A 54,816-nucleotide genomic window follows, 5' to 3' on the forward strand; every position below is an offset into this window, starting at 1 on the left:
TGCCGTGCGGCTGCTCGGGGGTGCCCTCCGAGCGGGGGAAGAACTCGTACCAGGAACCGAACAACGCCCGCTCCCGCTCCACCAGCAACGGCAGCCGTTTCGAAGCGGTGACGAGCCGGCGCAGCGGGTGCCGGGCCAGCACCGCCCCGACCCCCGGATCCAACGCCGCCGCCAGCCGCTCCCCGGGCGGCAGCGCATCGTCGCGCAGGGTCCGCGCCGCCGCCGTCACCACGGCACGCCCCGCATCCTTCGGGACACCGCGCGCGGCGCGTGCGAACAGGTCGCCGCCCTCCTCCAGGACCAGCCCCGTGTCGATGCCCGCGGGAACCTTCACCCGCGCGATGCGGCGCCACGTCGTCACCGGGTCGCTCCACGCCTCGACCCGGTACGTCCACAGGCCCATCGCGTCCGGTGTCACCTCCGCGCCCCAGCGGTCCGATCCCGGCTTCAGCTCCCGCATCGGTGTCCAGGGCCCGTGCCGGCCGTCCGGGCCGGTGAGCACGACGTTCGCCGCGACCGCGTCGTGCCCCTCGCGGAACACGGTGGCGGTGACCTGGAACGTCTCTCCCACGACCGCCTTGGCCGGACGCCTGCCGCAGTCCACGGCAGGCCGGACATCGCGTACCGGGATACGGCCGATGGCCGAAGTCGTGCGCATCGGTTCACCTCCGCCGAGCTCGAAATCGTGTGGAAGCCGGGCCCGTCGGCCCGGCGTTGGATCACACTGTGCCGGAAAGGCGCCTTATGTCCCGGCAGGGAAACGCCGTTCGCACACGGGAGCGGACGCTGAGTGAGAAGCCGGGCCGGACGCCGGGTTGGCCATCCGGCCGGACATCCGGCCGGACGCGGGGCCGGACATCGGGCCGGACACCGGGCTTGACACCGGGCTTGACACCGGCGGTCTCCGCGCGGTGACGGCGACGGTGACGGGGACGACCGCGGACCGCTCGCTCTGCTCGCGCACGTACGAGCCGAGCGTCGAACGCAGATACCGCTCCGCGGCGTCCGCCGCCTCCCGTGCGCAGCGCTTCCCCATCAGCACGCACAAGGTGTAGCCCGCGTCCTCGAACGTGGCCCGCACGGCGCGGTCGGCCGGGGACGCCAGCATCGCGCGCTCCCATGCCCGGTACTGCCGCAAATGCCGGGCGACTTCGGCTTTGGCCGGTAGCAGCATGGCACCGTTCACCTTTCGGGGGTCTCGGTCGGCGCGTGTCCCGACGGTCGGGTCGGCGTCCGCACGCTCAGCGGCACGACTCCGTTACGGCGATCGAAGCTTTCACTCATAGTGCACGCGCGGGGACTGTACGTCCTGTTGGATCTTCGGCCCGCGCAGGCGCCTCTCGTGTTGCACGAATGGCGTAGCACCCGCACTGTGGAAATGACTCAGAAGCGATGGGCGCTCACGTTCTGCGCACGGGGCGCGTCCCGCAGGGACGCGGAGGACGCGAGCTTTCGCGGTGAGGAGCCGACGACGATGAAGACCGCAGTCCCCTGCTACTACCACCTCGACGTGGAGGTCAGCCCCGAACAGGTCGGACAGGTCAGGCGCGTCCTGGCCGCCTGCCTGAGGTTCTGGGACCTGGAGGATCTCGTCGAGCCCGTCTGCGACGGCACCGAGATGCTGCTGAACGCCATCGACGAGCACGCCACCGACAAGAACACCTCCATCGAGATGTGGTGGAACGGCCAGCACCTGATCACGGCGATCGGGGAGAACGACCACGCCCTGCGCCCCGACCAGGAGCTGCGCGGCTGCCTGGCCCGCATCGCCGCCATGAGCGACGGATGGGGCTGTTGTGCCACCGGCACCGGCAGCAAGATCATCTGGTTCTCGCAGCGCGCCCGGGCCGGCCAGCGCGTCCCGCTGGTGCCCCTGGCGCCCGCGCCCACCCTCCGCGACGGTCTCGACATCCCCCGCGAGTCCGTCCTGTTCGTCCTGGCGAGCCGCGCCGGCACTCCCGAGCCGGTGCTCGAGGGGGCGCGGTGACCGCACGCCGCACCGAGCGAGGGGTACCCGTACGAAGCGGGTACCCCTCCCCGCTGGGCACTGTCCACGACGGACGGGGCACCGGCTTCGCCCTGTTCGGCGAGGTCGCCGGACGCGTCGAGTGATCCTCGTCGACGACGCAGGACGGTCCACGGCTGTGCCGCTCACCGAGGTCGACGGCTTCGTCTGGCACGGCTGCCTGCCCGGCGTCGGCCCCGGGCAGCGCCCCGGCTTCCGCGTCCGCGGTCCGTGTCATCCCTCCGCAGGCCACCGCTGCAACCCCGCGAAGCTGCTCTCCGACTCCTACGCCCGCGCGGTCGACGGACAGATCAACACACCGGCACGGCATGTTCCCTCGCGAAGGCGCAGTTCAGCGGGTGGTGCGCGCAGCCGGCCGAGGCCGCGCCGGGACGCGAGGTGCGCGCGTAACCAGGGCGGGTCAGCGGGTGCGCCGCGAGGAGGGCGTGAAACCGGGGTGCGGGGTCAGCGGGTGCGCCGCGAGGTGACCGTGAACCGGGCGCCGTCGGGGTCGCGCAGCACCGCCTCCCCGGCGCTCCTGCTCAGCACGCTGCCGCCGAGCAACTCGGCCGTCCGCGCGCAGGCCTCCACGTCGGACACCGCGAAGTGGACCTGCCAGTGCGGCCGGACCGTCGGGTCGGGCGCCTCGTCCACGGCGCCCGAATCGATGCGCGCCACGATGTCGCCGCCGCTGCGCAGGACGACCTCGTCGGCCTCGTAGTGCACCTCGCAGCAGCCGGGGCTGCCGGACGCCCAGTCGAGGACCTGGCCGTAGAAGATGGCGGCGTCGAAGGCGTCGCGGGTGTGCAGCCTGATGAAGGCCGGCGCGGACCGGCGCCAGGTCTCCCAGTCGCTGAACAGCCTGCCCTCCCAGATGCCGAACGTCGCGCCGTCCCGGTCGGCCAGCAGCGCCGCGCGGCCCGGCGGGAAGGACAGCGGCCCGACGGCCGCGGTGCCGCCGCGCTCCTGCACCCGCGACACGGCCTCGTCCGCGCTGGGCACGGCGAAGTACGGCGTCCAGGCCACCGCCATGTGCCACATCGTGGCGATCGCGGCGATCCCGGCGACCGGCGCGCCGTCGGACAGCGCGATGCGGAAGTGCTCGCCGAGCTTGCCCCTGCGCCACTGCCAGCCCAGCACGGCCCCGTAGAACTCTTCCGTGGTGCGCAGGTCGCGGCTGGTCAGGCTCACCCAGCAGGGGGCGCCGACGACGGAATCGGTGGAGACCACGTGGGTCGTGCCGAGGGTGGGCGTGCTGTCGTGGTTCATGGCGGTCGCGTCCTGGTGTCGAGGGCCGGCGGCCACCGGTGCGCACCGGTGCCGGGCCGGTGCTGCTGCCGGCGTCTGCCGGGTACCCCGCAGGGGCCGGCGAAACGGGCGGTGACCGGGTGGCGGGTACGGGCCGAGTGGCGACGATGGAGGAGATCGGAGCAGTGCCCCACGGCAGGGGCGGCGCGACACACCGGACGCGGGGTGATCATGCCCACGGACGGGGGCTCGGAGCGGATGTCAGCGCCCCAGGAATGGGATCCAGCGGCTGAATACGGGGCCCTCGTCCCGCACGCCGCCGTCGACCGGACGATCCGCGTGGTCGTCGCGCCCGGACGGCCGTCACCGGACGGGGGACGGGCGGTGCTGATGAGCGTGTCCCGGCACACCGGCGCCACGCTCCGCGACGTCGCGGAAGTGATGCCCGCCCGGGGCCGCAGGCTCAACCCCCTCTCCCGCGCATGTCCCTGGGGAACATGTCCCCGGGGACGGACGGGCTCAGCGCATCTCGGCGAGGAGTTCCTCGCGCAGCCGGGCGAAGCAGCCGCTGAGGAGCCGGGACACGTGCATCTGCGAGATGCCGAGCTGCCGCGCGATGCTGCTCTGCGTCATGCCGGCGAAGAAGCGCAGGTAGAGGATGGTCCGCTCGCGCTCCGGAAGCGCCTGCAGGCAGGGCGTGGCCGCCACCCGGTTCTCGATGGTGTCGAAGGCGGCGTCCGGCCCGCCGAGCGCGTCACCGAGGGCGTACCCGTCGGTGCCCGGCATCTCGGCCTCCAGGGACAGCGCCGTGAAGCAGTCGAGCGCCTCCATGCCGGTGCGCACCTCGTCCTCGCTCAGGCGGGCCCGCTCGGCGATCTCACCGACCGTGGGCGGCCGTCCGGGGGGCGTCTGCGAGAGTTCCTTCGCGGCCTGCCGGACCCGGTTGCGCAGGTCCTGTACGCGCCGGGGCACGTGCAGGGTCCACATGTGGTCGCGGAAGTGCCGCTTGATCTCGCCGGTGACGGTCGGCACGGCGTACGCCTCGAAGGGGTTTCCGCGTGCCGGGTCGTAGTGGTCGACGGCCTTGACCAGGCCGAGCGCCGCCACCTGGTACAGGTCCTCGAGGGTCTCGCCGCGACCGCGGAAGCGGACGGCGATGCGCTCGGCCATGGGGAGCCAGAGCCGGACCAGTTCGTCGCGGAGTGCCTTGCGCTCCGGACCCCCGGGCATCCGTGCGAGCCGCTCGAACGCCTCCGCCGTGTCCGGGGCGTCGTCGTGCGGGTGCTGTTTCCTTCTGCTCGCGACGGGCATGTGCGCACCTCCCAGAGCACGTGCTCGATGGGCGGACATCGGGGGAGGCGCGGCTCGGACCGGCGGAGGACGTCCGGGACGGAGTACATCCGGGGTCCGGTGGGCGGCTCCCGCGAACGTGCCTCCTGTCCGAAGCACTGAAAAGGGCATTCCCCCCGGCGGTCGGTCCGAAACAATTCCCGTAATGCCGTCGACGCCTACGGCGATCGCTTTTATGGCTCGTTCCACAAAAACCCACGTAATGAAATCGAAGGAATCCATGGAGTGAAATGCGCAGGTCCGGGGCGTGGTCCGGGCGGGGTGGCACGCCGTCACCCCGTTCGCCCGCGCGTTCGATACCGGGCGTCTCGCGGTGCGGGGCACGGCCCACGGCGTGGTCCGGGGTGCGGCCCCGGGTTCGGGACGTGATGTGCGGCACGCCCCGGTCGGACTGTCGGAGGGTCCCGGAGGGATTGTTCCTGCGCACGGCTTGATCAGCGATCAGACGGGTGAATTACCTGGCCACAGCCCATTCAGCCCATTTGACAGTGCGCCGAGCGCACAGATAGGAAACAGCGGTCCGGAGGTCGAGAGGGGCACTGTGTACGAGCCGAACGTGGTCGGGGACTGGCAGGAGTACGACGAGCACACCGGTCTGCGGGTCCGCGTCCACCGTCTTGAGCCGGCCGAGCCGCCGCGCGGACGGGACGACGCCGCCGAGGGAATGACGTACTTCAGTGTCCGCGTGACCGTCGAGAACCGCGGGGAGCATCCGGTCGGAATTCATCTCGAGGACGGTCAGATCGATGTGCGCCTCGGACCGGACGGCGAGAGCGCTTTCCTCGACTGGCGCAATTCGCAGTTCGTCGAGGGTTTCGACGTCTATCCGCTGCGGCGCGCCACCGCCGTGCTGTTCGCGGCGGGACCCGGGGCGGCCCTGAGCCAGGTGGACGTCCAGGTGCAGCTGCGTGTCGACGAGGAGTGGTGCGAGCGCCGGCTGTGGGTCGGCGGCATCGGCCTCCAGGAAGAGGACACCGGCACTCCTCACGGGGCGGTCCGGGACCGTCTCGCCCACCAGGTGAGCAGTTTCCTGCGGGACCAGGCGGAGGAGGGCACCTCCTGACGCCGCCCGCGTACCGGCCCGTCGCCGACGGCCGCCGCGCTCGGCCGTCGGTCGCGTGCGGCGGCCTCAGTCGTGCGGGATGCCGTCGATGATCTCGCGGGCGCCCTGCCGCAGCAGGGCCACGGCGACCGAGGTGCCGAGGGTGGCCGGGTCCAGCCGGCCGGCCCACTCGTGGGCGTTCAGGCGCGTCTTGCCGTCGGGGGTGAACACGCACGCCCGCAGGGACAGTTCCCCGCCGCGGTCCACGCGCGCGTAGCCGGCGATCGGGCTGTTGCAGTGCCCCTGGAGCACGTGCAGGAACATTCGCTCGGCCGTGGCCTCCCGGTGCGTCTCCGGATGGCCGAGGGCACTGACCGTGTCGATCAGGCCGGTGTCGCCCTCGCGGCACTGCAGGGCGAGGATGCCCGCGCCGATCGGCGGCATCATCGTCTCCGGGGACAGCACCTCGCTGATCACGTCGGTGCGGCCGATGCGCTCCAGGCCCGACACCGCGAGCAGCAGCGCGTCCGCCTCGCCGTCGGCGAGCTTCGCCAGCCTGCGGTTGGCGTTCCCGCGGAACGGCACGCACCGCAGGTGCGGGTGGGTGGCGGCGAGCTGGGCGACGCGGCGCACCGAGGAGGTGCCGACGCGGGTGCCGGGCGGCAGTTCGTCCAGGGTGAGCCCGGTGGGGTGGACGAGCGCGTCGCGGATGTCGTCCCGCTTCAGGAACGCGGCGAACACGGTGCCCGCGGGCAGCGGCCGGTCGGCCGGTACGTCCTTCACGCAGTGCACGGCGAGATCGGCCTCGCCGGCCAGCAGTGCGGCGTCGACCTCCTTGGTGAAGGCGCCCTTGCCCTCCACCAGGGAGAGGTCGCCCAGCCACTTGTCCCCGGTCGTCCTCACGGGCACGACCTCGGTGCGCACTCCGGGTCGCAGGGCGGTCAACTCGGCCTGGACGCGCGCCACTTGGGCCAGCGCCATCGGCGAGTCGCGGGAGACGATGCGGATCGTTTCGGCAGCGGGCATGCGAACCACCATAGACGCCGGCACGGCCGGGACACGCCGCAGGGGCGACCCCCGCGCCCCGGCGTGGCCTGGCGCACCGGCCGGGGCGGGGAGGAAACGCGTCAGGCGTTCGGGTCGAAGGGGATACCGGACGGCTTCGCGGAGGACAGGTGGGAGGCGAAGGAAGCGTCCTTCAGGCCGAAGTTGGCGCTGCCGAAGTCCCAGCCGCTCAGTTTCTCGCGGATACCGGCCGGGTAGCCGTTCCAGCCGATCAGCGACGGGTACTGCCAGGTGCCCTTGTGGTTCTCCGGAGGCTCGTCGTTGCCGCTCGCGAGCCGGAAGCAGTGCGTGCCGATGCCGTCCTTGTGGTAGACGACCTTCGCGTGCGTGCCCTCGAAGCGGACTTCGGAGCGGGCGTGCACGGTGAACGAACCGTGGTTCGACGTCGACACGTACTGCACGGTGCCGTTCTGCACCCACACCACGACGTGCTCCCAGTCGTGCCGGTGCCCGCCGATGCTGGTGCCCGCGACCGCCTGGTCCTTCTCGAAGTACAGGCCGTACAGGTAGGCGCACCAGCCGTTGTTGCACTTGTAGCGCGAGTAGCTGTTGGTGTTGTCCAGGTCGGAGGCGTCCCGGCACTCGCCGTTGAGCGCGCCGGTGGGGTTCAGACCCGGGTTGACGGTCCCGTCCGCGCTGATGGCGGGCGTGGCGTAGCAGCCGTCCTTGTCGTAGTCGAAGGCGGGCTGGTATGTCCGCTCGCTCGTCTCGGCGTTGCCGGGCAGGGCCGGCGGCGGGGCCGCGAAGGCGGTGGCGGGGAAGGCGATGACGAATGCGGCGGCACCGGCCAGACCGGTGAGCCATCTCCTGCGGTGGGTTCGGGACGTGCTCGACGGCACTGCGTCCTCCTTCTGGGTCCGGGCGCGGCCGAACGGCCGTGGGGGGAAACGGACTTCAGCATCCCGGTTGGTCAGGTCTATGCCAAGAGGGTGTCGGCGTCCCCGCCGTGAAGAAGGGCCCAGCAGCCGGTCACCGAGCGGGCGTTCGGTGGCGACTCACACCAAGTCGTCCGGGATGTCCGCCGCTGCCTCCTCCGGTGCCAGGTCGGGGCGCAGCCGCAGCCAGGACGGCTGGCGCAGCATGCCCTCGCGGGTACGGGTGCTGTAGCGGACCTCGCCCACCAGCCGCGGCACCACCCAGCGGGCGCCGGGGACGCGCGGCACCGGGTCGAAGGGGCAGACGTCGGTACCGGCGGCCCGCAGCAGGCCGGCGAGCTGTTCCCGCTCGTCCTCGCTCCAGCCGGTGCCCACCCCGCCGACGTAGCGCAGCCGCCCCGCGGCCCGCTGGCCGACCAGGACCGCGCCCGGCAGGCCCGTCAGCCGGCCCTTGCCGGGCAGCCAGCCGCCCACCAGCACGTCCTCGCTGCGCATGTTGCGGATCTTGATCCAGGCGCGGGAGCGCACGCCCGGTTCGTACACCGAGTCCAGCCGCTTGCACACCAGTCCCTCCAGGCCGTGCTCCCGGGTGGCCCGCAGCGCCTGCTCGCCGTGCCCGACGAGCGCGGCCGGGGTCGACCAGTGCGGGCCGTGCAGCGCGAGGTCGTCCAGTCGGGCCCGGCGCCGCCGGTACGGCAGCCGGAGCAGGGACCGCCCCGCCAGATGCACCACGTCGAACAGCACCAGGTGCACGGGGGACCGGCCGGCGAGCCGGGCCGCCCTGGCGGGGGCGTGGGCCAGGCCCATGCGGGACTGGAGCAACTGGAAGTCCGCCCGGCCCTCCTCGTCCAGGGCCAGGACCTCGCCGTCCAGCACGGCGGGCGTGGTGCCGAGGGCGCCGCCCAGCGCCGCCAGTTCGGGGTAGGCGCCCGTGATCTCCAGGCCGGAGCGGGCCCGCAGCAGCAGGCCGCCGTCACCCGGCAGATACGCGACGACACGCTGGCCGTCCTGCTTGGTCTCGTAGGCCCAGCGCGTGTCCTGCGCGGCGGGCGGCAGCACACCGGGCGTGGCGAGCATGGGCGCGATCAGCGGCAGAGTCACGGGTGAGGTGTCGACGCGGGCGCCGGCCACCACGCCCGCCGAGCGGCAGGTTCCCCTGAAAGAGCCCGTCACGGGACGGCACGCAGGGGGTACCGTCCCGCTCTTCGGCTTCCGCCCGTTCAGCCCACCGACGGGGCGTCCGCCGTGCGCTCCGGAGTGACCGGAGCCGTGGCCGGCGAAGGGGCCGCGGGTGCCGTCGGGAGAAAAGCGGCGAGCGCGCACGCCAGCAGGGCCGCGCCCGCACCCAGGGCCATGACCACCTTGAAACCGTCCTCCGAGGGCAGGGCGAAGCCGCCGAAGTCCGTCGTGAGACGGGCCAGGAGCACACCGGCGACGGCGCTGGCGACCGACGTACCGATGGAACGCATCAACGTGTTGAGGCTGTTGGCCGCGGCCGTCTCCCGCAGCGGCACGGCACCCATGATCAGCGCGGGCATCGCGCCGTACGTGAAGCCGATGCCGGCGCCGATGACGCAGGAGACCAGCACGAGGTGCCACACCTCGGACATCAGCACGACGTTCAGGCCGTAGCCCGCGGACACGATCAGCGAGCCGATCATGAGCGTCACCCTCGGGCCCCGGGTGCGGGACACCCGCGCGGAGACCGGCGCGAACGCCATCATCACCAGGCCGGACGGGGCCATGACCAGACCGGCGGCGAGCAGCGACCGGCCGAGCCCGTACCCGGTCGCGGCGGGCATCTGGAGCAACTGCGGCAGCACCAGCGACATCGCGAACATCGAGAAGCCGACGGCGATCGAGGCGAGGTTCGTGAACAGCACCTGACGGCGCGCGGTGGTGCGCAGGTCCACCAGCGGCTCACCGGTCCGCAGCTCCCACCAGCCCCACACCAGCAGCACCACCACGGCCGCCGCGAGCAGACCGAGCGTCGTCCCGCTGCCCCACCCCCAGTCGGCACCCTTGGATATCGCCAGCAGCAGGCAGATCAGGCCCGCCGCCATGCCGAGCCCGCCGATCGCGTCGAAGCGGCCCCCGGTGCGCACCTTCGACTCGGGCACCAGCAGCAGGACCAGCACGAGCGCCAGCGAGCCGAGCGCGGCGGACGTCCAGAACAGCGCGTGCCAGTCGAGGTTGTCGGCGATGAGCGCGGCGGCCGGCAGTCCGAGGGCGCCGCCGACCCCGAGGGACGCGCTCATCAGGGCGGTGGCGCCGGCCAGTCGCTCGGGCGGCAGCTCGTCCCGCATGATGCTGATGCCGAGCGGGATGACGGCGGCGGACAGCCCCTGCAGCGCCCGCCCGACGATCATGGGCACCAGCGTGTCGGAGAGCGCGCAGACCACCGACCCGGCCACCAGCAGCACCGCGCAGGCCAGCAGTACCCGGCGCTTGCCGGCCATGTCGCCGAGCCTCCCGGCGACCGGAGTGGCCACGGCCGCCGCCAGGAGTGTGGCGGTCACGGCCCACGCGGCGTCGGACGCCGGTGCGTCGAGGTACTTCGGCAGCTCCGGGACGATCGGGATGATCAGTGTCTGCATCAGCGAGACGACGATCCCGGCGAACGCCAGGACCGCCACCACGGCACCGGGCCGCGGCGGTGAGTCGGACATGAAGGTGCCTTCCGCAGGAGGGGCGGGCCGTGGTGTGCGGCGGGCACGACGCTGTGCCGGTCGCACACAATTAAATCAACTGCTTGACTTATGTGGGCTCACTGTAACGGCACGGCGAAGGCCGCTCCGCGCGGGACGTTGCGTAGGCTTCCGGTGCCGGTGAGAGACCCGCCGCCCGGGCGGCGGCCCCGCGGCGGTTCGAGGGACTGGCCGCCGGGGAGAGCGAGAAGTCCCGGTGCGGTGGTGACCATGTCCGGCAGAACGGCACGGGCGGAACAGGTGAACGCGACCCGTGACCTCATCCTGACGACGGCCGAGCGCCTGTTCGCCGAGCGCGGCGTGTACGCCGTCTCCAACCGGCAGATCAGCGAGGCCGCCGGACAGGGCAACAACGCCGCCGTCGGCTACCACTTCGGCACCAAGACCGACCTCGTCCGCGCGATCTTCAGGCGGCACGCCCCCCGCGTCGAGGAGATCCGCGTCCGGCTGCTCGCCGGCATCGGCGACTCGACGGACGTACGCGACTGGGCCGACTGCCTGGTCCGCCCCGTGCCCGAGCACCTGGCCGCGCTGGGCAGCCCCACCTGGTACGCCCGGTTCTGTGCCCAGGCCATGACGGACCCCGCGCTGCGGCAGATCCTGCACGAGGAGTCCCTCACCTCCGCGGCCCTGCGCGAGGCCGTCGACGGCCTCAACCGGTGCCTGCCCGACCTGCCCGCCGAGGTGCGCGCCGAACGCGCCGGCATGGTGCGGCTGCTGGTCGTGCACACGGCCGCCGAACGGGAGCGGGCCCTCGCCGAGGGCGCCCCCACCCCACGCCTGACCTGGCAGGACGCCACCGCGGGCCTCGTCGACGCGATCGTCGGGCTGTGGCCGGCGCCCGTGACGGCCCGCCCCTGACCCGGCCCCGGCCGAGACCCGTGATTACCGCCCAGTAAGCTCGGGTGGCAGGCCGTCCAAGGAGGCACCGTGCCACCGTCCGAACGCTCGCCCCTGCTGCTCGCCGGTCTGCTGGCCGCCGCGGGCGCCGCCCACTTCGCCGCTCCGCGGCCGTTCGACGCGATCGTCCCGCGCACCCTGCCCGGCTCCCCGAGAACCTGGACATACCTCAGCGGAGCCGCCGAACTCGCCCTCGCCGCCGGGGTGGCCCTGCCCCGCACCCGGCGCAGGGCCGCGCTGGCCGCGGCGGCGTTCTTCGTGGCAGTGTTCCCGGCGAACGTGAAGATGGCCGCCGACCGGCGCCACCGCCCCGCGCCGCAGAAGGCCGTGGCGCTGGGACGACTGCCGCTGCAACTGCCGCTCGTGCTGTGGGCCCGGGCGGTCGCCGACACCACGGAGGACGCACGATGACCGGGACCGTACGGATCGGCGACACCGTCGAGGACTTCGCCCTGCCGGACGAGACGGGCCGGACGCGGACCCTGTCCGGTCTCCTCGCGGACGGACCGGTGGTGCTGTTCTTCTACCCCGCCGCCATGACCCCCGGCTGCACGGCCGAGGCCTGCCACTTCCGCGACCTGGCCGCCGAGTTCGCGGCAGCGGGCGCGAGCCCCGTCGGCGTCAGCGGCGACCCCGTCGACCGGCAGCGGGAGTTCGCCGGACAGCACAACCTGGGCATGCCGCTGCTGTCCGACACCGACGGCGCGGTCCGTGACCGGTTCGGCGTGAAGCGGGGCTTCTCCCTGGCACCCACCAAGCGCGTCACCTTCGTCGTCGCACAGGACCGCACCGTCCTGGAGGTCGTCCGCAGCGAACTGCGCATGAACACCCACGCGGACCGCGCCCTCGCCGCGCTGCGCGCCCACCGGGAACAGCCCCCCGTGTCCTGACCCGTACACGGCGGAGGGGCCCGGGCCGCGAGCGGCCCGGGCCCCTCCCACGACCGGGGCGGCGCCCCGGTCACCGCATCCGGGCCCGCCTCGTCCGCAGATTGTGCGAGCCGGGGTGCGACTCCGGGTGGCGCGCGAGGATGTCCTCGTCCAGGGGGTGCGCATAGCGGCGGAAGCCGGGGACGGAATCGGCCCGGTGCAGCGCGCCCCGGTACAGCACCATGCCGTGGACGGTGATGCCGTCGTCCCGCCAGCACACGAGCGGAAGCCGGCAGGCCTCCCCGTCCCCGGTGAGGAACAGCGCCACGTGCCCGTCGGCCGCCAGCAGGCTCACTCCCCGCCCCCCGGCGGCCGAGTGCCGAACAGCCGACCGTACCCGGTGATCTGCCCGGCCGCTTCCTCCGCCCCGGCCAGGTGCAGGGCGTGCCAGAACAGCACCTGGTTGGCGGTCAGGACCGAGAAGCCGAGCTCCTGCTCCAGGGCGTTGATCACGCCCACCGCGCGGATGCCGTTGCCGGCCACCAGGACGGCGTCGGGCCGATGGCCGGCGACCGTGGTGCGGATCCACTCGGACAGCGCCTCGGGCGTGATCAGCTTCTGGTTGCTGGGCAGCCCGCACGGGCCGTGGTGGACGACCTCGAAGCCCTGCTCGGCGAAGTAGTCGCCGCCGAGCCCGGAGAGCCGGTCGTCGAACCACGGCGGGTTGACGAGGGCGATCCGCCGGGCACCGAGCGCGGTGAAACCGGCCACGGCCGCCTTGGTGGTGCCGGTCATCGGGATGCCCCGGGTGTACTGCGCGAGCCGGGCGAACAGGTCCTTCTCACCGCTCGCCCCGAGGACGTACGCGGAACTCGTGAAACCGAGCGCGATCGCGTCGAGCGGGGAAGCCGCCAGCAGCTCCACCGCGTTGTCGATGTGCGGCGGCTCCACGAACGCCCGCACCGGGTCGTGCGGGATCTTCGGGTCCATCTCGCCGCCGGCCCGCATCGCACCGAAGTACACGCGCGAGCCGTGCACGAACACGTCGTCGGGCGCGATCGCCTGGCACTCCGACTCCGGGCCGACGTCCGCGTGCGGTACGACCACGCCGATGCGCGCCCGGGCCTCCCAGCCGTCCTTCTCTGCACGGATGGTGCTCATATCGGTCTCTCCTCCTTTGTCGTCGGACCGGTCAGACGGACGCTTCGGTGGCCAGGGAACCGCCCCGGACGGTGCCGCTGCCCTCGGAGTTCAGGAAGCCGGGGTGCTTGCGGCGCATGTTCTCCATGACGAACTCGTAGGGAACGTCGTCGAAGCCGCCGTGGTCGGTCAGGAACTCCATGTTCTGGCGGCCCTGGTCGTCGAAGGGGTGGTGCAGGCTGTCGGCCGTGCCGTCGAACTCCAGCGGCTGCATGCCGTACAGCCGGCACAGGATCTTGTTGAAGACCGGGGTGGCCTTGACCCACTTGCCGTCCAGGTACACGGAGTTGAGGCCGTGGAAGAAGACGTCACCGCCGATGTGGGCGCGCAGCCGGTCGGAGGCGAGGTGGTTGCGGACGTCGCCGTAGTGGACGCGCGCCGGGATGCCCACGGCGCGGCAGGCCGCCGCGTAGAGCGCCGATTTGTGCAGGCAGAAGCCCTCGCGGGCGGACGCGGTGTGGCTGGCCCGCAGCCCCTGCGGGGACAGGTCGGCCCCGTACACCTCGTAGAAGACGTCGTCGCGGACGGCGTAGTAGAGCTCGACGGCCAGTTGGCGCTTGTCCGCGCCGCGGTCGGGGACCGCCTCGTCGATGAAGGACTGGACGGCGTCGCTCTCGTAGTCGAGGAAGGCGGTCGGCGCCGTGAGCCGTTGCAGATCGTCCGGAGTTGCTTCGTTCATGATGACCCTTCCGTCAGGTCCCGGCTCAGAGGCCCAGGAGGGAGGCGATGCGATTGCGCTGGATCTCGCTGGTGCCGGAGTAAATCGTTCCGGCAACCGCGTTGCGGACGTCCCGCTCGATGCCGGTGGCGGTGAGGTAGCCCTGGCCGCCGAAGATCTGGACGGCGTCGAGCGCGGTCTGCTTGTTGGCCTCGCTGACCACGGTCTTGGTCGCGGCGATGTCGATCGCGGCGTCCTGCCCGGCCTCCACCTTGGCGCCGGTGTCGGTGAGCCACTTGCGGGCGGTCTCCACCGCGATCTTCATGTCCGCGACCTTGTGCGAGACGCCCTGGAACGCGCCGATCGGGCTGCCGAACTGGCGGCGGGACCGGGCGTACGCGAGCACGCGCTGCAGACGGTGCTCCATCTCGCCGAGCGTGAGGGAGAAGGAGAAGAGGATCTCCCGCTTCATCACGTGGTCGAGGATCAGGAAGCCGGCGCCCTCCTGGCCGATGCGCCGGGAGGCGGGCACGCGCAGCCCCTCGAAGGTCACCTCGCTCAGCGGGGAGGTGCGCAGCCCCATCTTGCCGAGCGGCGCGCCGACCCGCAGACCGGGAGTGTTCCGCTCGACGAGGAAGACGCTCAGGCCGAACGGGCCGGGCTTGCCGGTCCGCACGTAGAGCAGGAAGAGGTCCGCGATCGGGGCGTTGGTGATGAACATCTTGCCGCCGTCGATGACGTAGTCGTCGCCGTCGCGGGTCGCCGTGGTGGCGACGTTCAGGGCGTCGGAGCCGTTGTCCGGCTCGGTGATGGCGTGCGCGGTGATCAGATCACCCGTGACGATCCCGGGCAGGAAGCGGGACTTCAGATCCTCGGAACCGAACGCCTGCAGCGGGACACCGACACTGACGATCTGCGTGGAGGCCGAGAAACTGAGGCCGGCGTCGCGGCAGGAGTGCCCGAGGCCCTCCAGGGCGCGCATCGTGTCGGTCAGGGTGCCACCACGGCCCCCGTACTGCGTCTCGAACGGTACGGCGAGCAGTCCCGAGCGCTGGATCGCCTTCCACTTCTCCCAGGGGAACTCCCCGAGAGCGTCCCACGTCTCGACGTCGTCGTTGAGTTCGTCCATCCAGGGCGCGGCGAGGTCGTACGGGTCCGGGTCGGTGCTCTCGGACTGCGGTGCGGATGTCATGCGTGTGCTGCCTTCCGGTACGTCGCTGATCGGATGCGGGGCCCGCCACCGTCGGCGTGCGGCGGGCCCCGGAACGCGGAACTCAGTACTGGGAGAAACCGTCGGGAGACAGCGTGTGCTTCTCGTCACCGCGCAGCGCCGGGCTGAAGACGGACACCAGCCTCAGGTCCTCGTAGTCCGACGCTCTGAGGTAGTGCGCGTCGTGTTCGTTGAGGGCATATATCGTGCCCTCCGTGATCTTGTAGGTCTCGCCGCTCGCGGTGACGACCTCGCCGGAACCCCCCGTGCAGTAGCAGGCCTCGAGGTGACGGCGGTACTCCAGGGCGCTCGTGGTGCCCTTGCGGACCAGGGTCTCGCACACCGTGAAGCCCATCCCGTCGGCCTCGGTCAGCAGCCGGTGGCTGGTGCCGTTGCCCCACTCGACGGGGGCGACGTCGCTGGTGCTGCGTACGATCACTGTTGTCTCCTTGTGTGGTGACCGGGAAGTCCTCCACAGGACTCCCGGGAGTGTGGTGCGGTCCGCCGCGGGGACGCGGCGTGACTCAGACCGCGGTCTTCGTCGTGCTCTCGACGAACGCCGCGATGGCGCCGATGCTGCGGAAGTTGTCCGGGATCAGCGGGATGTCGTCGATCGGGATCGTGTACGCACGGGAGAGGTGCGAGACGATCCGGACCACACCCAGGCTGTCGACGACGCCGTTGTCGATGAGGTCGAAGTCGGCGGTCAGATCCGCCGTGTCCTCACCCGCGAGGAACTGGGTGATGATGTAGCCGCGTATCTCGTCTACCAGGGAGGTCATGCGGATGTTCCCTTCTGTCGAGCTGCCTTGATGAGGTTGCGGTCGGGCTTTCCGGTGGACGTGCGCGGCAGTGGATCGTCGCCCACGTGCACGGAGGACGGGATGGCGTGCCGGGGCAGGCGCTGGGCGCTGTGCGAGCGCAGTCGCAGCGAGGTGAGCGCGGTGCCGGGCCGCCGGGTCACCTGGGCGTGCAGCTTGTAGCCGGCCTCGGAGTCGGGGATCGCCACGACGGCGGCCTCGGCGACCTCGGGGTGAGCCGCGAGGACGTTCTCGACCTCCTGCACATTGGTCCGGATGCCGCGGACCTTGACCTGGAAGTCGGTGCGTCCCTGCAGCCAGTGCACGCCGTCGGCGTCCCGGGTGACGAGGTCGCCGGTGCGGTAGAAGACCTCGCCGCCGCCGTCGGGGGCGGGCACGAAGACCCCGTCGTTGCGAGAGCGCTGGAGGTATCCGGTGGTCTGGAACGGTGTGGTCACGAGCAGCTCGCCGGTGCCGGGACCGTCGAGGATCTGTCCCTCCGTGTCGAGCAGCAGGGCCCGCACTCCGGGCAGCGGTCGGCCGATGGGCGTCTGCTCGCCGGCCGTGGCGGGGTCGGCGTCGTGGATGAAGCTGTCGTTGGTCTCGGTGCACCCGAAGACGTTGTGGAAGGTCGCGCCGGGGAACGCCTTGCCGAGCTGGTGCAGCAGCGCCTGAGGCATGGCGTCACCGGTGAAGATCACGGTGCGGACCGCCGGATGGACGGCGCCGTCCTGCGTGAGCAGCCGGTGCAGCATGGGCACGCCCTGGACGAAGGTGACCTCGTGTCCGCTGACCAGGTCCTGCAGGTAACGGGCGTCCGCGCTGGATTCCTGCTCGGCGAGCACCACGCGGGCTCCCAGCCGCAGTCCGGTCCACACGTCGAGCAGCGAGAGGTCGAAGTTCAGCGGGGCGTAACTCAGCAGGGTGTCCTGCGGGGTGAGCCCGAACCGGTCGGTCGCCCAGTCGGCGAACCGGATGATGGCGTCGCCCAGAATGGGCACGATCTTCGGCGTACCGGTGGAGCCCGAGGTGGTGAGCAGCAGAGGCGCGGTGGCGGGGTCCACGGTGTCGAAGCCGAGGGCTGCCTGCTCGTCGGGCTCGACCGGAGCCGCGTCGAGCACTCCCTTGTCGTCGACGGTCAGCACCTGGGAGCACCGGGCCTGCGCGGCAAGCGTCGCACGGGCCGAGGCGCCCAGCTCGGGCGAGGGAGCCAGGACCGCGTAGCCGGCCCGGAAGGCGCCGATGATCAGGGCGATCGTCGCGGGCGTCTTGTGGGCGGGCACGCACAGCGGCTGCTGCCGGTCGACGCCGAGTTCTCCCAGAGCCCCCGTCAAGTCCTCGGCGAGGTCGAGCAGTTCCCGGTACGTCACCTGCTGTTCGCCCCGGATCAGGGCAACCTGTTCGGGCCGGTGCCGAGCGTGCTCGGCCAGGGCGTCGAGAAGGTTTGGTAATCGCACGTTCCCCCCTGTTCGTTTTTATGTCCATGCAAGTAGTCAGCCCGAAGGGATGACGGCGTGAATCGGTCAAAGAACTCGCGGAACCCGACAGGCCTTGTAATCAGCCAGTCTCCGCATCACCCCCACGTGATCGAGCCGCGACCAACCGTACCGATGGTGTATGTAGAGTCAAGCATGTGTTTGGACCGCTCTTCGTGATCAAAATCACCTGATCGCTATGGCGCAAAGGCCACCCGGACGCGCGCCGCCGGACGCGGTCCGGCGGCGCGCCGGACGGTGAAAGGCAAGCTCAGGGCAAAAATGCGCCGATCAAACCGCGTCTCCGTTCCGCGGCGCGACTCGGCTGTACAAAAACGCCGAAAGCCGCCCCGGGGGGCGGCTTTCAGTCGGCGGTCCAGGTGGTGCGGAGCCGGTGGGAGGTGCCGGCGAAGCTCAGGAAGCGCTGCGCAGGGCCTGGACGGTCCCGGCCAGATGCGCGGTCGCCCCGGCCGTGTTCAGTGCGGAGCTGAGGACCTCGGAGTAAGTACCCCGCGCATCCGTGTAGCGCTGCCTGCCCTCGTCGGTGATGACGGCGTAGACACCGCGCTTGTCGTCGGGGCACGTGTCGCGGAAAGCGAAGCCGGCGGAGAAGAGCCGGCCGACCAGCCGCGTCACCGAGCTCTGTCCGAGCCCGACCTTGTCGGCGAGGTCCTGCATGCGCAGTTCACTGTCCTTGGCCTGGACGAGACACTCCAGGGCGCGGAATTCGGACAGTCCGATTCCATGCTTGCGCTGGAGAGCCTGGGTGAGCTGGCGCTCCACATGCGCGTGCAGAGTGAGGACCTTCCCCCACAGGGCCTGGTCGGACGAGGCGGCCGTTGCCTGAGGCATCGTTGTCATGGGCGGATCCCTCCCAGTCGGTGCGTTTGACAACAAGATACATGTTCATGCAAGCTCGCTCTCTGCCCGGTTGTTTCTTCACTCACAATTCACGGGCACAAAATACATGCACGTTCAAGCAAGTATGGGGGATCCCATGTCAGACACCACGCCATCCGCTCCCCGCAGCTCCCCTTCCGCAGGACGCCGGGTCTGGCTGCTGCCGTCGTCGCCGTTCGAGGTCGTGGTGGGGGAGAGGAGCGGGGAGAGCGAGGCGAAGAGCTCTGCCCTCAAGCCAGTTTCCGGCCTACCGATCAGCGGCTACGCCGTCCCGTCGCGCCCGGCCGCGGCCTGAGTCGGGGGCCCGGATGTCCTACTCCGAGATCTCCGAGAACGAGCTGACCGAGTACGTCCGTGAGGCGGTACGGGTCAGCAGTGAGCACGTCGCCAAGGGCGGCATCCCCTTCTCCGGCCTGGTGGTCAACGGCGGCCGCATCCTCGGCATCGGCTTCAACCGGGTGCGCGAGGACAACGACCCCACCGCGCACGCCGAGGTGGTCGCGCTGCGTGAAGCCGCCGCCAAGTACGGGGCGCACGCCACCGCCGGGGCCACCCTGATCGCCTCCGGCGAGCCCTGCGCGCTGTGCTACATGGCCTCGCTGTACTTCGGCGTCAGCCACATCGTCCACGCGGTCGACCGCAAGGGTGCCGCGCAGTACGGCTTCGACTACTCGGGTTCGTACGAGATCTTCGCCCAGGACCCGGCGGACTGGCGCATCAAGGTCACCTCGATGCCGATACCGGAGGCGACGAAGCCGTTCGAAGAATTCCTCACCCTGAACGGGAGGCGGATGTGACCGGAACGGAAAACACCAAGGTCGGCATCAAGGTCTGGTCGGACTATGTCTGTCCGTTCTGCATGCTCGCCGAGGGACCACTGCACGAAGCCACCCACGACCTCGACGTCGAGATCGAGTGGATGCCGTTCGAGCTGAGGCCCCACCCGACCCCGACGCTGCGGCCGGAGGACGCGTACCTGCCGGCGATCTGGGCCCGCTCCGTCTACCCGATGGCCCGCCGGATGGGCGTGGACATCACCCTGCCCACGGTCTCACCGCAGCCCTACACCCAGCTGGCGTTCGAGGGTTGTCAGTACGCGGCCGAGCACGGCAAGGCCGCGGAATACACGCCGCGCATGCTGCGGGCCTTCTTCCAGGAGGACCGGGACATCGGCCGACTGGACGTCCTCGCCGACATCGCCGCCGAACTGGGTCTGGACGCGGACGACTTCACCGAGGCGCTGAAGGCCGGAAAGTACCGCGAGGCCCACCAGGAGGCGCTGCGGACCGCCGCGGCGTACCGCATCACCGTCGTCCCGACGATCATCGTCGACGACCGCCACCGCCTGGAAGGCGTGCCCGTCGCCGCCCAGATCCGCAAGGCCGTGCTCGACGCCCAGGCCGAACAGGCGGTCGCCCGCGGGGACGCCTGCGGAGTCGACGGGTGCTGACATGACACGAAGGACCTCCGCACGACAGTCCTCTTCACGACAGTTCCTTACGCGAAGGTCCACTCCCGCAATCCGCACCTGCTGGTCGTGACGCAGATGCGTCCCCCCACCGCGAACCGGTGCGCCGTGCCCGGCAGGGCGCACGGCCCGCGGTGGCACCCATGACCGGTCGGTGACGACCGCCGGCGGGCCGGCCGGCCGTGCCTCCACCCGAGGTCCGGCTCCCTCTGTGGTCCGGCCCAGCCGCAGTCCGATTCGACCTGAGGTCCGGCTCCGCCCGGGGCACCGGCGGACCACCGCTTCGCCGTGCCCAGCACCGCTCACCCGGCACGGCGGACCCCATGACGGGCCGGCCCTCACCATCCCCGGCTCAACACGAACGAAAGGACCACCCATGCACTGGCTCTACCTGGCCATCGCCGTCGTCTTCGAGATCGCCGTCGCCATCGCGGCCGGCAAGGCCGAAGGTTTCAAGAACCGCAAGTGGACGGCCATCACCCTGGTCACCGGTGCCCTCGGGACCTACTTCCTCTCGCGGGCGCTGCTGACCTTCAACGTCGGTGTCGGCTACGCCATCTGGACGTCCGTCGCCGGTGTCGGCATCACGCTTCTCGGCGTGCTGCTCTTCGGCCAGCGTCTCGACTGGCGCAAGGCCCTGGGCATCCTCGTCATCATCGTCGGAGTCGTCGGCCTCCAGCTCAGCGGTGCCGCCTGAGGACCTCCTCGCCCGAGGACCCCCGTCCCCACCTGACCCACCCTCACGAAAGGACTTCCGTCATGTCCAACACCGGCAGTTCCGCAGCCAACTCCTGGCTCATGCTCCTCCTCGCCGGAGGGTTCGAAATCGGCTACGCCCTCTCCGTAGGCGGAAGCGACGGCTTCACCAACCTGTCGTGGTCGCTGGTCGCTGTCGTGTTCTTCCTCCTGACGCTGTGGGCGCTGAGCGTTGCGCTGCGCACCATCGAAGTCAGCATCGGCTATGCCGTCTGGGCGGGCATCGGAGCAGCCGGCGCGGCGGCGCTGGGCCCCGTGTTCTTCGACGAGGAGCTCACCGTGGCGCAGGCCATGTGGCTGGCCCTCATCATCGTCGGCGTGGTCTGGCTCAAGCTCGCCGACCGGCCGAGCAACACCGAGGAGCCCGTCGTCACGACGCAGGGCGCCGAGGAGATCGCTGCCAGGCCGTAGCAGCATCGGCGGGCGTGGCACCCCCTCGAGAGGGGGAGCGTATCGGGCCGTTTCTGCCGGTCGGCAGGTTCGGCCCGTACTCCGCTGCCCTGTCTTGCCATTGCCCCGTGAGCGGTTCGCAGGGACCACGGCGTCCGGGCGGCTCAGAACTCCTCGTGCTGCTCCGGGTCTCCGCCCAGGCGTCGGTGGGTGCGGTCGGACACGGCCCGCATCTGCTCGTCGGTGAGCTCGATGCCGAACACGTCGAGGTTCTCGCGCTGCCGCTCGGGGCTCGCCGACTTCGGGATGGGCAGCGCCCCCAGCTGCGTGTGCCAGCGCAGCACCACCTGGCCCGGCGTCACCCCGTGGGCGTCGGCGACCGCCACCAGGGCGGGGTCCGAGAGCAGTTCGGCGCCGCGGCCCAGCGGGCTCCAGCTCTCGGTGACGATGCCCTTGTCGGCGTGGAAGGCGCGCAGCTCGTCCTGCGGGAACAGCGGATGCAGCTCGATCTGGTTGACGGACGGCAGCACCCCCGTCTCCCTCTCCAGCCGGTCGATGTGTCCCGGCGTGAAGTTGGAGACGCCGATGGAGCGCACCAGGCCGTCCTCGCGGAGCCTGATCATGGCCCGCCACGCGTCGACGTACCTGTCCACGCGCGGCAGCGGCCAGTGGATCAGGTACAGGTCGACGTACTCCAGGCCCAGACGGCGGCGGGACTCCTCGAAGGAGGCCAGGGTCTCCTCGTAGCCGTGGTGCCGGCCGGGCAGCTTCGTCGTCACGACGATGTCCTCGCGCGGCACGCCGGACCGGGCGACCGCGCGGCCGACACCGGTCTCGTTGCGGTAGTTCGTCGCCGTGTCGAGGAGGCGGTAGCCGGTCTCCAGGGCGGAGAGTACGGCTCGTTCCGCCCCGTCGTCGTCCAGCGGCCAGGTGCCCAGGCCCAGGGCCGGGAGCGTCGTGCCGTCGTTGAGGGTGTACGCCGGGGTGCCGAGCACGGTGGAACCTTCCCGTCGACTGCGTCGTACATCCAGTATGGGTCGTCCACCCGCCGGGGCCGCCCACTCCCGGCGGCACGGCGAGGCGCTGTCGCCAAGGGCGCGCCGGGCACCGACTCGATCACGAGGAGCCGCCCCGGGCCACCGACGGAAGGAAGCTCGCATGACGACGGACGGGCGCACCGCGGACGCACACCGGCGGGAAGGGGACCTCGACGTGAGACCGGCCGCCGGGCACATCGGGGCCGACATCCGGGGCGTCGACCTCGCCGGGCCCCTCGACGACACGGTGGTCGCCGCGATCCGGGCGGAACTGCTGCGCTGGAAGGTGCTGTTCTTCCGCGACCAGCGCCTCGACCACGCCGGGCATGTGGCGCTGGCGCGCCGGTTCGGCGAACCGGTCGTCCTCGCGCGGCGCGGGAAGGCGTCCCCGGCGGGTGTCCCGGAGATCGAGACGACCGCCGACCGGCTGGAGCTGGGCGGCCGCTTCGGCATGGAGCACGAGGAATGGCTGCGGCGCCGCCGCCACACCCTGCTGCGCGGCTGGCACTGCGACCACGGCGCCCGCGTCGACCCGCCCGCCGCGACCATCCTGCGCGCGGAGACCGTTCCGCCGTACGGCGGCGACACCACCTGGGCCAACCTGGCCGCCGCGTACGCCGGACTGTCCGCGCCCGTGCGCGAGTTCGCCGCCGGGCTGCGCGCCGAGCACCGGCTCGGCGTCGGCTACCAGCCCAGGCCCGGCGACGACGCGTACGTCCGCCACCTGCTCGGCCATCAGGTCGCCAGCGTGCACCCGCTGGTGCGCGTCCACCCGGAGACGGGGGAGCGGATCCTGTTCGTCAACGGCTACTACGTCGAGCAGATCACCGGCCTGTCCCGGGCGGAGAGCCGTGCCGTCCTGGACATGCTGCTGGAGCAGGCGACCCGGCCCGAGTACACGGTCAGGTTCCGCTGGGAGCCGGGCAGCGTCGCCTTCTGGGACAACCGGGCCACCATCCACCTGGCCCCGGCAGACACCGCCCACCTGGGCCGTCCGCGCATCATGCACCGGGTGATGCTCGCCGGTGACGTGCCGGTCGGCCCGGACGGCACGCCGTCGGAGGCGGTGGTCGGGAGCGAGCTCGGCCAGTGGTGACCGGCGGCGGGGCCGGCGGGCCGGGCCACGGGTGAAGGGTGGTGGGCAGACGGGCCGGGCCACGAGTCGGCCCGGCCGACGGGCCCGGCCGCTCGTTGACCGGCGGGCAGGCAGGCGGCGTCCGCCGGGTCACTCGTCGTTGTCGCGCCGGTGACAGCCCTCGGGCGCCGTGTCGAAGCGGAGGGCCGCCCGCGCGTTGCCCCTGAAGCCGTCGCCCGTGACCCGGCCACCCGTCCAGCTGCCGTCCCCGCCGATCCACACGGCGAGCTCCTGCGTGCGGGGCGACTGGCCGTCCCAGAGGTGGTCGCCGTCCAGCGAGGCACCCGTCACCGCCGCCCGGACGGTGAGCCCGGCGCGCGGTGCGGGGGAACCGGGTACCTCGTACGCGCAACCGGGCGCGGGCGTGCCGCCGGGCCGGGCCGTGTCCGCGCCCGGCCGCCACGGCGTGAGGGCGAGGGACGTCGCGGTGTTGGAGGCCACGCGTGCGCTGTGCGCGCCCACGGTCAGCTCCTTGCCGCGATGTCCGTCCGGCGGCCGGTGCGCGGTGTCGTCCGACACGGACAGGCCGCTGTGGCGCACCGGGTCGCCGCCGCTTGATACAGCCGGGCGGACCGGCGGCCGTTGTCATGGATGCGGTTGCCGAGGATCGCCGGGTCCCGCAGCGGAGCGTCCACGCACACGCCGTCGAGGGCGTGGTCCCGGATGTCGTTCGACTCCAGCACGAGGTCCGCGGCGGGTTCCTGGCGGACGGGCTCGTGCGAAGAGGCGTGCGACGGCGGCCGGGGCGTGGCGTCCGCCTTCCCGGCGGGACCGCGTCGCCGCGCCGGCGGAACCGCGTCACGCCGTCAGAACGTGCGCTTCAGCAGGTCCAGCAGCGCCGCCCAGTGCCGCTCGTCCGCGTCACGGTCGTACGCGGCGGTGTCGGCCTGCGTGAAACCGTGACCCGCCCCCGCGTACACCTCGCAGCGGTGCCGTACGCCCGCCTCCGTCAGGGTGTTCTCCAGCCGCTCGATCTGTTCGGGCGGCAGCGAGTGGTCCTGGTCGGCGTGGGCGAAGTACAGCTCGGCGGTGATCCGGGGAGCCACCAGATGCGGGCCGTCGGGCGTGTCCGGCGCGAGCTGCCCGCCGTGGAACCCGGCGGCTGCGGCGACCCGCTCCGGATACGTACCGGCCGTCAGCAGGGCGAGCCGGGCGCCCATGCAGTACCCGGTGAGCGCGACCGGCCCGCCGGCCGCCGTCGGGCAGTCCTCCAGCCACCGCAGACAGGCCCCCGCGTCCCGCATGGCCGCCTCGGGCGTGAGGGAGGCCATGATCGGGCGCAGCCGCTCGAAGATCTCCGGGCGCGCGCCCGGGTCGATGAAGCCGGGCAACTCGACGACCGGCGCGGGCCCGTGCCGGTAGAAGAGGTTGGGCACCAGCACGGTGTATCCGGCCGCGGCCAGCCGGTCGGCCATCGACCTCAGCTGCGGACGCAGCCCGAAGGCGTCCATGAAGAGCAGTACCGCCGGGTGCGGGCCCCCGGCGGCGGGGTGGGCCAGGTACGCGTCGGCCGTGCCGTCGGCGGTGGGAATACGGGCGGCCGAGCCCTGTACGGCGGTCATCTCCGGCGCTGCCTTCCTGCGGGGATGGGGACGGACCCGGCCGCCCGGTGAGAGGGGCCGGATCGCCGTCATCGTGGCACGCGCGGCTCCGCCCGCCGCGCCCGCCCCACCCCTTCCGGGCTGGTGTTCACTCGAAGCGCGAGGTGTCTCCAGCCCCGTGCCGGACGATCTCGGCCTCCCCGGAGGAGAAGTCCACGACCGTCGTCGGCTCGGTGCCGCACTCCCCGGAGTCGAGCACCGCGTCGAGTACGTGGTCCAGCCGGTCCTTGATCTCCCAGCCCTGCGTCATCGGCTCGTCCTCGCCGGGCAGCAGCAGCGTGCTGGACAGCAGCGGCTCGCCCAGCTCGGCGAGCAACGCCTGCGTCACGACATGGTCGGGGATGCGCACGCCGACCGTCTTCTTCTTCGGGTGCTGCAGCATGCGCGGCACCTCCCGGGTCGCCGGGAGAATGAAGGTGTAGCTGCCGGGAGTGGAGGCCTTGATGATCCGGAACACGTCGTTGTCGATCCGCACGAACTGACCGAGCTGAGCGAAGTCCTGACACACGAGAGTGAAGTGGTGCCGGTCGTCCAGCTGGCGGATCGACCGGATTCGGCCGATTCCGTCGCGGCTGCCCAGCCGGCAGCCCAGCGCGTAACAGGAGTCCGTGGGGTACGCGACGAGCGCGTCGGAGCGGATGCCGTCCGCCACCTGGGCGATGGTGCGCGGCTGCGGGTTGTCGGGGTGTACGTCGTAGTACTTCGCCATCCGTCGAGCTTAAGCCTCACTGACCCGGGTCGGCGCCTGCCCGGGCGGCGGTGCCCGCGCGCGGCGCGGAGCACCGCCCACGGCCGCCCACAGGGTCCCGGGCCGCCGTCCGCGGCCTGCGCCGAGAGCCCCGCGCCGGCCCTTCCAGGCCCGCCGCACTTGGCCGAATAGCGCCGGAAGTGCCGTTGCCGGGCCCGGTATTGCCGCCGTCACCGCAGACCGGTTCAGGCCACCTGTGAGGTAACGTCCGGACCCGGGGGAGGCCGACGAGGATCGAGGAGAAGGCCGACATGGCGGGCCGAGAGGACGGCACACGGCGGACGGCTGTGGTGGACGACACCCCTGCGCCGTGGGCCGAGAAACTGCTGGAACACCTGCGTCCGGCCGGGCGCGACATCGGCAGGGTCCTCGCCTGGCTCGCCGAGACCGTGGACGGCCCGGTGTGCCTGCGCGACGACACCGGCGCCGTACTCGCCGGCACCCCCCTCACCCTCGACGAGAAGCTCGTCGTGGGCCTCGTCACCGGCCGCATCGCCTCCGCCGCCTGGGAGGAGCGGGGCCACCACATGCGTCTGGTGCGCGTGGAACACCCCGGACCCGGCCGGGCCGCGGTCCTCGCCGTGTCCCGCCGGGAACCCTTCGGCCGGCGGGCCTCCGACATCGTCACGCACACCGCGCAGGTCGTGGAGATCCTGCTGCGCGCCCACGAGTCCACCGCTGCCGGGCACCAGCTGGAACGCGCGACCTCCGACCTGCGGCTGGCGATCCTCCAGCTCCTGATGGTCGAGGACACCGTCTCCGCACGCCGCGTCGCCGCGGGCCTGTGGCCCGGGCTGCTCGACACGGATACCGCCTGCGTGTACGTCGTGGAGAGCTGCGCCGAGGAACGCGACCGGCTCGCCGCCGCCTGCCTGGAGGCCACCGGCGAGCACGCCCTCGTCGTGCGCTGCCCCGCCATGGACGGGCACGTCATCGTCGTCACCTCCACCGAGACCGTGGGCGGCGCCCTGCGCTCCCTGGTCGCCCGGCATCCGGACACCTTCCTCGGCGGCAGCGCCCGGCAGCGCCTCGCCAACACCGCCGCCGCCTACGGGCAGGCCGTCAGCGCGCTCGCCGTGGCCCGCTTCCGGCCCGACAAGACGGCCGTCTACGCCGAGCGCACCCACCCCGAACGCCTGATGGACCCGGTTGCGCTGCGGGAGTGGACGTACCACGTCCTGCGTCCGCTCGACGCGCTGCCGCACCACACCCGCGCCGAGCTCCTCGCCACCACCCGCCTGGGCCTGGAGTTCACGGCCGTCAGCACCGCGAGGATCCTCGGCGTCAGCCGCAACACCGTGCGCGCCCGCATGGAACGCATGGAGTGCCTGCTCGGCACCGACTTCACCGACCTCACCGTCCGCGCCACCGTGCAGCTCGCCCTCAACACCCAGATGGCCCTCACCGAGACCGTCCCCGACGGCACGCCCGCCCACACCGCCGCCCGCCTCGACGACCTGCTGGCCTCACCCGCCGTACGCAACTGGGCGCGGGACCTGCTCGGCAGGCTGGACGGCGACACCCGGAACCTGCGCCGCACCCTGCGCACCTGGATCGCGGCCGGGGGGAACGCCGAGCGCACCGCACAGGCCCTCGGCGTCCACGCGCAGACCGTGCGCGAACACGTCCGCAGCGCGGAACCCGTCCTGGAGCACCAGCTCCTCGCGGGCGGCGGGGACCTCTACGAGGTCGTCCTCGCCCATCTCGCCGTCGGTGACCTCGACCAGCCCACCCTGGGCGGGACGAAAACGGGCTATCCGGACTCACTTGTGCACGGCTGAGTGCTGTCGGGCGTGCAGCGGGCACCGACGCGATTCACAACGCCCGCACCCGGCACGTAGGTTCATCGAGCCGGGGGCACGACCGGAACGGGGGACCGGTCGCGCCCCACGGCCCTGATCTTCAGCGCACGGCGGGACGGCGGCACAGCCTCCCTCGCACATGACGTGGGCCGGCCCCCGATCGCGGGGGCCGGCCCACATCATGTACGTGGCGCGACGTGTCGTCAGCCGCCGTCGAGACGTGCGCGCAGCAGTTTCTTGCCCAGCTCGGCGCCCTTGCGGCTGTCCGCCTGGGCCTTGCGGAACAGGTCCGCGACCTCGGTGTCCTTGGCGCGTTCCGCGTCCTCGATGTAGCTCGCGAGACGCAGCGCGTTGTTGAGGCACGCCTCCACGTACCAGATCAGGTTGTAGTCCTTGTCCTGCGTACCGGTCACGTCTCCGGTCTCGGCGCCACTGGTCATGCGGCCTCCTTCATCGCTTCGTGGTTGTCGTGCCGGGCCCGCGGGGGCGGCGGGCCTGTCGGCGCGGGACGGGTACCCGACCCCTCACCGAACACACAAACCGGACTTTTCGCCTCTATGGCGATGCGTGTACGCCCGAGGCCCGATCGCCCCGTGCGCAGGCGTACGTCCGGGTGCCCGGCACCTACGGGTGCCGTGGACGTGAAGGCTGCGGGGGCGGTGGCCGGGCGGTCCCGCTGGTGCCGCGAGCCGGCCGCGCTGTCGCGCGAGGGCCGACGGCCCTCTCCGTTGTGGGCGAAAGCACGCTCCGGGCGAGGTGCCGCTCACACCGCGCGGGCGAAGGCGCCCACTACCGTCTGCCCTCTGTCCTCTTCCCCCAGCAGTCCGGGCGGCCCGCCAGTGCACGCAGAACTCACCCCGGTCGTCGCGGCGACCGCGCAGTGGATGACCCGCGCCTTCCCCGCCGGAGGCGGCGCGCTGGCCGCCGCGCTCTGCGAGGCGCAGGCACGGCAGGCCGTCACCATCGCCGCGATGCTGCGCTACCCGACCCCCATGGACGCCGCGCTCCTCGCGCTGGCCGGCCCGGGCGGCACCGCCCGGCTGGACTGGGTGACGGGTGCCGACGGTCCGGCAGGGGATACGGACCACGAACCGGACCGCGGGCGGGGCCCCGCGCGGGACGACCACGCCTGGCGGACCTGGGTCGACGAGGTCGTCGCGAGCTGGGCGGCCTGCCTGCTCGGTGACGCCGGGCTGGCGGCGCTCGCCGTGACCGCACTCGCCGAGGGCGGCCGACCCGACGGGGCACCGGCCGGCTTCCGCCGACTGCTCGCACCCGACGACGGCGACCGGCGGGCGGCGGCACTGCTGCGCCACCCGGACCTGCTGGCGCCCGTGGCGGACCTGCACCGGGCCCCACTCCTCGAGCGGCTGAAGCCGGGAAGCGCGCTCATCGCCTGAACCCGACGCCGTGCCGGCCCCCGGGGGGAGGGGACAGGAAACGGAAGTCGTGCGGGCGCCGTTACGCGGACACGGGCGGGGCCCGTCGCGGACGGCGACGGGCCCTCGCGCGTGGTCGGCGCTCCGGCTGTCAGGCGCGCTTGCCGCGTCCGGACAGCGCGTCCCTGATGCGGTCGACCATGCCCGCGCCCGGGGCCAACAGCTTGTTGGCGGGCGGCAGGTCGGGGGCGGACGGGTGAGGCCGGGTCGGGGCGGTCTTCTTGGCCTGGCGGACCTTGTCACCCAGCTCGTCGAGCTTCTCGGGCGGGCAGGCCGCGCGCAGGCTGGGGAAGAGGTTGCCCTCCTCGTCGGCCACGTGCTCGCGGATCTCGGTCATCAGCTGCCCGATGAACCGGTCGAAGTCGGCGTCGCCCGGGTCGCAGCCCTCCAGATCCTTCATGATCCGCTCGGCCGTGGCGTGGTCCGCGAGCTCACGGTCGACCATGCCGTCGCCGTTCGGCACGTGTTCCCGCACCGCCGGGTAGAGACAGGTCTCCTCCGCCACCGAGTGCCGGACCAGTTCCATCGTGACCTGGTCGGCGTAGAGCTTGCGGTCCTTGTGGCCGGCCGGGAGCGCTTCGATCTTGCCGAAGAGCTCCTCGACCTCCCGGTGGTCCGTCACCAGTTCGTCGATGACGTTTCCTCCGTGTCCCACGTCCTTCACCTCCTGGGCGTCGTGGCGGCTCCGGGGGCGGACCCACCGCGCCCCGGGTCCCCCGGGGTCCGGCGACCTAACGTGCGGGCCGGCCGGACGGACGGCAGGCCCCGGCCGGGGCAGCGGCCCCGTTCAGGCGGGCAGCTTCGCCCGGACGCGGCCGACGGCATTCGCCGGGCGCGCTCCGGCCCGCACGGAACGGCGTACCAGCTTCGCGTCGCGCCGCAGGTCGTGGGCGGCGTGCCGGCTCCGCCACAGCAGAGACGGGTCGCCCGCGGTGTCGTCGGCCGCGATCAGCAGACCGCCCAGCATGGAGAGGTTCTTGAAGAACTGGACGCGCTGCTGGGCCCGCTCGCCGGGGTCGTCCACGTCCCAGAAGCGGTGACCCGCGATGGTGGTGGGCACCAGTGTCACGGCCATGGCGAGCGCGGCGATCCGCGGCATCCTGCCCGTCGCCAGCATCAGACCCGCGCCCAGCTGGACGGCACCGTTGAGCCGGACGAGGTCCTCGGTGCTGTCGGGCAGGGACGCAATGCGGGCGGTGATCGGTTGTACGACGGGTTCGGCGGCCGGGGCGACCTGCTCGGGGCTGCGCAGGGCGTGCAGGCCGCCGGTGAGGAACATCGAGGCCAGCATCGGCCGGCCGAGAACGCGCAACACACTCATACCAGTCTCCAGGGGGTCGGGTCGTGTCGGACGAGTCGGGGCGGGTCGGTGACGAGGGCCGGGGGCGCCGGGGCCCCCGGGTGGGCGCCGGTGGTTGGTCCGGTGAGTACCGCTCACGAGCGGGCCCCCCGGCGCGTCCGGCCGGTTCGCCCGCCGGGTTCCCCTCCCGGCCGCGCCCTCACGCCCCGTGCCCGGTGTTGCGGTGCACCAGCCCCGGTGTGACTGTGGGAGGGACGCTTCGGCGGCCGGTCCCGTGCCCCTGTGGTCCTCCGGGCCGGCCGCCGCTACCCCTTGGCGGCCCTCTCCACTGCGGAGGCGACGTGCACGACGAGCTCCCCGGTGCGGTCCAGCAACCGGACACCCACCGCGACCGGGTCAGGCAGTTGGAGAACAAGGTCGCGCAGCTGGAGCAGGCCGTCGACTCCCATGCGGTGATCGACCAGGCGATAGGGGTCCTCGTGGCCGTGGGCCGGATGACGCCCACCGACGCCTGGGACGTACTCCGCGAAACGTCGATGCGCACCAACATCAAGGTGCGGCACGTGGCCGACCTGGTGGTCACCTGGGGCGAGAGCGGCCGGCTCGCCGCGGACATCCGGGAGCAGCTGTCCATGCGGCTGGGGCAACGGCCCACCGCCTGACCGCCGGGCGAGTCGTCAGCCCCGCGCGATCCGGTCCGGTCCTTCCGCCCCCGGGCGACTGGGCGACCTTCCGCCCCATGAGCGAGCCGGTCACCTCCGCTCCGTCAGGGCCCCGGCGACCTCCGCTCGCTGGGCGAACCGGTCACGTCCGCTCCCTCAGGGACCCCGCGACCTTCCGCCCCTCGAGCGCCGGCCCACGGCGCGTCACCCGCGCGGCCGGAGTACGGGTGTGCGTGCCGAGGACGAAGCCGTGGCAACCGAGCGCGCGTCGGCCTCCGTCTCGTGGACGGGCCGCCGCGTCGTCCGGGCCGACGTCAGTCACACATCGTGCCGCAGGCTCGCGGCAGCACGGCCGACGGTCCGTCCCCGCCGCCGCGGGCGGGCTGACGCCCCGTAGGGACCACAGGGGCCCGACCGTGCCCTCACCCGTTCAGCGTCAGCGGGCCGCGCCCAGCGGCGCACGCTCCCGCACCGGCAGATGGTAGACGTGGAACGCCCGCCCGATCACGGGCTGCGCCACATTGCGCACCCGTATTCCGCCGCTGGTCATGCCGTGCTCGGTGCCCGCGTGCGCGTGCCCGTGCACGGCGAGGTCGGCGCCCGCCGTGTCGATCGCCTCGGCCAGCAGGTAGCTGCCGAGGAACGGATAGATCTCCAGCGGCTCGCCCGCCAGCGTCTCCGGCACGGGAGAGAAGTGCGTCAGCGCGATCCGTACGTCGCAGCCCTCGCCGGCCAGCGATTCCAGTGCCGTACGCAGACCGTCCGCGCAGTCCCGCGAGTGCTGCACGAAGTCCTTCATCACGCGCTCGCCGAACTCACCGGCGCAGCGCCCGGCGAACCCGCCGCCGAATCCCTTCGTGCCGGCCACGCCGATCCGCGTCCGTCCGTCGTCCACGACGGTGCTCTGCCCCTCCAGCACCCGCGCGCCCGAGTCCCGGAGGATCCGCGTGACCTCGTCCGGGCGGTCGTCGTGATGGTCGTGATTGCCGAGCACGGCGACGACCGGGACGGCAAGGTCCCGGATCTCCCGGGCCACCACCCGCGCTTCCTCGGCGGTCCCGTGCCGGGTGAGGTCACCGGCCAGCAGAAGGACGTCGGCGCACTCGGGCAGTGTCTCGAACGCCGGGCGGAGCACGCCCTGGCTGTCGGGACCCATGTGGATGTCTCCGACGGCTGCGACGCGGATCATGCCAGCTCCTCCGCATGGTCGGGGGAGGACGGCCCGGCGACCACGAGATCGCAGTGCACCGGATGACCGGCCAGCGCCTCGCGGGCGACGCGCTCGATCTCCTCGCGGCAGTGCACGGACGGCACGGTGCCGCTGACCAGCACCGCACTCCCGTGCACCTCGACCCGTACGCCCAGCTCACCGAGGGAACCTCCCGCGAGCCGCTCGTGGAGGTGGGCGACCTGGTAGTCCAGGTTCTGGGCCGCCGGAGCGCCGGTGGCCCGCCCGGGTCCGCGCTCGGTCATGACTGCTCCTTCCGCGCTGCGACGTCCTGCGCTGCGACGTCCCGCGCTGCCTCGGTCCGGGGCCGGACGTCCTGCCGGGCGGCGTCCTGAGGTGCGTCGTTGCGCGGGGCGATGACGTTCAGGCGTTCCAGGAGGAAGAGGAACGCGGCCGGCATCGGCGCGTCGCCGCAGTCGCCGCGTACCCGCTCCCAGTCGACCTTCTCGCGCAGCGCGCGGGCGACCGGCAGGACCGCGCCGAAGTCGCAGTGGTGCTCCGAGAACGCCCATACGAGGCTGCGCATCAGGTCGGTCGGCGACAGGACCGGCATGCGCACCGAGTCGACCGGCACCTCCTCGGCACGGCCGAGCATCCCCGCGTCCACGGGCTGATGGGCCAGCTCGAAGATGATGTCGATGTTCTGGCCGTAGCAGGTGGCCTTGATCAGCCAGTCCTCCGGGGGCGTCCGCACCGCGATGTCCGCCTCGGCCAGCGTCGCCGCGACCGCCTCGGCGTCCTCGCGCCGGACACAGAAGTCGACGTCGTGCTGCAGGCTCCTGCTCACTCCGTGCGCGTACGCGGCGACACTGCCGGCCAGCGCGAACCGGTGCCCCTTCTGCTTCAGCAGCGCACCGACCCGTTTGGCCGCTTCCAGGATCGCCTGACTGCGGTCCGGAGGCAGTTCCACCGTCAGTCGCTCCCCTGCCGGCGGCGGTCCCTCCTCGGGCCGCGGCTCTCGTCCCGGTGCCGCTGCCTCCGGCCGCGGCCCGCCGGGCACCGCGTGCTCACCGCCCTGGTGCGACGCACCGCCCCCGGACGCCGCGGCCTCCCCGCCCGCAGGCGGGTCGCCGTGCCGCCGCCCCGGCGGCTCCCGCCTCTCCGTGGCCAGACGCAGATCGGGCATCTCCGCTCGCCGGACGGGGATCGCCTCTTCGTCGTGCTGCGTCATGACCACTCCCTCGTGTCCTTCGCTCACCGGGCCGATCCGCGGGCGCCGCTGGTGCGTAACGGGACCCGCACCGGAGCCCCGGGCGGCCTCCGTGCCAGCTCTGAGTACCCGACGTACGCCCGTCGACACGGCACGGCCGGGCGGCCCCCGGACGCCGTACGCGGAGCGTGGGGTGACGTCATGTGCGGTGCCGCGGGAGGCGGACACCGTGGGCCGGTGACGCGTCACTTGCGGCGTGCGGCACGCCGGGGCAGGGTGCGGAGCGTGCCCACACTGCTGATCGTCCATCACACGCCCTCGCCGAACTGCCAGGCCCTCCTCGAGGCCGCCGTCTCCGGGGCGACCGCACCCGGGATCGAGGGCGTCCGCGTGGAGCGCCGCGCCGCGCTGTCCGCCGGCGCCTCCGACGTCCTGGCCGCGGACGCCTGCCTCCTGGGCACCCCGGCCAACCTCGGCTACATGTCCGGGGCTCTCAAGCACTTCTTCGACCAGGTCTACTACCCCTGCCTGGACGAGACACGGGGGCGGCCCTTCGGCTGCTACGTCCACGGCGGCAACGACGTCACGGGCGCGGTGCGCGGCATCGAGGCGATCACGACCGGACTGGGCTGGCGCCGGGCCGCCGACGTCGTCACCACCACGGGCGAGCCGGGCAAGGCCGACATCGAGGCCTGCTGGGAACTGGGGGCGACGCTCGCCGCCGGCCTCATGGAGTGACCCCCGCCCGCACCCGCGGAGTGTCGCCGTGGACTTCCTGTCGCCGTGGACTTCCTCGTCACCCACCGCATCTGGACGGTGTTGGGCTTCGACCCGGACACCACCATGCACGGCAGCGCGGAGATGTGGCGCTGGAGCCGCACCCGCGCCTTGGTCCACGCGTGCGGTGCGCCTGTACGAGCGCACCGCACGCGTGGACCACCACGGGAACGAGCAAGACATGAAGCAGAAGGACCCCTGAAGCGCACAGGCCCGAAGGCGCACTGGCATGAACGAGCAGAGCGCGAACCAGTACGACGTGAACGAGTAAGCAGGCAGGCGAGCCAGGAAAACCGGACGATTCCGAGGAGTTCAGTATGGTCCGTTCACAGCCCCCCACTCCCACTCCCGGTGCGACGGGCGAGGGCCCGAGCCGGCGCCTGGTGCTCGGCGCCGGTCTCGGCATGGCGACGGCCGCGGCGCTCGGCGCGGGCGCACCCCCCGCGAACGCCGCGGTGGCCGCCGTCACCGGCACGAAGATCCGCAACCTCACGGGCCCCGCCGAGACGGGGCAGTTCGCCGCGCCCTGGACCGATCTGGGCATCCCCGTCCGCTGCCCCGACGGCACGATGCTGTTCGTCTGCGGCGACACCTTCGACGGAGCCGGGGTGGGCGACCGCGACTGGCGTTCCCCGGTGGGGCTGCGGGCGCGCCGCCCCGACCTCGGCTCCCTCGTCATCGACGACAGCGTGGGGGGTGCACACGCCGTCGGCCTCGTCCCGGAGGGCCACCAGAACGGCACCACGGCCATCCCGTCGGACGTCTTCACCATCGGCAACACCATGTACATGCACCTGATGCGGGGCCTCATCTACCAGACCCACCACTCCGACTTCTGGCGCTCCACGGACAACGGCCAGACCTGGCAGTACCTGTGCCAGTGGCCCGGGGACCAGTACGGCGGCCAGTTCCAGCAGAAGACGTACGCGGTCGCGGACGACGGCTACTGCTACGTCCTGTCGACCGTCTTCAACCGGGACATCGACTCCGACCTCCTGCTGCACCGCGTCCGCCAGGACCAGGTGGGCAACCCGGCGGCGTACCAGCCGTGGGGGTACGCGAACGGCGTCTGGGCGTGGGGCAACCACCCCACGAGCATCTCCCCGCGCCGCCGCTGGGGCGAGATCTGCTTCCGGGCGATGGGCGGCAAGTATGCCCTGACCTGGCTCAACATGGCGCCCCTGTCGATGCGCGCCCAGATCTTCCCGCTGCCCACCAGCAATCTGTTCACCACCCCGGAGCAGACCGTCATCGTCCCCACCACGCCGGGCAACGAGTGGGGCAACGCGGTAGCCAGCCCGTACGGCGGCTTCATCGTCCCCGGCTCCACCTTCGCCGACTTCCACATCACGGTGAGCCAGTGGTTCGACGCCCAGAACTACCGCGTCATGCAGTACCGGATCAACGGCCTGGCCGCCTGAGCCCGTCCCGGCCCGCGAAGCTCCCGGAACCTGGGGGCCGGTCGCCCACGTGGCGGCCGGCCCCCGCTTCATTTCCTATGCGCTACGACCCTGTGCCTATACTGTTTAGGTAATCAGAGCAGTGGTGTAGGTGATGGGGAGGACAGTCATGGCACGCGCCGGACTCACCGCCGAACGGCTCACCCGGGCGGGCGCCGAACTCGCCGACGAGGCGGGCTTCGACAAGGTGACCGTCTCGGAGCTCGCCCGGCGGTTCGACGTCAAGGCCGCGAGCCTCTACTCGCACGTCAGGAACTCCCAGGACCTCAGGACGAGGATCGCCCTGCTGGCCCTGGAGGAGCTCGCCGACCGCGCCGCCGACGCGCTGGCCGGGCGGTCCGGCAAGGAGGCCCTCGCCGCCCTCGCCGACGTCTACCGCGACTACGCGCGCGACCACCCCGGACGCTACGCCGCAGCCCAGACGAGACTCGACACCGAGACCGCGGCAGCCAGTGCCGGCGTCCGGCACGCGCGGATGACGCGGGCGCTGCTCCGGGGCTACGACCTGACCGAGCCCGACCAGACGCACGCGGTCCGCCTCCTCGGCAGCGTCTTCCACGGCTACGTCAGCCTGGAGATGGGCGGCGGGTTCAGCCACAGCGCCCCCGACACCCAGGAGACGTGGACGCGCATCCTGGACGCCCTCGACACCCTGCTGCGGAACTGGCCCGAGCCCGCCTGATCCCACCCGATCCCGACCGCGCCCGGACACCGACCGAGAGACCACCCCCATGCACACCCGGCCCGGCTGGAGTTGGGGTTCATGCGGTGGCGGCATAGAGGGCCGGGGCCGAGTTCTGGGGATGAGGTCGGTTGCGGCCCATCTGGAAAGCTGTCGATACATGGTCTCCATGGTGATGTCGCCGAAATGGGATGCAATGTCACAGGGGCGCCAGAGGCGGGTGGGGTCCTTCTCAAGCAGGGCCAGGATCCGGTGACGGCGGCGGCAAGGGCGGTGTGCCGGTCGTCGCGGGAGACGGCGGAAAGCTGAGGGCGGGATTCCGGAGGCTCGCGGACATTGATTGAGCGCGGTGATGGTGCGGCTGGTGTCGGGCCTGCCGTCCTCGTGACGGGTGCTGTAGCGGGACATCGGTGATTTGACCTTGCGGGTGCTGACCCGTTGACGCCGGGGCGGGAGGAGACGGGTCAGGATCCGGTGCTCGATCAGTCCGAGGCGAGGGGCGTCGCCGGGGTCGGTGAGGACGGCGGCGGCCTGGACGACCTGGTCACGGGCGGTCTGGAGGGCGACGGTGAAGCAGCAGCGGTACGGATCGGTGCCCGCCAGCGCCTCCGAGGCCTCGACCATTACAGTCCGCAGGACCTGATAGAGGGTGAGCAGGGACCACATCTCCTGCTCGATGCCTGCCGGGTCGCCCGAGCGGAGGTTGCGGCCGTTCATGCGTGTGGCGGAGCGCGTAGTACGCCGATTCGTGTTCCCATCGCTGGTGATAGAGACCCACCAGCGCGGTGGGTAACGTCGGGCGTCGGTCAGGGTCGTGACCAGTCGGTAGGACCCGGTGAAAGATGGGCCGTCCGCGCAGGTCACGGCGATCTGTGCGTCGATGATCCGCACTTTCAAGGTGCCGGTCACCGACAGGTAGGAGCCGTCGACGAGGAGGGTGAGGACCGGCGTGCGCCGGTTGCTGCGGAGCCGGCCCAGGACCTGGGCGCCGGTGTCGGTGACCGTTGCGAGGAAGGCGTTGCTGTCCCACAGCACCAGCATGTCCGGCCGTAGCAGATGCACCAGCCGGCCGGCGTAGCTTGTCTCACCTTCGGCGGTGGGGCCGAACACGGCGTCGACCAGGGTCGGGTGCCGGTCTCGACCAGCGTCATCAACTCAAGCGTCGGTAGCCGTGATGCGAAGTCCTGCCCAGCCAGGCCCGGTTCCGCTCAAAATCGGGAGCCCTCAGCGAACTGCAGCAGTCGAACGACACCATCCGGCACGGACCGAAACGCGCTCCTGGCGTTGTCGGACTGGCCAACAACCCGGCCAGCACCTCGAACAACGCCCGCACCGGCGCGCTGCCGATCCGCCGGCGCAGGTCACGCAGCGCCTTCGCCGACGGACGGACCACCGGCATCCCGGACAGGCCCGCGGGCACCTTGTCCCAGACGAGCCGGTATCCGACCTCGGGGAACAGGCACATCGCCAGCAGGAAGTAGACCCCGACCGCGACGGAAGATCACGCAGCCGTCGCTGCACCGCACTCGTCTCCGCAAGGACCGCATCCACGAGCTCGAACGGCACGACCGCCGTCAGCTCCCCCAGATGCCCGGGAGCGAACCGGCCCGCGGCGACGGTGACCGTACGGGTGATGGTCGTCAGTGCAGACGGCAGGACACAATGACGGGGCAACGGAGCTCCTTCGGGACAAGCTGTCCTGGTCGACTGCCTGTACCAACGAGCTCCGTTGCTCTGCGTCGAGAATCCTTCAAATCTCTTGCGTGACCTGCGAAAACGCTAACTACCCGGCCTTGGGTCAAGGTTCAACAGCTTGCCCGTGGGATCGGCCACGACCCGCACGTTGACGCCGTGGCGGCGGTGGTGCCGGAGAAGTCCGCTGGGCTGTCGCCGACGGCCGGGTACCTGCCATGCTTGTTTGTGCCACAACAGGGCGCTGAGTAGGAGGCGACATGCATGAACAAGAGAACTCACGGGCTCGTCGGCGGTCTGCGGCTTTACTGTTGTGCTGCGCCGCAGCACTGGTGCCCTGGATAGTTTATCTCGCTATCACCATGGGCTCCCGCGAATACCTGGCGGCGCGCTGGGGGATGGCCTGGGTAGGCCTGGACATCGCCGAGGTCGTTGGCTTGCTCAGCGCCGCACTGTTGGTGCGGCGCCGTGATTTTCGGGCTTCACTGGTGGCGGCTGCGACCGGGACGTTGTTTCTCGTGGATGCGTGGTTCGACACGGTCACCTCAAGCACCATGGCCGCACAGGTGCAGTCGATCTTTTTCGCATCAGCGGCTGAACTGCCGCTCACTGTCTTCTGCGCGGTAACCGCCTGGCGAGCGGTTCACTGGCTCGGCGCCGCCGCACCCGCTTCGCGCGCCTCCTACGCTCAGCGGTCCGGCGGAGGCGAATGATGTTTCGAGAGTACGGTGCGTGCGCTTTCCTCGATCACGGGGAGTGAGATGCGGCATTCTCACTCGGGTTCTGCAAGAGCCATTCTTGTAGTTCCAGGTGGCGGAACTGATAGGAGATGCCGGAGATACGCAGAATACCGGCACGGTATGCCCAGTCGAGGAAGGCGTCGAGTCGCAGCGGAAGGCCCGACCGGACCGACGAGATCGTGACGGCGATCGCATATCGGGTCCAGGCCCCGGCACCCAGGGCGACCCCGAAGACCAGTGCCTCCATCAGCCCGGCGGCGCATCCGAGAACGGTGGCGTACTCCACGTGGAACGTGTGGAGGAGGTCCGCCGCCGTTCCGCTGGTGAAGCCGTACAGCGGCCCGTGCTCCTGGTACATCTCCGCCAGCGTGAGCTGCCGACCGCCGACATGAGAGTTCTCGAAAAGTCGTTCGATCCCCAGGGAGTGCTGTAAGGCGTAGACACGTCTGTAGACCGGCCAGAAGACCAGCCCGTAGGAGAACCAGAAGATCAGACCGAGGGACAAACCGAATCGCAGGTCGTTGCGCAGTGGGTCCCGGGGCGTCAACGCGTCGGACAGACCGCGGTTGAATGCGAAGTACAGGCTGGCTGCGGGGATGATCAGGAGCCCGAAGCCGAAGCCCTGGCTCAGATAGGGTATGAATCCGTGGGGTCCGTCCTTCGCAAGGACCATCGCGACAAGGGCAAACACCACTCCGACTCCGGCGGCGGCAGGGAGGCTGAACGCCAGGCCGACCACGACTTGTCGAAGCCCGCGTCGGGTGAACAACCTCCTCGGGTCGAACCGCTTGGGTGCACTCCGGGGACTCAGGCCGATCCTGGCTGCCGGCAGGCAAAGCAGGGCGAAGTAGAGCAGCATCGACTTGTCCAGCCCGCCCATGACGAAGTCAGAGAAGGCCGCGACACCGGCTGTGACGACGAGGACGTGCAAGAACCGGGTCAGTACTGGCCCGGACGCCGGCCAGATGTGGTGCAGCACGATGTCGACGCTGGTACCCGGGGCGTGGTGGGCAGACGTCCCGTGTTCGTGATGGTAGACGGCAAGCCCGGCGAGCCAGCGGTGGACATCAGCGGACGAGTAGGGACGCGGGTCGGCGAGCCCGGTGGATGCCGGGATCAGCCGGCCCAGCAGGTATTTGTCGGGATCATCGATCGCCGGGTGACGCAGCAGGTCCGCGGGATCGCCCTCGTGGGCGAAGACGGTGGCGGCGAGGGTCAGGCGCCACGGATTGGACAGCGTGACGGCCAGTGCGCTCGTGGACGTTCGGCGGATGTGATCCAGCACCGGCTGCCAGGCCTGTGGGTCAAGCGCACGTCCACCGAGGTACGCACACGCCTTCTCGGCGTCCACGGGCGCGACTTCGATGCGTGCCGCGTCGCGCAGTTGTCTGTTTCGCGGCAGGGCGTCGTAATGCGTTGTACGGCAGGTCAAGATCACCGGAGCTAGGTAGCGGCCTCGTTGGTACCTGTTCAGGTGGTCCAGAAGTGCCCGGGCCCTTTGCTGGTCGTGAGCCGGATCGCCGACGGCCCGATCCATCTCGTCCAAGCCGTCCAGCACGGGAAGTACCCGGCCCTGTTTCACGAGTTCCAGGGCTTCGTCATGCCTCCAGTTGTAGGCAGCCATCAGATGAGAGGCGACGTTCTCGGCCACGGTGAGCCTCGTATCGTACTGTGCCAGCCCCATGCGCAGGGGAACCGGTTCGTCATCCTGTCGGTTCTCGACGAGCGCCAGCAAAAGTTCCAGCAACAGAGCGGTCTTTCCTGCCCCTGCTTTACCGGTGATGAGTAATCGCTTGGGCTGGGTGCTTTGGTAGTAGGTGTGAATGTCAGGTGAAGCCGTCGAGGATTCATCTGGATTTAGGTACATGCGCCCGACTCCGTGCGGGTTAGACGCCGGGCGGACCGCGCTGGTTCTCCGAACGAAGTGGAGATTGATTCTGTGGTCGTCGTCTCCTATGAGCTGGCGAAACTGCGGGGTCTCTGCGTCGAGGACCTGCCGCGCCAGTTGCGCCGCCAAGGTGCGCCCTCGGTCTTCCGAAGCCGCTCTGAGATCTTTCCTTCTGTAGGCAACACCTTGGAGGACGGCGGTCATGGTGACAACTAGGGCCAGAAGGTCCACGGGCGGCGCCCCGTGAAACCCCTCCAGGGCGGAGCGTACGACGGCGTAAACAGCCATGCTTGAAAGCAACAGCCAGCCTAGGGTTTCCAGAGGGCCTCTTCTCGACCTGCGGCGCCTCCCGTTCCTTACCACGCATTCATGGTGTGGCCACAGCGCCGGGAGAGCAACGCCTGCTTTCGGTCATCGATGCTGGAGCTTCCCCCTGATCATGGACACCTGGAAACTGGGACTTCGTGCGCCACCGGGCGCTCGCCGCACAGCCGCTGCTGCTGACGATGCTGGCGCTGTACGACGCCGCCGGCAACGCCCTATGCCGCGACGGCGACGACCCCCGAGCTGTACGAGCCACTGCTCATCTCCTTCGCCCGCCGGGAGGTCGACAAGTCGGGTCCGGTCCCCGCCTCTGTACCGGACGACGAGGCACGCACCCGGGTGGAACGCGAGCCCCAGCGGCTGTCCCTAGTGGCGTTCGCCCTGCACAACCGGCGCCGCCAGTGGGTGTCGGCCGCCGAACTCGACGAGGACCTTGAGGCGTTGTCCCCGAGCCCGAGGACGTTGCGGACGATGCGCCGGCTCCGATCGAGCAGGCCCGCACCGAGCGCCGTCGCCAGGCCGACGCCACCCCCACCGCCGCCCTGCACCGAGCCCGTGCAGATCGCGCGGAACGGAAGGCCAAGACGGCGGCCACGGTCCCGCAGACGACACCGCTGGGCAGGACGGCGTGAGGAGGGAAGAACCCGAGGCGTCAGGGGCGGCGGGCGAGGACGTCGTCGATGCGGGATGCGTCGGCGACCCACGTCGCGGCGGTCGGCGATATGAAGCCGAGGACGGTCTGGATGTCGTCCCGGCGGGCTTCGAGGGACAGGTGCCAGATGCCCTCGTGGTGAGCGATGCGGTTGCGGAACTGGTGCAGTCGCTTGACCGGGTTCTCCACCGTGGTCAATGCACGGTTGGGGGCGTGCGGGAAGGCGCCCGCGAGGTCGGGCCAAAGGCTGGTCTTGTACTGGCGGGCCAGCAGGAAGCGCCAGAAACCGAAGCTCAGCTCCGCGATGACCTTCCCACGCGGGGTGGCCGCAGTGCCGCCCCGCCCGGCGCGCTCCTGGGCCTGGGCGATGTCGCCGTGGGCCTTGCCACCGAGGGGAACCTGCCCGTCGATGTACCACTCTGTGGTGCGGCCCCGGCGCTGCTGGCGGACAACGAGGCGGGCGTCCAGCGCGTTGCGCAGCATGATCTCCAGATGTCCGAGCGGTTCGAAGAAGGCCGCGGCGAGGTCGCTGTTCCACCGGTACAGCGCGAGCGCGGTGGTGGAGTCACCGGCGCAGGCGGTCAGGTAGGGGTTCAGCCGGTCGGGGCTGATCAGCTCGATGACGGCCTTGTCGTCGGGCGGCTCGATATTGGTGGGCGGCGTGCTGTGCATGGTGGGGCAAGCGTAGGTACACTGGGCGGCGAAGACCCTGGAATCGTCCCTGGTAGCCCTCGAAAGAAGGCAGGCCATACCCCCAGGGTTCAGACGTCAGTCGAGGGCCGCACGGTTTGACCGTGCGGCCCTCGCTCTTTTCAGCTCGCGGATCAGGACGGTCGCCCTCTCGATCCGGGCGACCGCCGTCTGCTGCCGGTCAGTCGCCGGCCTCGTGGGGGAGACCGTCGTCCAGGACGATGCGGATGGTCTCGCCTTGTCCCGTGACGTCGGTGAGTTCGGCCGCGATGCGGTTGTAGGTGGTCATGGCCAGTGCCCAGTCGGCCTGCAGCGGGGTGGCGGTGGAGCGGGTGTTCCACAGCTCGATAAGCAGGGCGATGAGGGAGCGTCCGGACAGGACGGTCTGGACGCGGCCTTCCTTGATGTCCTCAACTGAGGGCGGGGTGCGGAAGTGGCTGTGGTCGACGGCCAGGGCGGCGAGCCACTCCCAGGTATCGCGGTGCGCGATCAGTTCGGCGGAGGCCACACCAGCGGCCTTCAGCAGCAGGACGCCATGGGCGACCTGCGGATCGTTCGCGCCTGCGGAGGCCTGCGACGTGGCAGCAGCAGGTTGGCCAGCGGAGGCGCCGGTGCCCTGGTAGGCGGCCTCGATGGCACGCTTCAGCGCGAGGTCCTGGTCCTCGCCGGTCTCGGGCTGCGGCTGCTGCTCGGCATTGTCCATGGTTCCCCCCGGGAGTCGGTGTCGACGGTTGAGACGGGTGGATGCCTTTCGGCGCTGACGGACGAGGCGTAGCCAGCCTCGGGTTCGGGCGGCTGCGCAGCCTCCTGGGTCCCCGTGCCCTCGCCGGAGGTGTCACCTGTCCCTTCGGGTGGCGCGAAGGGACGCAGAAGGTCGACAAGGTTCAGGAGCTGTCGGAGCTCACCCCGCGTCTCGTTCAGGTCGCTGATCATTCGGTCCTGACGGCGGCGGACTTCCCGGTTCTCCTCACGCAATCCGGTGACGCCGGCCTGGAGCTGTTCGAGGATCTTCAGGCGGCTCTGCGTGACGTCACCGTGCAGCGCTGTCAGCCCGACCGTCGGGTCATCGAGACGTGCGAGTTGCTGTCGTATCGCTCTAGTTCCTTCATGGCATCACCGAATGCGTCTTTCCACCTCACGTGACCCCCTGATTACTCTGAGCATGTGACCGCCCATATCTCCCCAAGCGACCTGAGGTGACGCGACGGTTTCCAGCCCTTCCCTGGCCAAGACCACCCACCCTTACCGCTGCTGCACGCCATTCGTGCGCCTTTCACGAGCTGACGGGGCGTCCCCTCGGCCAGCAGCTTCTCGGCGAGTCACGTAGCGGCCGATGGCGTTCTTCAGCGCGCCAGCCAGTGGGGCCCTGCCATGCGGTCTTCCCTCCCTCCCAAGCCGTCGGTAAGCCCGCCCCCTCCGCTGCAGGTGGGTAGTCGCCGCCGTGGCGTACGACGCGGACTCCGGGACCCGCATCATCGCGGCCGCCACCAAGGCGGCGGGCCGCACCGTCGTACGCGCCCCGACCCGGCCGATGCTGTCCCGACAGACCCGGCCCGGCCGCGCTCACCGGTCCGGCCAGGACCCGGGAAACGGCGTGCGAGGGCTACCGCCGCGCGCTCGCCGCGCACCAGGAGGCCGCGCCGGGTGGACCCGGGCATCGCGGCAGCGGTGGAGCGGCAGACCGCCGCGATGCGATCGGCACGGGCCTCGCCGGCCTCGCCTTCTGGTGGCGACTCTCTGCCCCACCCGCTTGATGCGCGCACTCGGCCCCGCGAGGAGAGCACCCTGCGGGGGTCGAGGAAGGTCCGGGGCAGGCGCCGACGGGGTCAAGCAGTTACTTCTTGTCGGCGTGGCGCTGTTCGGGGGTGTTCTTCTTGGTGCGGGACTGTAAGACGTTCGGTGTAACTCCCGATCATGGAGGGCGAGATCAGCGACACCTCGGCTATGACAAGCACGACCCGGCTGGCAAGAACAGTGGCAACTCCCGCAACGGCAAACGCTCCAAGACCGTCCTGACCGATGTCGGACCGGTGGAGATAACCGTGCCCCGCGACCGCGACGGCTCCTTCGGACCAAAGATCGCCGCGAAGCGGCAGAAGCGCCTGAGCGGCGTCGACGAGATGGTCATCTCGCTGGCCGCGAAGGGCCTGACCACCGGCGAGGTGCAGGCGCACCTGGCCGGGGTCTATGGCGCGGAGGTCTCCCGGCAGACCATCTCCACCATCACCGACAAGGTGCTCGAGGGCATGGCCGAATGGCAGAGACGGCCTCTCGACGCCGTCTATCCGGTGGTCTTCATCGATGCCATCCACGTGAAGATCCGCGACGGTGCGGTGGCCAGCCGTCCCATCTATGTGGCTCTGGCCGTGACCACCGAGGGTCGGCGGGAGATTTTGGGGCTATGGGCCGGTGACGGCGGCGAGGGCGCCAAGCACTGGCTGTACATCCTCACCGAGATCAAGAACCGCGGCTTGAGCGATGTGCTGATGCTGGTCTGCGACGGGCTCAGGGGCCTGCCCGGGGCGGTGGAGACGGTCTGGCCGCGGACGATCGTGCAGACCTGCGTGGTGCACCTGTTGCGGAACTCCTTCCGCTATGCCGCCCGCCAGGACTGGGACAGGATCGCCAAGGTTTTGAAGCCCGTCTATACGGCGCCGACTGAGGAGGCCGCCCTGGACAGGTTCGCCGAGTTCGCCGACGCCTGGGGCAGGAAATACCCGGCGATCGTGAAGCTGTGGGAGAACGCCTGGGAGGAGTTCACTCCATTCCTGCGGTTCGACACCGAGATCCGCCGGATCGTCTGCACGACGAACGCGATCGAGTCGGTCAACGCCCGTATCCGCCGGGCGGTCAAGGTCCGCGGGCACTTCCCGAACGAGCAGGCCGCGTTGAAGTGCGTTTACATGGCGATCATGTCGCTCGACCCCACGGGCAAGGGCCAGGCCCGCTGGACCATGCGCTGGAAGACCGCGCTGAACGCCTTCGACATCACCTTCGACGGCCGCCTTTCCGCAGCCCGTCAGTAACCGTCAACCCCGGTTACACCGCTCGTTTGACAGACCTGTATCGCCCTGAGGGGATCCCTGTGTGCTGGATCTCGCCGCACAAGAAGCCGCCGAACTGGATCGACGTGGTGCCGGCGGTGCGGGTCCGCGCCCCGGAGGGGTCGGGGGAACCGTGGGTGGTGGACGACGGGCTCGCCGGGTTCGACTACGACGCGGGGAGCTGGGTGTTCCGGGAGGAGGAGCTCGGGCGGTTCGTGCGGTGGGCGCTGCTCGGACAGCTCGTCCCTGCGCGGAGTCTGCCGCGCTACCAGCGGGTGACCCGGCGCGTCGACGGCGAGGTCTGGTGGTTCCGTCGGGACCGGTGGTGGACCTCCGATCAGTCCGTCCGTGCCCAGCGCGAGCGCGAGCAGATGCGGCAGCTTCAGGAAAAGGCCAGGCAGGAATGCGAGGACCGGCAGAAGGAGCGGGACGCTGCGGCTGCACGGCGCCGCCAGCGGCTGCAGCAACTGCGACAACAGCGCCTCGCCGAGGAGGCCCGCCGCCGTCGGGCTGAGGAGGAGAAGGCGCATCGCACGCGGATGGAGCAGCTGAAGTGCGAACGGGAGGAGCAGCGCCGCCTGCTGGAGGAGCAGCGGGCCCGCGAGGCTGCCGAGCAGGCGGAGAAGGCCCGGTTGGCGCAGGAAACGGCACGGACGTGGTGGCTTCGGGTGTCTCCAGCGCAGCGGGCCGAGCTGTTCGCCGCGGTGGCTGACCGGGCGTGGAAGGAGGAGAAGCTGATGGTCGAGATCCCGGAGAAACCGCGCATGCATTCGAGCTTCGAGTACGGCGTCCCGTTGTACTCCCGGGGCCGGTTCCACTCGCTGTACGGAATCGTGCGCCCCTGCCCGGGCCTCGTCTCTCTCTCGCCCCCAGCTGGAGTTCCAACGGGTCCTCGTCCGCAACGCCCAGGAGGCCAGGGAGCTGGAGGAGGCGATGAGCAGACGCGCCCGCATCATGCACTTCGGTCTGCCCGACCACGAACAGCTCCCGCTGTGCTGACACCCGCCCGGACAGTCGTCTCCCGGGGCGACGACTCACAAGCCCGCGGCTTCTCCCCGCACCCGCGCGCCGGGCACCCGTACCGGCCCGCGGCACTCTCCTGACTCCGATTCGCGTCCCTCTCCTGTCTTCCACCGCCCCTCTCCACAGAGGGGGTGAAGGGCAGCGCGCTCATTGCGGGCGTGCTGCCCGACGGTCGAGGGAGACGGCGATGGAGTGGATGAACGTGGTGCGGGCGCTGGCGGAGGACCCGTGGGTGTGCGCCTGGTGGGCGAGGGCGTCCGGGGGCTGGACCACCACCCCCCTCACCGCCGACCTCGTCCGCGGCGCCCTCGACGTGGAGCGCACCGAGCACGGCCTGCTCCCGCACCGGTTGCCCGCCGGGGCCCGCGCACAGAACACCGACCCGCAGCTCGCCATGGCCGAGTCCCAGCCGTCCGGCGTACGGCTGGCCTTCCGCACCCGTGCCACCACCGTCGAACTCGACACCCGGGCGACGAAACGCGTCTACGTCGGAGCCCCGCCCCGCGCCGACGGCCGGTACGAACTGTTCGTCGACGGACAGCCGGCCGGGCACGCCACCGCGACCGGCGGCAACACCCTGACCATCGACATGACCACCGGCTCGCGCACCCACCGGGCAGGACCACCGGACACCCTGCGCTTCACCGGTCTGCCGGGCCGGGCCAAGGACGTCGAGATCTGGCTCCCGCACAACGAGACCGCCGAACTCCTCGCCCTGCGCACCGACGCCCCCGTCGAGCCCCTCCCCGGCCGGGGCCGCAAGGTGTGGCTGCACCACGGCAGCTCCATCAGCCAGGGCTCCGACGCGGACGGTCCGGCGAGCACCTGGCCCGCGCGCGCCGCCCTGCTCGCCGGTGCCGACCTGATCAACCTCGGCCTGAGCGGCAGCGCCATGCTCGACCCGTTCACCGCCCGTGCGATACGGGACACCCCGGCGGACCTGATCAGCGTCAAGGCCGGCATCAACCTGGTCAACCACGATCTGATGCGGCTGCGGGCCTTCACCCCGGCCGTGCACGGCTTCCTCGACACGATCCGCGACGGGCACCCGGACGCGCCGCTGCTGGTCGTCTCCCCGCTGTACTGCGCGATCCACGAGGACACGCCCGGCCCGAGCGCGCCCGACGTCCGCGGCTCGGGCGACGGACGGGTCGTGTTCCGCGCGGCGGGCGACCCCGCGGGCCTCGCGGCGGGGCAGCTGAGCCTGGGCGTGGTCCGCGAGGAACTGCGCCGCGTCGTGACACAGCGCGCCGCCGACGACCCGCGTCTGTACTTCCTCGACGGCCACGAGCTGTACGGCGAGGCCGACTTCGCCGAGCTGCCCCTGCCCGACCAGCTGCACCCCGACGCCGCGACGCACCTCCGCATCGGCGAGCGTTTCGCCCGGCTGGTCTTTACCGGCGACGGCCCCTTCGCCCCGGCCGGCGACACGCCCCGCGCCCGCTGACGAGAGCCGGGGGACAGGGCGGACGCATGTTCCGCCGTGGCACAGGGCAACGAAAGGGGGTGCTGATGGGTCGTACGAGATGCCATGCCCGGAAGCCGGGCCGACGGGCACTCACCGTCGGCCTGTTCCGCGCCGACCGGAACCGGTGTCCCGTACACCGCACAGGGGGAACGATGCAGACCACCCGCACCCGCCGCAGCACCCGAGCCGCACTGGCCGTCCTGGCCGCCGGGGCCGCCCTGGCCCTGGCCGCCGTCCCCTCGACGGCGGCCGACGGCACGTCGGCCACCGACACGCCCCGCTTCCTGGAGCCGGCCGAGCTGCCGCCGCACGCCACGTCGCTCTGGTACGGCAGCGACGTCACCGCCGGACAGCCGGAAGTCCCGCCGTTGTGCGTGGGCGACGCCTTGCCGTCGATCTCCAGCCACCGCTTGTTCTGGACCGACCTGGACACCACCGCCGTGCAGGTGACGGTGGTCGAGCCGGACGAACAGCGGGCCGCGGCCTTCGCGGCGCTGCTGCGCAAGAAGCTCGCCGATTGCGCGCAGACGCTGATGGAGCAGTACCCGGACATCACCGCGACGCAGAAGTACTACGGGAAGCAGCTCGTCGAGGAGGGCGCCGAGGTCTTCGGCGTGCACACCGTGGGCGGCTGGGGCGCCTCCGACATCAACCTGCTGTCCGTGGGCAGGGACGGCCGGACCGTCACCGTCGTGAGGTGGGGCCAGATGGGCGACTTCGAGCAGGCCCAGGTCGGCGACTTCTGGGCCACCACCGTCAGGGCCGTCAACAAGCTGTACTGACAACGGGCCGGGGCCGGCCGACGGCGGTCGGCCGGCCCCGGGTCCAGGGTCGCACGCGGGGCCGGACCAGGTCCGGCCGCGGTGATCAGGACAGGTCGAACCGGTCCAGGTTCATGACCTTGTCCCACGCGGCGACGAAGTCCGTCACGAACTTCTGCTTCGCGTCGTCGCTCGCGTAGACCTCGGCGAGCGCGCGCAGCTCCGAGTTCGAGCCGAACACCAGGTCGGCGCGGCTGCCGGACCACTTCAGCTCACCGGTGGCGGCGTCGCGGCCCTCGAAGGTCGTCTGGTCCTCCGAGGTCGACTTCCACGTCGTGCCCAGGTCGAGCAGGTTGACGAAGAAGTCGTTCGTCAGCACGCCCGGCGTGGAGGTGAGGACGCCCAGCTGCGACTGCTGGTGGTTGGCGCCGAGCACGCGCAGACCACCGACGAGGACGGTCAGCTCGGGGGCGCTCAGCGTGAGCAGGTTGGCCCGGTCGAGCAGCAGGAACTCGGCCGGCAGGCGCTGGCCCTTGCCGGTGTAGTTGCGGAAGCCGTCCGCGGTCGGCTCCAGCGCGGCGAAGGACTCCGCGTCGGTGTGCTCCTCGGTCGCGTCGACACGGCCCGGAGTGAACGGCACCTCGATGTCGAAGCCCGCGTCCTTGGCGGCCTTCTCGATCGCGGCGCAGCCGCCGAGCACGATCAGGTCGGCGAGGGACACCTTCCTGGCGCCGGTGTTGTACGCCTGCTGGACGCTCTCCAGGGTGCGCAGGACGAGCGCGAGCTGCTCGGGGTCGTTGGCCTCCCAGTTGCGCTGCGGCTCCAGGCGGATGCGGGCGCCGTTCGCGCCGCCGCGCTTGTCGCTGCCGCGGAACGTCGAGGCCGATGCCCACGCGGTGCTGACCAGCTGCGACACGGTAAGACCCGAGTCGAGGATCTTGGCCTTCAGGGCCGCGACGTCGGCGGCGCCGATGACCCCGCCCTCCGGCTCCGGCAGCGGGTCCTGCCAGAGCAGGGTCTCCTCGGGAACCTCGGGGCCGAGGTGCAGCGCCTTCGGGCCCATGTCGCGGTGGGTCAGCTTGTACCAGGCGCGGGCGAAGGCGTCCGCGAACTGGTCCGGGTTCTCGTAGAAGCGGCGGGAGATCTGCTCGTAGACCGGGTCGAAGCGCAGCGCCAGGTCGGTGGTGAGCATCGTCGGGAGGTGCTTCTTCGACGGGTCGTGCGCGTCCGGGACGATCGCCTCGGCGTCCTTGGCCACCCACTGCTTGGCGCCGGCCGGGGACTCGGTGAGCTCGTACTCGTACTCGAAGAGATGCCGGAAGAAGCTGTTGTCCCACTGGGTGGGCGTGCTGGTCCAGGTCACCTCGAGGCCGGAGGTGATGGTGTCGCCGCCCTTGCCGGTGCCGAAGGTGTTCTTCCAGCCCAGGCCCTGCTCCTCCAGCGACGCGGCCTCGGGGTCGGCGCCGACGTGGTCGGCCGGGCCGGCGCCGTGGGTCTTGCCGAAGGTGTGGCCGCCCGCGATGAGGGCGACCGTCTCCTCGTCGTTCATCGCCATCCGGCGGAACGTCTCACGGATGTCGCGCGCCGAGGCCAGCGGGTCCGGGTTGCCGTTGGGGCCCTCCGGGTTGACGTAGATCAGACCCATCTGGACCGCGCCGAGCGGGCTCTCCAGCTCACGGTCGCCGGAGTAGCGCTCGTCGCCGAGCCAGGTGGTCTCCGGGCCCCAGTACACGTCCTCCTCGGGCTCCCACACGTCCGCGCGGCCGCCGGCGAAACCGAAGGTCTCGAAGCCCATGGTCTCCAGGGCGACGTTGCCGGCGAGGACCAGCAGGTCGGCCCAGGACAGGCTCTGGCCGTACTTCTTCTTCACCGGCCACAGCAGGCGCCGGGCCTTGTCGAGGTTGGCGTTGTCCGGCCAGCTGTTCAGCGGGGCGAAGCGCTGCTGACCGGCGCCGGCGCCGCCGCGGCCGTCGCTGATCCGGTAGGTGCCGGCGCTGTGCCAGGCCATCCGGACGATGAGCGGGCCGTAGTGGCCGAAGTCGGCGGGCCACCAGTCCTGCGAGGTGGTGAGCACCTCGGCGATGTCCTGCTTCACGGCCGGCAGGTCGAGGGAGGTGAACGCCTCGGCGTAGTCGAACTCCTCACCGAGGGGGTTCGCGACGGCGGGGTTCTTGGCAAGGATTTTGAGGTTGAGCCGCTCCGGCCACCACTGGCGGTTTCCGCCGCCCTGGGTCGGGTGCGGAGCGCGCCCGTGCGCGACGGGGCAGCCACCTCCGCCCTCCGTCTTCGGGTCGGTGACGATTGCCTCGTGGTTCTCGGACATGCGAATCCTTCCAAGCTGGGCAGATCATGGTGCTGTGGAACTGCGAGTCAGGGTGCTGTGCTGCGAGCGGTGGAACAGTCGGGGCACATGCCCCAGTAGATGACCTCGGCCTCGTCGATCGAGAAGCCGCGCTCGTCGGATGCCGACAGGCAGGGCGCCTCGCCCACCGCGCATTCGACGTCGGCGACGACGCCGCACGAGCGGCACACGAGGTGGTGGTGGTTGTCGCCGACCCGGCCCTCGAACCGGGCGGGGCTGCCCGCCGGCTCGATTCGGCGTACGAGCCCGGCAGCGGCGAGCGCGTGCAGGGCGTCGTACACGGCCGGCAGGGATATGTGACCGACCCGGTCGCGCACCCCGGAGGCGATGGCCTCGACCCCGAGATGGTCACCTTCGCGGACGGTCTCGAGCAGAGCGACACGGGCAGCCGTCACCCGCAGGCCTGCGCTGCGCAGTTCCTGGGCGGTCGTCGGGGTCCGGGGCGCTGTCATGCCGCCGACCCTACCCTCATAAACACAAAAGGTTAAGGAAAACGAGTAACTCAGGTCTTCGGCGATCGTCAGGGGTGAGGTGGCTCACCTTAGGCGGGGCGGCGTCCCGGGAGAACCCTTCGTGAGGAGCCGGTTCCGGTGGGTGATGACACGCCTTCTCGCAAGGCGTCCGCCAGTGCGCATCGATGGCAACGGCAAACGATGCGAACTCCCCGCACGTCCGCCGAAGGTCCCGCCGCCCTGCGCGTCCCGCCCGGCGCGTCAGCCGGGTATTGACAGGGACTCGCGCGCGACGTTGGATGCACGATGCGCGAAATCCCCCTGGACAAAGGGGACTTGGGCGAATTGAGGGTGCGTCGCGCACGCATGCCGGGAGCGGAAGATCCCCGCAGGAGCCTCACACCGTCTGCACACAGATGATCGACCGCGTGGTTACCGTTACGATCGCTCGATTCCGCGTACGAACGTGACCGGGCCGCGGCCTGTGGGCCGACGGTGTGTCAACTCAGGAAGACCGGAGATGGATTACTGCTCCTCGTGCCGTCGGCACCTCAACGGGGCCCTGGTGTGCCCCGGGTGCGGTGCCTATGCCCCGGATATAGATCCGGCCGCCTACGCTCCCGTCGCCCCGTCCACCGCAGCCATGACAGCGGTGGGTATGGAGGCCGGGACGGAGCCCGGCGACTTCGACACGTGGGGGGCCGGCGAGCCCGGTGGTGAGACCGACGTCGTGGCCGTGCAGCCCGTGACCGAAGGCCGTGCCGCACGGCGTCGCCAGCGTGCCCGCTGGAAGAAGAACCAGCGTCGTGCCGTGGTCGCGACCGCCGTCGCCCTCGTCAGCGGCAGCGTCGCCATGGTCGCCATGGACCAGCAGCCCGGTGACCGGGCGCGTGCCGCCGCGGCACCGGAGGACCCGGGTTCCCACTTCGGCGAGGAGCTGACCGGGCAGTACAGCCGCCCGGCGGCGAGGCGCTCGGAGGAGCCGCGTTCGACGTCCACGCCCGCGGCGTCCCAGCGCGCCGGCCGGCACGGCGGTGACGCGGACTCGGCCCGCACGGCGCCGTCGGACAACCGCGCTGGCACGGTCGCCCAGCCTCACGTGACGCGGGCCGCGACCCCGCCGCGGGGGCATACCTCGGCGCCCTCGGTCAGTGACATCACGGACGCCACGGGCGTGACGGGCGGCTCGAACACGGCGGACGATCCGGTGACGACACCCGTACCGACGCCGCCGCCGGCCGCCGACGAGGGCTCCGGCAGTCAGCCGCCGGCCACCCAGCAGCCGACGACCGAGCCGGAGACCCGGGACCCCAGGCTCTGCCTGCTCGTTCTCTGCGTCGGCTGAACCAGCCCGACAGCGATGTGGCGCGACGGTCGACGACCGTCGCGCCACGGCTTTCTCACCCGACGGTGATGTTCGAGTTGCCGCTGCTCCGGTAGCCCTCGGTCGCGAGGATCATCTAATACCTGAGGCTGCCCATCGGCATGCCGGCGCGGGACCACGCGTCGAAGTGGTTGCCGGTGGTGATGGACCCGCCGGTCCGCTTCTGCTGCCGGACGCTCCAGTACTGGTTGAAGGTCTTCGTGCCTTCCACGGACGGGGCGTTGTACCGCGTCGTCTGGTAGATGTCGTACGTCCCGCCGTCGCTGGTCACGGCGCCCTTGTACGTTCCCGTGGGCCGGTAGGTGCCCCAGTTGTCGACGATGTAGTACTCGACGAGCGGGTTCGACGTCCAGCCGTACAGACACAGGTAGCCGTTGCCGGACGGGTTGAAGCTGCCGTAGTAGCTCACCGTCCGTCGGCCGCCGTTGCTCCAGCCCTTGCCGCACACGAAGTTGCCGCAGTTGCTCCAGGACGTGCGGTAGCTGCCGCCGGAGCTCAGGGTCATGGAGACGGAACCGCCGCCGTCCGTCCAGAACGAGTAGTAGTAGCCGTTGGTCAGTGCCGGTCTGGTTCGTCGTGATGGTGGTGTCGGCGTGGGCGGTGCCCGGCAGGAGCAGGCCGGACGTGGTGGCGAGCGCGAGCGCGCCGGCGCCGCCGATGAATCCTCTGAGGCTGAGCCGGGGGGCGGCGGCATCGTTCTCGTGCATGCGTCCTCCTCAGTGGGGGTGCCTCGGTGCCGCCAGTGTTGGATCGGCCTGATGGGCTGTCAACAGTTTCGGCAGAGGATGCGAAAAATTCCCCCGGGACGGCTGGCCGGCAGATGACCATAGATCCAGGTCACTTCACTGTCACCGCGAATCGCGTGAGCTCCTGGGGCGAATTGTCGGATTTCGCGATCGGGACGCACGCGCGAATACGCCGAAAGTTTCGGAGATGATGCCGATCATATGAGGCGTCGAGGAGCGCCAGTGACCCCGCACGGCGCCCCGTACGACCCGCGCCCCACACCTGCCGGGTACGCCGCCGCGAGTGGCCGGGGTCACTCCGCTGTCAGACGCTCGCGCCCTGCCCACCCGGTAGTCGGCGCGCGGAATTGAGTACGCGCGCTCAGGCCTGCCACCCCACCCGGGCGTCACGATGCGCGGAGCAACCTCGCCAACACCGGGAGACCCCCATGCTCAGCCGCCTCGCCGACGTCCTGGTGCCCGTCGCCGGCCGCCTCACCGTGACCACGGACGCCGACGCCGTCCTCGCACCGGGCAGCATCCTCGCCGCGAACCACACCTCGCTCGCCGACCCCGCCGTCGTACTCGCCGCACTGCACCGCCTCGGCGTCCGACCGGTCGTCATGGCGGCAGCCGGCCTGTGGCGCATACCCCTCCTGGGCGGTGCCCTGATCCGCGAAGGGCACATCCCCGTACACCGGGGCGACCCGCGCGCCGCCCACGCCCTCGACCTCGCCGCCGACGCGCTGGACGCCGGACGCCTCGTCCTCATCTACGCCGAGGGCGGCATCCCCGCACGCGAAGACGCCGCCGAGGCCGCGCCCCACCCGTTCCGAAGCGGCCTCGCGCGCCTCACCGAACGCACCGGCGCGCCCATCGTGCCCGTCGGCCAGGCAGGCGCCCGCCGGATCACCTCGGGCAGCACGGCCAGACAACTCGCGGGCGTGGCCACCGCACCGCTGCGCCGCCCGCGCCTGCACGTCCACGTGAGCGCCCCGCTGACCCCGACGGGCGATCGGGCCGCACGCACGGCACAGGCACACGGCGCGGTGACGGCCGCGTGGCGCACGGCAGCGGCGGGCCTGGGTGAGCCCGCGGCCCTGGCTGCCTGACGTACGGCGGATGCGGCCGACCGCCCGGTGCCGCCGCACCGGCGGTCCCCCTCACCCCCGGTCCCCACCCGGGACCAGCAGGCTGAGGGCCCTCGCCTCCTCGCTGCCCTCCCCGGCGCTGAACACATGCACCACGAGGCCCGCCTCCCCGGGTGCGGCCGGGACGTGCAGGGTCTCGAAATCGAGGGTGAGCAGCCCCGCCTCCGGATGCCGCAGCCGCTTGCGTCCCGCCGCGCACATCACGACCTCCCCGGTGGCCCAGATCCGCCGGAACTCGGCGCTGCGTTCCGACAGTCCGGTGATGAGGGCCGACAGCTCCGGGTCGTCGGGGTAGCGCCCCGCGGAGACCCGCAACTGGCCCACGGCCTCGGCCGCCCTGTCCTCCCACTCCGGGTGGACGAACCGGGACGCGGGGTCCAGGAAGAGGTACCTGGCGTTGTTCCGGTCGCGGCGGCCCGGGTCGCCCAGGCCGCCCATCAGTTCCGCACCCGGACCGTTCCAGGCGACCACGTCGAGCCGGTGGTTCGTGGCGAAGGCGGGGAGTGTGGACATCGCGTCC

General features: G+C 71.3%; 55 protein-coding genes and 4 pseudogenes (1 of these 59 only partly in view). 25 read left to right on the forward strand and 34 right to left on the reverse strand.

What is annotated here, in order from left to right:
- Both ABZ354_RS24790 and ABZ354_RS24795 read right to left on the reverse strand, forming a co-directional pair.
- On the reverse strand, positions 1 to 658 hold a 658-nt coding region (locus tag ABZ354_RS24790; RefSeq protein WP_358660228.1), incomplete at its 3' end, for a maltotransferase domain-containing protein.
- Positions 659 to 742: 84 nt separating this feature from the next.
- Positions 743 to 1,174, reverse strand: coding sequence for a DUF5133 domain-containing protein (locus ABZ354_RS24795; RefSeq protein WP_358660230.1), 432 nt, complete (start codon positions 1,172 to 1,174; stop codon positions 743 to 745).
- Positions 1,175 to 1,474: 300 nt separating this feature from the next.
- On the opposite strand from ABZ354_RS24795, the gene ABZ354_RS24800 reads away from it, so the two are divergent.
- Together ABZ354_RS24800 and ABZ354_RS24805 are read left to right on the forward strand one after the other, a co-directional pair.
- Positions 1,475 to 1,987 (forward strand): pep a2, encoded by a 513-nt coding sequence (locus ABZ354_RS24800; RefSeq protein ID WP_358660349.1) that lies wholly within the window; start codon positions 1,475 to 1,477, stop codon positions 1,985 to 1,987.
- Positions 1,984 to 2,321: pseudogene (locus ABZ354_RS24805) on the forward strand (glycogen debranching enzyme); the annotation flags it as partial. The gene ABZ354_RS24800 and the pseudogene ABZ354_RS24805, both read left to right, overlap by 4 nt.
- 149 nt (positions 2,322 to 2,470) lie before the next feature.
- Here ABZ354_RS24805 and ABZ354_RS24810 read toward each other — a convergent pair.
- Positions 2,471 to 3,274, reverse strand: a complete 804-nt coding sequence (locus tag ABZ354_RS24810) for a VOC family protein (protein WP_358660232.1) — start codon at positions 3,272 to 3,274, stop codon at positions 2,471 to 2,473.
- A gap of 498 nt (positions 3,275 to 3,772) precedes the next feature.
- On the reverse strand, positions 3,773 to 4,564 hold the full coding sequence (locus ABZ354_RS24815; RefSeq protein WP_358660234.1) for an RNA polymerase sigma factor SigF: 792 nt from the start codon (positions 4,562 to 4,564) through the stop codon (positions 3,773 to 3,775).
- Between the two features lie 580 nt (positions 4,565 to 5,144).
- Here ABZ354_RS24815 and ABZ354_RS24820 point away from each other — a divergent pair.
- Positions 5,145 to 5,666, forward strand: a complete 522-nt coding sequence (locus ABZ354_RS24820; protein ID WP_358660236.1) for a hypothetical protein — start codon at positions 5,145 to 5,147, stop codon at positions 5,664 to 5,666.
- A 66-nt stretch (positions 5,667 to 5,732) separates the two neighbouring features.
- Here ABZ354_RS24820 and hemC read toward each other — a convergent pair whose 3' ends face one another.
- The 4 genes from hemC to ABZ354_RS24840 form a co-directional block, all read right to left on the reverse strand.
- A complete protein-coding gene (hemC, locus tag ABZ354_RS24825; RefSeq protein WP_358660238.1) occupies positions 5,733 to 6,671 on the reverse strand; it encodes a hydroxymethylbilane synthase in 939 nt (312 codons plus the stop codon).
- Between the two features lie 101 nt (positions 6,672 to 6,772).
- On the reverse strand, positions 6,773 to 7,549 hold the full coding sequence (locus ABZ354_RS24830; protein ID WP_358660240.1) for an NPP1 family protein: 777 nt from the start codon (positions 7,547 to 7,549) through the stop codon (positions 6,773 to 6,775).
- 156 nt (positions 7,550 to 7,705) lie between these two features.
- Complete coding sequence (locus ABZ354_RS24835; protein ID WP_358660242.1) at positions 7,706 to 8,686, reverse strand: ATP-dependent DNA ligase; 981 nt, start codon at positions 8,684 to 8,686, stop codon at positions 7,706 to 7,708.
- 119 nt (positions 8,687 to 8,805) lie between these two features.
- Complete coding sequence (locus ABZ354_RS24840) at positions 8,806 to 10,254, reverse strand: MFS transporter (RefSeq protein ID WP_358660244.1); 1,449 nt, start codon at positions 10,252 to 10,254, stop codon at positions 8,806 to 8,808.
- A gap of 249 nt (positions 10,255 to 10,503) precedes the next feature.
- Here ABZ354_RS24840 and ABZ354_RS24845 point away from each other — a divergent pair, with 249 nt between their 5' ends.
- The 3 genes from ABZ354_RS24845 (at position 10,504) to ABZ354_RS24855 (ending at position 12,083) form a co-directional block, all read left to right on the forward strand.
- Complete coding sequence (locus tag ABZ354_RS24845) at positions 10,504 to 11,154, forward strand: TetR family transcriptional regulator (protein ID WP_358660246.1); 651 nt, start codon at positions 10,504 to 10,506, stop codon at positions 11,152 to 11,154.
- 69 nt (positions 11,155 to 11,223) lie between these two features.
- On the forward strand, positions 11,224 to 11,604 hold the full coding sequence (locus ABZ354_RS24850; protein WP_358660248.1) for a MauE/DoxX family redox-associated membrane protein: 381 nt from the start codon (positions 11,224 to 11,226) through the stop codon (positions 11,602 to 11,604).
- The gene (locus tag ABZ354_RS24855) at positions 11,601 to 12,083 is read left to right on the forward strand and encodes a peroxiredoxin (RefSeq protein WP_358660250.1); all 483 of its coding nucleotides are present in this window, start codon (positions 11,601 to 11,603) and stop codon (positions 12,081 to 12,083) included. The genes ABZ354_RS24850 and ABZ354_RS24855 overlap by 4 nt, the downstream gene beginning before the upstream one ends.
- A 70-nt stretch (positions 12,084 to 12,153) precedes the next feature.
- Here ABZ354_RS24855 and ABZ354_RS24860 read toward each other — a convergent pair whose 3' ends face one another.
- From ABZ354_RS24860 to ABZ354_RS24895, 8 genes are all read right to left on the reverse strand, one after another.
- Positions 12,154 to 12,417 carry a DUF6253 family protein gene (locus tag ABZ354_RS24860; protein ID WP_358660252.1) on the reverse strand — a complete coding sequence of 88 codons (264 nt, stop codon included), beginning with the start codon at positions 12,415 to 12,417 and terminating at the stop codon, positions 12,154 to 12,156.
- Positions 12,414 to 13,223, reverse strand: a complete 810-nt coding sequence (locus ABZ354_RS24865) for a maleate cis-trans isomerase (RefSeq protein WP_358660254.1) — start codon at positions 13,221 to 13,223, stop codon at positions 12,414 to 12,416. The genes ABZ354_RS24860 and ABZ354_RS24865 overlap by 4 nt, the downstream gene beginning before the upstream one ends.
- Positions 13,224 to 13,254: 31 nt before the next feature.
- Positions 13,255 to 13,941, reverse strand: a complete 687-nt coding sequence (locus ABZ354_RS24870) for a transglutaminase-like domain-containing protein (RefSeq protein ID WP_358660256.1) — start codon at positions 13,939 to 13,941, stop codon at positions 13,255 to 13,257.
- A 25-nt stretch (positions 13,942 to 13,966) separates the two neighbouring features.
- Entirely contained in the window at positions 13,967 to 15,112 is a 1,146-nt protein-coding gene (locus ABZ354_RS24875; RefSeq protein WP_358660258.1) for an acyl-CoA dehydrogenase family protein, read from the reverse strand.
- 82 nt (positions 15,113 to 15,194) lie between these two features.
- Positions 15,195 to 15,569: an ectoine synthase gene (locus tag ABZ354_RS24880; protein ID WP_358660260.1), complete on the reverse strand. Its 375-nt coding sequence runs from the start codon at positions 15,567 to 15,569 to the stop codon at positions 15,195 to 15,197.
- A gap of 85 nt (positions 15,570 to 15,654) precedes the next feature.
- Positions 15,655 to 15,912: an acyl carrier protein gene (locus ABZ354_RS24885; protein WP_358660262.1), complete on the reverse strand. Its 258-nt coding sequence runs from the start codon at positions 15,910 to 15,912 to the stop codon at positions 15,655 to 15,657.
- Positions 15,909 to 17,387, reverse strand: coding sequence for an AMP-binding protein (locus ABZ354_RS24890; RefSeq protein WP_358660263.1), 1,479 nt, complete (start codon positions 17,385 to 17,387; stop codon positions 15,909 to 15,911). The genes ABZ354_RS24885 and ABZ354_RS24890 overlap by 4 nt, the downstream gene beginning before the upstream one ends.
- A gap of 432 nt (positions 17,388 to 17,819) precedes the next feature.
- The gene (locus ABZ354_RS24895; RefSeq protein WP_358660265.1) at positions 17,820 to 18,266 is read right to left on the reverse strand and encodes a MarR family transcriptional regulator; all 447 of its coding nucleotides are present in this window, start codon (positions 18,264 to 18,266) and stop codon (positions 17,820 to 17,822) included.
- 347 nt (positions 18,267 to 18,613) lie between these two features.
- Between ABZ354_RS24895 and ABZ354_RS24900 the strand changes: the two genes are divergently transcribed.
- The 4 genes from ABZ354_RS24900 (at position 18,614) to ABZ354_RS24915 (ending at position 20,940) form a co-directional block, all read left to right on the forward strand.
- Positions 18,614 to 19,102: a nucleoside deaminase gene (locus tag ABZ354_RS24900; RefSeq protein WP_358660267.1), complete on the forward strand. Its 489-nt coding sequence runs from the start codon at positions 18,614 to 18,616 to the stop codon at positions 19,100 to 19,102.
- Entirely contained in the window at positions 19,099 to 19,755 is a 657-nt protein-coding gene (locus ABZ354_RS24905) for a DsbA family oxidoreductase (protein WP_358660268.1), read from the forward strand. The genes ABZ354_RS24900 and ABZ354_RS24905 overlap by 4 nt, the downstream gene beginning before the upstream one ends.
- Before the next feature lie 394 nt (positions 19,756 to 20,149).
- Positions 20,150 to 20,470: an SMR family transporter gene (locus ABZ354_RS24910; RefSeq protein WP_358660270.1), complete on the forward strand. Its 321-nt coding sequence runs from the start codon at positions 20,150 to 20,152 to the stop codon at positions 20,468 to 20,470.
- Positions 20,471 to 20,532: 62 nt separating this feature from the next.
- Complete coding sequence (locus tag ABZ354_RS24915) at positions 20,533 to 20,940, forward strand: SMR family transporter (RefSeq protein ID WP_358660272.1); 408 nt, start codon at positions 20,533 to 20,535, stop codon at positions 20,938 to 20,940.
- Between the two features lie 143 nt (positions 20,941 to 21,083).
- Here the strand turns inward: ABZ354_RS24915 and ABZ354_RS24920 are convergent, their stop codons facing one another.
- On the reverse strand, positions 21,084 to 21,914 hold the full coding sequence (locus tag ABZ354_RS24920) for an aldo/keto reductase (RefSeq protein WP_358660274.1): 831 nt from the start codon (positions 21,912 to 21,914) through the stop codon (positions 21,084 to 21,086).
- A 163-nt stretch (positions 21,915 to 22,077) separates the two neighbouring features.
- Between ABZ354_RS24920 and ABZ354_RS24925 the strand changes: the two genes are divergently transcribed.
- Positions 22,078 to 23,052, forward strand: a complete 975-nt coding sequence (locus ABZ354_RS24925; protein ID WP_358660276.1) for a TauD/TfdA family dioxygenase — start codon at positions 22,078 to 22,080, stop codon at positions 23,050 to 23,052.
- A gap of 129 nt (positions 23,053 to 23,181) precedes the next feature.
- Here the strand turns inward: ABZ354_RS24925 and ABZ354_RS24930 are convergent, their stop codons facing one another.
- The 3 genes from ABZ354_RS24930 to ABZ354_RS24940 form a co-directional block, all read right to left on the reverse strand.
- On the reverse strand, positions 23,182 to 23,610 hold the full coding sequence (locus ABZ354_RS24930; RefSeq protein ID WP_358660278.1) for a hypothetical protein: 429 nt from the start codon (positions 23,608 to 23,610) through the stop codon (positions 23,182 to 23,184).
- Between the two features lie 287 nt (positions 23,611 to 23,897).
- Positions 23,898 to 24,653 carry a dienelactone hydrolase family protein gene (locus ABZ354_RS24935; protein WP_358660280.1) on the reverse strand — a complete coding sequence of 252 codons (756 nt, stop codon included), beginning with the start codon at positions 24,651 to 24,653 and terminating at the stop codon, positions 23,898 to 23,900.
- A gap of 127 nt (positions 24,654 to 24,780) precedes the next feature.
- Complete coding sequence (locus ABZ354_RS24940; protein WP_358660282.1) at positions 24,781 to 25,401, reverse strand: L-threonylcarbamoyladenylate synthase; 621 nt, start codon at positions 25,399 to 25,401, stop codon at positions 24,781 to 24,783.
- A 290-nt stretch (positions 25,402 to 25,691) separates the two neighbouring features.
- On the opposite strand from ABZ354_RS24940, the gene ABZ354_RS24945 reads away from it, so the two are divergent.
- Entirely contained in the window at positions 25,692 to 27,221 is a 1,530-nt protein-coding gene (locus ABZ354_RS24945; RefSeq protein ID WP_358660284.1) for a helix-turn-helix domain-containing protein, read from the forward strand.
- Between the two features lie 224 nt (positions 27,222 to 27,445).
- On the opposite strand, the gene ABZ354_RS24950 is transcribed toward ABZ354_RS24945, so the two are convergent.
- Positions 27,446 to 27,682 carry a hypothetical protein gene (locus ABZ354_RS24950; RefSeq protein ID WP_358660286.1) on the reverse strand — a complete coding sequence of 79 codons (237 nt, stop codon included), beginning with the start codon at positions 27,680 to 27,682 and terminating at the stop codon, positions 27,446 to 27,448.
- Between the two features lie 399 nt (positions 27,683 to 28,081).
- Between ABZ354_RS24950 and ABZ354_RS24955 the strand changes: the two genes are divergently transcribed.
- Positions 28,082 to 28,642 (forward strand): hypothetical protein, encoded by a 561-nt coding sequence (locus ABZ354_RS24955; protein ID WP_358660288.1) that lies wholly within the window; start codon positions 28,082 to 28,084, stop codon positions 28,640 to 28,642.
- Between the two features lie 130 nt (positions 28,643 to 28,772).
- On the opposite strand, the gene ABZ354_RS24960 is transcribed toward ABZ354_RS24955, so the two are convergent.
- Together ABZ354_RS24960 and ABZ354_RS24965 are read right to left on the reverse strand one after the other, a co-directional pair.
- Positions 28,773 to 29,336 (reverse strand): hemerythrin domain-containing protein, encoded by a 564-nt coding sequence (locus ABZ354_RS24960; protein WP_358660290.1) that lies wholly within the window; start codon positions 29,334 to 29,336, stop codon positions 28,773 to 28,775.
- A gap of 132 nt (positions 29,337 to 29,468) precedes the next feature.
- Positions 29,469 to 30,002 (reverse strand): DoxX family protein, encoded by a 534-nt coding sequence (locus tag ABZ354_RS24965; RefSeq protein WP_358660292.1) that lies wholly within the window; start codon positions 30,000 to 30,002, stop codon positions 29,469 to 29,471.
- Positions 30,003 to 30,322: 320 nt separating this feature from the next.
- Here ABZ354_RS24965 and ABZ354_RS24970 point away from each other — a divergent pair, with 320 nt between their 5' ends.
- Entirely contained in the window at positions 30,323 to 30,643 is a 321-nt protein-coding gene (locus tag ABZ354_RS24970) for an ANTAR domain-containing protein (protein WP_358660294.1), read from the forward strand.
- A 436-nt stretch (positions 30,644 to 31,079) separates the two neighbouring features.
- Here the strand turns inward: ABZ354_RS24970 and ABZ354_RS24975 are convergent, their stop codons facing one another.
- The 3 genes from ABZ354_RS24975 to ABZ354_RS24985 are packed head-to-tail and all read right to left on the reverse strand — an operon-like array spanning position 31,080 to position 33,042.
- Entirely contained in the window at positions 31,080 to 31,832 is a 753-nt protein-coding gene (locus ABZ354_RS24975) for a metallophosphoesterase (protein WP_358660296.1), read from the reverse strand.
- Positions 31,829 to 32,116 carry a BON domain-containing protein gene (locus ABZ354_RS24980; protein WP_358660298.1) on the reverse strand — a complete coding sequence of 96 codons (288 nt, stop codon included), beginning with the start codon at positions 32,114 to 32,116 and terminating at the stop codon, positions 31,829 to 31,831. The genes ABZ354_RS24975 and ABZ354_RS24980 overlap by 4 nt, the downstream gene beginning before the upstream one ends.
- The gene (locus ABZ354_RS24985) at positions 32,113 to 33,042 is read right to left on the reverse strand and encodes a hypothetical protein (RefSeq protein WP_358660300.1); all 930 of its coding nucleotides are present in this window, start codon (positions 33,040 to 33,042) and stop codon (positions 32,113 to 32,115) included. Before ABZ354_RS24985 ends, ABZ354_RS24980 begins: the two co-directional genes overlap by 4 nt.
- 264 nt (positions 33,043 to 33,306) lie before the next feature.
- Here ABZ354_RS24985 and ABZ354_RS24990 point away from each other — a divergent pair, with 264 nt between their 5' ends.
- The 3 genes from ABZ354_RS24990 (at position 33,307) to ABZ354_RS25000 (ending at position 35,940) form a co-directional block, all read left to right on the forward strand.
- Positions 33,307 to 33,759, forward strand: a complete 453-nt coding sequence (locus tag ABZ354_RS24990; RefSeq protein ID WP_358660302.1) for a flavodoxin family protein — start codon at positions 33,307 to 33,309, stop codon at positions 33,757 to 33,759.
- Positions 33,760 to 34,115: 356 nt separating this feature from the next.
- Complete coding sequence (locus ABZ354_RS24995) at positions 34,116 to 35,219, forward strand: DUF4185 domain-containing protein (RefSeq protein WP_358660304.1); 1,104 nt, start codon at positions 34,116 to 34,118, stop codon at positions 35,217 to 35,219.
- 148 nt (positions 35,220 to 35,367) lie between these two features.
- Complete coding sequence (locus ABZ354_RS25000) at positions 35,368 to 35,940, forward strand: TetR/AcrR family transcriptional regulator (RefSeq protein WP_358660306.1); 573 nt, start codon at positions 35,368 to 35,370, stop codon at positions 35,938 to 35,940.
- Between the two features lie 1,150 nt (positions 35,941 to 37,090).
- Here ABZ354_RS25000 and ABZ354_RS25005 read toward each other — a convergent pair.
- Positions 37,091 to 37,506, reverse strand: a pseudogene (locus ABZ354_RS25005) (transposase domain-containing protein).
- Between the two features lie 386 nt (positions 37,507 to 37,892).
- Here ABZ354_RS25005 and ABZ354_RS25010 point away from each other — a divergent pair.
- The gene (locus tag ABZ354_RS25010; RefSeq protein ID WP_358660308.1) at positions 37,893 to 38,345 is read left to right on the forward strand and encodes a hypothetical protein; all 453 of its coding nucleotides are present in this window, start codon (positions 37,893 to 37,895) and stop codon (positions 38,343 to 38,345) included.
- A gap of 34 nt (positions 38,346 to 38,379) precedes the next feature.
- Here ABZ354_RS25010 and ABZ354_RS25015 read toward each other — a convergent pair whose 3' ends face one another.
- From ABZ354_RS25015 to ABZ354_RS25025, 3 genes are all read right to left on the reverse strand, one after another.
- Positions 38,380 to 40,548 carry an NACHT domain-containing protein gene (locus tag ABZ354_RS25015; protein WP_358660310.1) on the reverse strand — a complete coding sequence of 723 codons (2,169 nt, stop codon included), beginning with the start codon at positions 40,546 to 40,548 and terminating at the stop codon, positions 38,380 to 38,382.
- Positions 40,549 to 41,236: 688 nt separating this feature from the next.
- A complete protein-coding gene (locus tag ABZ354_RS25020) occupies positions 41,237 to 41,908 on the reverse strand; it encodes a hypothetical protein (RefSeq protein WP_358660312.1) in 672 nt (223 codons plus the stop codon).
- A gap of 199 nt (positions 41,909 to 42,107) precedes the next feature.
- The gene (locus ABZ354_RS25025) at positions 42,108 to 42,629 is read right to left on the reverse strand and encodes a hypothetical protein (protein WP_358660314.1); all 522 of its coding nucleotides are present in this window, start codon (positions 42,627 to 42,629) and stop codon (positions 42,108 to 42,110) included.
- Positions 42,630 to 42,670: 41 nt separating this feature from the next.
- On the opposite strand from ABZ354_RS25025, the gene ABZ354_RS25030 reads away from it, so the two are divergent.
- The 5 genes and pseudogenes from ABZ354_RS25030 to ABZ354_RS25050 all read left to right on the forward strand — a co-directional run bounded on the left by ABZ354_RS25030 (position 42,671) and on the right by ABZ354_RS25050 (position 48,243).
- Positions 42,671 to 43,069 (forward strand): hypothetical protein, encoded by a 399-nt coding sequence (locus tag ABZ354_RS25030; protein ID WP_358660316.1) that lies wholly within the window; start codon positions 42,671 to 42,673, stop codon positions 43,067 to 43,069.
- 791 nt (positions 43,070 to 43,860) lie between these two features.
- Positions 43,861 to 44,952 (forward strand): annotated as a pseudogene (locus tag ABZ354_RS25035) (IS256 family transposase); the annotation flags it as partial.
- Positions 44,953 to 45,011: 59 nt separating this feature from the next.
- On the forward strand, positions 45,012 to 46,073 hold the full coding sequence (locus ABZ354_RS25040; RefSeq protein WP_358660318.1) for a hypothetical protein: 1,062 nt from the start codon (positions 45,012 to 45,014) through the stop codon (positions 46,071 to 46,073).
- 107 nt (positions 46,074 to 46,180) lie between these two features.
- Positions 46,181 to 47,440: a GDSL-type esterase/lipase family protein gene (locus ABZ354_RS25045; protein WP_358660320.1), complete on the forward strand. Its 1,260-nt coding sequence runs from the start codon at positions 46,181 to 46,183 to the stop codon at positions 47,438 to 47,440.
- Positions 47,441 to 47,613: 173 nt separating this feature from the next.
- Positions 47,614 to 48,243 carry a hypothetical protein gene (locus tag ABZ354_RS25050; RefSeq protein ID WP_358660322.1) on the forward strand — a complete coding sequence of 210 codons (630 nt, stop codon included), beginning with the start codon at positions 47,614 to 47,616 and terminating at the stop codon, positions 48,241 to 48,243.
- A gap of 85 nt (positions 48,244 to 48,328) precedes the next feature.
- On the opposite strand, the gene katG is transcribed toward ABZ354_RS25050, so the two are convergent.
- Both katG and ABZ354_RS25060 read right to left on the reverse strand, forming a co-directional pair.
- Entirely contained in the window at positions 48,329 to 50,545 is a 2,217-nt protein-coding gene (gene katG / locus ABZ354_RS25055; RefSeq protein ID WP_358660324.1) for a catalase/peroxidase HPI, read from the reverse strand.
- Positions 50,546 to 50,592: 47 nt separating this feature from the next.
- Positions 50,593 to 51,036: a Fur family transcriptional regulator gene (locus ABZ354_RS25060; protein WP_358660326.1), complete on the reverse strand. Its 444-nt coding sequence runs from the start codon at positions 51,034 to 51,036 to the stop codon at positions 50,593 to 50,595.
- Positions 51,037 to 51,679: 643 nt separating this feature from the next.
- Between ABZ354_RS25060 and ABZ354_RS25065 the strand changes: the two genes are divergently transcribed.
- Entirely contained in the window at positions 51,680 to 52,381 is a 702-nt protein-coding gene (locus ABZ354_RS25065; protein WP_358660328.1) for a hypothetical protein, read from the forward strand.
- A 115-nt stretch (positions 52,382 to 52,496) separates the two neighbouring features.
- Here ABZ354_RS25065 and ABZ354_RS25070 read toward each other — a convergent pair.
- Positions 52,497 to 53,127, reverse strand: a pseudogene (locus ABZ354_RS25070) (glycoside hydrolase family 11 protein).
- Between the two features lie 467 nt (positions 53,128 to 53,594).
- On the opposite strand from ABZ354_RS25070, the gene ABZ354_RS25075 reads away from it, so the two are divergent.
- The gene (locus tag ABZ354_RS25075) at positions 53,595 to 54,257 is read left to right on the forward strand and encodes a lysophospholipid acyltransferase family protein (protein ID WP_358660329.1); all 663 of its coding nucleotides are present in this window, start codon (positions 53,595 to 53,597) and stop codon (positions 54,255 to 54,257) included.
- 51 nt (positions 54,258 to 54,308) lie between these two features.
- Here ABZ354_RS25075 and ABZ354_RS25080 read toward each other — a convergent pair whose 3' ends face one another.
- Positions 54,309 to 54,816 carry the 3' portion of a helix-turn-helix domain-containing protein gene (locus ABZ354_RS25080; protein WP_358660331.1) on the reverse strand. Its footprint extends 434 nt past the window's final position, so the window shows 508 of its 942 coding nt (coding positions 435-942); the start codon falls outside the window, past its right edge; it ends in the stop codon at positions 54,309 to 54,311.

The sequence above is a fragment of the Streptomyces sp. NPDC005925 genome, from assembly GCF_040638805.1.
GTDB lineage: Bacteria > Actinomycetota > Actinomycetes > Streptomycetales > Streptomycetaceae > Streptomyces.

Bases quoted from the DNA above. Each gene is read 5' to 3' on its own strand.
- ABZ354_RS25030 (WP_358660316.1), top strand. From the start codon at position 42,671: ATGCCTTTCGGCGCTGACGGACGAGGCGTAGCCAGCCTCGGGTTCGGG.
- ABZ354_RS25020 (WP_358660312.1), bottom strand. From the start codon at position 41,908: ATGCACAGCACGCCGCCCACCAATATCGAGCCGCCCGACGACAAGGCC.
- ABZ354_RS25060 (WP_358660326.1), bottom strand. From the start codon at position 51,036: ATGACAGCGCCCCGGACCCCGACGACCGCCCAGGAACTGCGCAGCGCA.
- ABZ354_RS24995 (WP_358660304.1), top strand. From the start codon at position 34,116: ATGGTCCGTTCACAGCCCCCCACTCCCACTCCCGGTGCGACGGGCGAG.
- ABZ354_RS25025 (WP_358660314.1), bottom strand. From the start codon at position 42,629: ATGGACAATGCCGAGCAGCAGCCGCAGCCCGAGACCGGCGAGGACCAG.
- ABZ354_RS24800 (WP_358660349.1), top strand. From the start codon at position 1,475: ATGAAGACCGCAGTCCCCTGCTACTACCACCTCGACGTGGAGGTCAGC.
- ABZ354_RS25015 (WP_358660310.1), bottom strand. From the start codon at position 40,548: ATGGCTGTTTACGCCGTCGTACGCTCCGCCCTGGAGGGGTTTCACGGG.
- ABZ354_RS24840 (WP_358660244.1), bottom strand. From the start codon at position 10,254: ATGTCCGACTCACCGCCGCGGCCCGGTGCCGTGGTGGCGGTCCTGGCG.
- ABZ354_RS24875 (WP_358660258.1), bottom strand. From the start codon at position 15,112: ATGACATCCGCACCGCAGTCCGAGAGCACCGACCCGGACCCGTACGAC.
- ABZ354_RS24815 (WP_358660234.1), bottom strand. From the start codon at position 4,564: ATGCCCGTCGCGAGCAGAAGGAAACAGCACCCGCACGACGACGCCCCG.
- ABZ354_RS24940 (WP_358660282.1), bottom strand. From the start codon at position 25,401: ATGGCGAAGTACTACGACGTACACCCCGACAACCCGCAGCCGCGCACC.
- ABZ354_RS25010 (WP_358660308.1), top strand. From the start codon at position 37,893: ATGCATGAACAAGAGAACTCACGGGCTCGTCGGCGGTCTGCGGCTTTA.
- ABZ354_RS24965 (WP_358660292.1), bottom strand. From the start codon at position 30,002: ATGAGTGTGTTGCGCGTTCTCGGCCGGCCGATGCTGGCCTCGATGTTC.
- ABZ354_RS24945 (WP_358660284.1), top strand. From the start codon at position 25,692: ATGGCGGGCCGAGAGGACGGCACACGGCGGACGGCTGTGGTGGACGAC.
- ABZ354_RS25050 (WP_358660322.1), top strand. From the start codon at position 47,614: ATGCAGACCACCCGCACCCGCCGCAGCACCCGAGCCGCACTGGCCGTC.
- ABZ354_RS24870 (WP_358660256.1), bottom strand. From the start codon at position 13,941: ATGAACGAAGCAACTCCGGACGATCTGCAACGGCTCACGGCGCCGACC.
- ABZ354_RS24845 (WP_358660246.1), top strand. From the start codon at position 10,504: ATGTCCGGCAGAACGGCACGGGCGGAACAGGTGAACGCGACCCGTGAC.
- ABZ354_RS24895 (WP_358660265.1), bottom strand. From the start codon at position 18,266: ATGACAACGATGCCTCAGGCAACGGCCGCCTCGTCCGACCAGGCCCTG.
- ABZ354_RS25045 (WP_358660320.1), top strand. From the start codon at position 46,181: ATGGAGTGGATGAACGTGGTGCGGGCGCTGGCGGAGGACCCGTGGGTG.
- ABZ354_RS24910 (WP_358660270.1), top strand. From the start codon at position 20,150: ATGCACTGGCTCTACCTGGCCATCGCCGTCGTCTTCGAGATCGCCGTC.
- ABZ354_RS24925 (WP_358660276.1), top strand. From the start codon at position 22,078: ATGACGACGGACGGGCGCACCGCGGACGCACACCGGCGGGAAGGGGAC.
- ABZ354_RS24810 (WP_358660232.1), bottom strand. From the start codon at position 3,274: ATGAACCACGACAGCACGCCCACCCTCGGCACGACCCACGTGGTCTCC.
- ABZ354_RS25000 (WP_358660306.1), top strand. From the start codon at position 35,368: ATGGCACGCGCCGGACTCACCGCCGAACGGCTCACCCGGGCGGGCGCC.
- katG (WP_358660324.1), bottom strand. From the start codon at position 50,545: ATGTCCGAGAACCACGAGGCAATCGTCACCGACCCGAAGACGGAGGGC.
- ABZ354_RS24900 (WP_358660267.1), top strand. From the start codon at position 18,614: ATGTCCTACTCCGAGATCTCCGAGAACGAGCTGACCGAGTACGTCCGT.
- ABZ354_RS24985 (WP_358660300.1), bottom strand. From the start codon at position 33,042: ATGACGCAGCACGACGAAGAGGCGATCCCCGTCCGGCGAGCGGAGATG.
- hemC (WP_358660238.1), bottom strand. From the start codon at position 6,671: ATGCCCGCTGCCGAAACGATCCGCATCGTCTCCCGCGACTCGCCGATG.
- ABZ354_RS24950 (WP_358660286.1), bottom strand. From the start codon at position 27,682: ATGACCAGTGGCGCCGAGACCGGAGACGTGACCGGTACGCAGGACAAG.
- ABZ354_RS24980 (WP_358660298.1), bottom strand. From the start codon at position 32,116: ATGACCGAGCGCGGACCCGGGCGGGCCACCGGCGCTCCGGCGGCCCAG.
- ABZ354_RS24855 (WP_358660250.1), top strand. From the start codon at position 11,601: ATGACCGGGACCGTACGGATCGGCGACACCGTCGAGGACTTCGCCCTG.
- ABZ354_RS24935 (WP_358660280.1), bottom strand. From the start codon at position 24,653: ATGACCGCCGTACAGGGCTCGGCCGCCCGTATTCCCACCGCCGACGGC.
- ABZ354_RS25075 (WP_358660329.1), top strand. From the start codon at position 53,595: ATGCTCAGCCGCCTCGCCGACGTCCTGGTGCCCGTCGCCGGCCGCCTC.
- ABZ354_RS24975 (WP_358660296.1), bottom strand. From the start codon at position 31,832: ATGATCCGCGTCGCAGCCGTCGGAGACATCCACATGGGTCCCGACAGC.
- ABZ354_RS24915 (WP_358660272.1), top strand. From the start codon at position 20,533: ATGTCCAACACCGGCAGTTCCGCAGCCAACTCCTGGCTCATGCTCCTC.
- ABZ354_RS24865 (WP_358660254.1), bottom strand. From the start codon at position 13,223: ATGAGCACCATCCGTGCAGAGAAGGACGGCTGGGAGGCCCGGGCGCGC.
- ABZ354_RS25065 (WP_358660328.1), top strand. From the start codon at position 51,680: ATGACAGCGGTGGGTATGGAGGCCGGGACGGAGCCCGGCGACTTCGAC.
- ABZ354_RS24795 (WP_358660230.1), bottom strand. From the start codon at position 1,174: ATGCTGCTACCGGCCAAAGCCGAAGTCGCCCGGCATTTGCGGCAGTAC.
- ABZ354_RS24885 (WP_358660262.1), bottom strand. From the start codon at position 15,912: ATGACCTCCCTGGTAGACGAGATACGCGGCTACATCATCACCCAGTTC.